Genomic DNA, 57671 nt, shown 5'->3' on the forward strand with positions numbered 1-57671 from the left:
CTAATGTTAAATAATAGTTACCTAATACCATATCTTGAGATGGTGTAACAACTGGCTTACCATCTTTAGGATTTAAGATGTTTTGAGCAGCAAGCATTAACATACGAGCTTCAGCTTGTGCTTCTTTAGATAAAGGTACGTGAACAGCCATTTGGTCACCATCAAAGTCTGCGTTATATGCAGTTGTAACAAGTGGATGAAGACGAATCGCACGACCTTCAACTAATGTAGGTTCAAACGCTTGGATACCTAATCTATGCAATGTTGGTGCACGGTTAAGTAATACTGGGTGTTCAGTAATAACATCTTCTAATACATCCCATACTTCATCTTCCATACGTTCAATTTTACTTTTAGCATTTTTAATGTTTGTAGCAATTTCACGTTGAACTAGTTTTTTCATTACAAATGGTTTGAATAATTCAAGAGCCATCTCTTTTGGAAGACCACATTGATACATTTTCAAGCTTGGTCCTACTGCGATAACTGAACGGCCTGAATAGTCAACACGTTTCCCTAATAAGTTTTGACGGAAACGACCTTGTTTACCCTTCAACATATGTGAAAGTGATTTTAAAGGACGGTTACCAGGTCCAGTAACTGGACGGCCACGGCGACCGTTATCAATTAGAGCATCTACTGCTTCTTGTAACATACGTTTTTCGTTTTGTACGATGATACCAGGTGCACCAAGATCTAATAAACGTTTTAAACGATTATTACGGTTAATCACACGACGATACAAGTCGTTTAAATCACTTGTTGCAAAACGCCCTCCGTCTAATTGAACCATTGGACGAATTTCTGGTGGAATAATTGGTAGAACATCTAGTATCATACAAGAAGGATTGTTACCAGAATTTCTAAATGATTCAACAACTTCTAAACGTTTAATTGCTCGAGTTAATCTTTGACCTGTAGCAGATTCTAACTCATCACGTAAGATTTTTAACTCTTCGTCTAAATCAATTTCTTCTAATAAATCTTTAATACCTTCAGCGCCCATTTTGGCAGTAAATTGATTTGGATATTTATCATAATACTCTCTGAATTCAGCTTCAGACAATAACGTTTTCTTTTCTAATCCTGTAGGACCTGGATCAACTACTATATAAGAAGCAAAATAAATCACTTCTTCTAATGCTCTTGGTGACATATCGAGCAATAGTCCCATACGACTTGGAATTCCTTTGAAATACCAGATATGAGATACAGGTGCTGCTAATTCAATGTGTCCCATTCTTTCTCGACGCACTTTTGATTTAGTTACTTCAACGCCACATCTATCACATACCATACCTTTGTAGCGTACACGTTTGTACTTCCCACAACTACATTCCCAGTCTTTAGTAGGTCCAAAAATTCTTTCACAGAAAAGACCATCTTTTTCTGGCTTTAAAGTACGATAGTTTATTGTTTCAGGTTTCTTAACTTCACCATATGACCAAGAACGAATCTTTTCAGGTGAAGCTAATCCTATTTTCATATAATGGAAATTATTTACATCAATCAAGGAGCCTACCTCCTTCAATTTAGATTAGCTGTGCTATTTGATTGATTACTTTCATTGAAATCGAATACCTAAAGAAGTTGAAATGATAATCATTTCATACCCTTTAAGTATTCATTTATCTTAAGTGCTTATTAATCAGTTGTTTCTTTTTGTGATTCCGGAGCATTTTTTTGTTGTAAATCTACTTTGCGTTCCGTTGCATCTTCATCATCAACATCTGCCATTTCAATTTCATTATCATGCTCATCCATTACTTTAACATCTAATCCTAAACTTTGTAATTCTTTCATCAGTACTCGGAATGACTCAGGAACACTTGGTCTAGAGATGTTTTCACCTTTAACGATAGATTCGTAAGTTTTAACACGTCCTACTGTATCGTCAGATTTATAAGTTAAGATTTCTTGTAAAGTATAAGCAGCACCATATGCTTCAAGTGCCCATACCTCCATCTCACCGAAACGTTGTCCACCAAATTGTGCTTTACCACCGAGTGGTTGTTGTGTAACGAGTGAGTATGGTCCTGTTGAACGTGCATGCAATTTGTCATCAACCATGTGAGCAAGTTTAAGCATGTACATTACACCTACAGAAATACGGTTATCAAACGGTTCACCCGTACGCCCATCATATAATACAGTCTTACCATCACGTGCCATGCCGGCCTCTTCGATTGTAGACCAAACATCATCATCATTAGCACCATCAAATACTGGTGATGCAATGTGGATGCCTAAGTTTTTAGCAGCCATACCTAAGTGTAATTCTAGCACTTGTCCAATGTTCATACGTGAAGGTACACCAAGTGGATTTAACATGATGTCGATTGGTCGACCATCAGGTAAGTATGGCATATCTTCTTCAGGAACAATTTTAGAAATAACACCTTTATTACCATGACGACCGCACATTTTATCCCCTACATGAATTTTACGTTTTTGAACGATATAAACACGTACTAATTGATTTACACCAGGAGATAAAGTGTCATCGCCCTCTTCACGGTTGAAGACTTTTACATCTAATACGATGCCCCCTGCACCATGTGGTACACGTAATGAAGTATCACGAACTTCACGAGCCTTTTCACCGAAAATAGCATGTAATAATCTTTCTTCTGCTGTTAGTTCCGTTACACCTTTAGGCGTTACTTTGCCTACTAAGATGTCACCATCTTTAACTTCGGCACCAACATAAACGATACCACGATCGTCTAAGTTTTTAAGCGCACTTTCAGACACATTAGGAATATCACGAGTAATTTCTTCAGGTCCTAATTTAGTGTCACGTGCTTCTGATTCGTATTCTTCGATATGAATAGATGTATAGACATCATCTTTAACTAAACGTTCGCTCATGATAACGGCATCCTCATAGTTATAACCGTCCCAAGTCATGAAACCTACAACTACGTTACGACCTAAAGCCATTTCACCTAGTTCCATTGAAGGACCGTCTGCTAAAATTTCGTTATATTCAACAACGTCTCCAACAGAAACAATTGGGCGTTGGTTATAACATGTACCAGAGTTTGAACGTTTGAATTTTGCTAATGGATAGCGATCTAATTCACCTTCATGTTCAATACCATTTTCTTCTACTAAACGACGAACTAAAACTTCATTAGACTCAACATGTTCAACACGTCCTCTATGCTTAGCAGTAATTGCTGCACCTGAGTCACGCGCTGCTACATGTTCCATACCTGTTCCAACAAATGGCGCTTCTGGGTTCATTAATGGTACTGCTTGACGTTGCATGTTTGCACCCATTAATGCTCGGTTTGAGTCATCGTTTTCTAAGAATGGGATACATGCAGTAGCTGCTGAAACTACTTGTTTAGGTGATACGTCCATATAGTCCATTTTTTCTTTAGCCATCACTGTGTTATTGCCACGAAAACGACAAACAACTTCATCATCTAAGAAGCACCCATTTTCATCAAGACGTGAGTTTGCTTGTGCAACAACATAACTATCTTCTTCATCAGCAGTTAAGTAGTCAATTTGGTCAGTGATTGAATTAGTATCTAAATCAACTTTACGATAAGGTGTTTCAATAAAACCAAATTCATTTACTCTTGCATAACTAGATAATGAGTTAATTAATCCAATGTTTGGGCCCTCAGGTGTTTCAATAGGGCACATACGACCGTAGTGAGAATAATGCACGTCACGTACTTCCATTTGAGCGCGTTCACGAGTTAAACCACCAGGTCCTAGAGCTGATAAACGACGTTTATGAGTCAACTCAGCTAATGGGTTTGCTTGGTCCATGAATTGAGATAATTGAGAACTACCAAAAAATTCTTTAATAGATGCAATGACTGGACGAATATTAATTAATTGTTGTGGAGTGATAGAATCAGTGTCTTGAATTGACATTCTCTCACGTACAACACGTTCCATTCTAGACAAACCGATACGGAATTGGTTTTGTAGTAATTCACCAACTGAACGTAAACGACGATTACCTAAGTGGTCAATATCATCTGTATAACCAATTCCATTCAATAAGTTAAAGAAGTAACTCATTGAGGCGATAATATCAGCCGGAGTAATACATTTAACTTCTGAGTCTGGTAATGCATTACCAATAACAGTAGTAGTTCGACCTTCTTCATCATTAGGAACATATACTTTAATTGATTGAATTTCTACTGGTTCATCAATGACACTACCTTCAAGTTCAAAGACTTCGCTATTAGCGTTTGTCTCCAATACGTCCATGATTTCATCTAGTTTACGACGATCAAGTACAGTACCTTCTTCCGCTACAATCTCACCTGTTTCACTATTAACAATTGGTTCTGCTAGTTTTTGATTAAATAAACGGTGTTTTAAATGTAACTTTTTGTTAGCTTTATAACGACCTACACTTGCTAAATCATAGCGTTTAGGATCGAAGAAACGTGAATATAATAAGCTTTTAGCATTTTCTACTGTTGGTGGTTCGCCAGGACGCAAACGTTCATAAATTTCTAATAAAGCTTGTTCTGTATTTTCAGTTCCATCTTTTTCTAATGTATTACGTAAATATTCACTGTCTCCTATTAAATCAACGATTTCTTGATCAGTTGAGAAACCTAGCGCACGTAACAATACAGTTAATGGTAATTTACGTGTTCTATCGATACGAACATAAACGACATCTTTAGCATCTGTTTCATATTCTAACCAAGCACCACGGTTAGGAATAATAGTCGCATCATAATTTTCACGACCGTTTTTATCAATTTTTTCGTTGAAATAAACAGATGGTGAACGTACTAATTGAGACACGATAACACGCTCAGCACCATTGATAACAAATGTACCTGTGTCTGTCATTAATGGGAAATCACCCATGAAGACTTCTTGTTCTTTTACTTCGCCTGTTTCTTTAATAATGAGACGTACTTTGACACGAAGAGGTGCAGCATAAGTAGCGTCACGATTTTTAGATTCTTCTAAATCATAATTTGGTTCACCTAATCTATAATCTACAAATTCTAAAGATAGGTTGCCTGTGAAATCTTCAATTGGTGAAATGTCTCTAAACATTTCTAATAACCCTTCTTTAAGGAACCAATCATAAGATTTAGTTTGAATTTCTATTAAGTTTGGTAATTCTAATACTTCTGAAATTCTCGCATAATTTCTACGTTTACGATGTCTTCCATATTGGACAACTTGACCTGCCAAACAGATTCACCCCTCAAAAATTGTGCGTTTCCCTTTACTTACTCATTGAATATAAAAGACAAAAAGAAAACGGCAACACGTACGATGACACCATTTTCGATTTATATTTATACTTAATTTATTTATCCATTTTACGTAAAAGTACACACTTATTGAACATAAATTTTTACATTTTATAACTATATCAGAATACGATATTGAAATCAACCTTTTGAGCTTTTCAAAATATAATAGCCTTTACTTTTAGTAACAACTTCTACGTTATTAAATAGCTCTTCCATTCTTTTTTTCGCTGATGGCATACCTTGCTTTTTTTGAATGACAACATATAATGAACCTGCCTCTTTAAGATGAGCAAATGCTTCCTCAAAGATACGATGAACAACATCTTTTCCAGCACGAATAGGTGGATTTGTTAGTATGTAATTGAATTGAACTTCTACTGCAGATAAACATTCACTTTCAATAATAGTTGCATTGTCTATTTGGTTTTTGGTTTGATTCATTTCTGCCAAAGCAAGCGCTCTACAATTGACATCTAACATTGTTATTCGATGATGCGGAGACACTTTTGCAATTGTTAAACCAATTGGTCCATACCCACACCCTACATCTGCAATAGACTTACTAGGTCCAGGCGGATGTTCTTTTAAAAAAGTCTGAATCAACAAATCTGAACCAAAATCTACTCTATCCTTAGAAAACACGCCTGCATCTGTTGTAAATTCTAATTGTGTTTGATTAAAGTAGTAACTAATTTTCTTTTGGTTACTTTTTACATTCGGCTGTTCATCATAATAATGACTCATATCTACACCTCTATTGACATCATTCAATTTAAAATTAATTAAAAGTTAAAATCCTCAATATAACTATAAATTAAGCAAAAACCCCGTTAATTTAATAACGGGGTTTTAATTTCTCAAAGAATTCAGGTTGTATTCGTCTCGACTATACTTATAACATAGGTCGAACAAATCTCTTCAACCTCATTATTTAATTAGATAGTAGAGACTATTTTAATTCTACGCTAGCTCCAACTTCTTCTAATTGTTCTTTAAGTTTTTCAGCTTCTTCTTTAGGCATAGCTTCTTTAATTACTTTAGGAGCTCCGTCAACTAATTCTTTAGCATCTTTTAATCCTAAGCCAGTTGCTTCTTTAACTGCTTTAACAACTTTGATTTTAGAAGATCCAGCTGAAGTTAATTCAACGTCAAATTCAGTTTTTTCAGCTGCTGCGTCTCCGCCACCAGCTGCACCTGCTGCTGCTACAGGAGGTGCTGCAGTCACACCAAATTCTTCTTCAATTGCTTTTACTAAATCGTTTAATTCTAATACTGACATTTCTTTAATTGCTTCAATGATTTGTTCTTGATTAGCCATTTTACAATTCCTCCATTTAATTTAAATTTTTATGCGCAATTATTCAGCGCTTTCTTCTTTTTGTTCTCCAACAGCTTTAACTGCATAAGCGAAGTTGCGTACTGGAGCTTGTAATACTGATAAAAGCATTGATACAAGACCATCGTGTGAAGGTAATGAACCAACAGTTTTAACTTCTTCAGCTGAAATAACGTTACCTTCCATAACACCTGTGTTTACTTCTAAAGCTTCGTGTTCTTTAGCAAATCCTGAGATAACTTTTGCTGGCGCAACAACATCTTCAGTTGAAGTTGCAATTGCTGTAGGACCTGTTAAAAACTCATCTAAGCCTTCAATACCTGCTTGTTCAGCTGCACGACGAACCATAGTGTTTTTATAAACTTTATATTTAACACCTACTTCACGTAATTGTGAACGTAATTCAGTAACTTCTGCTACAGTTAATCCACGGTAGTCAACGATTACTGTTGAAACTGAATTTTTAAGTTGTTCAGCAATAGTATCTACTTGTTGTTTTTTTGCTTCAATGATAGCAGACATTCAGACACCTCCATTTAAATTTTTTCGGTGCTTTTTTAATTTCAATAAAAAAAGCACTTTCTACCCACGGCAAAAAGTGCTTGAAAGATCATTAATCATCACGTTCAAGTCAATTTTAGCCTCGGTAGGATTGAATTTTTAAGTTAAACATAACTCCTACTGTCTTAGGTAAAATAATCACAATTATCAATATAACTGCTTTAATGTAATAAGTCAACAAAAAATTACAGACTGAAGTAATTAATCTATCAGTCTGTAATTGTGTTGAATTTATAAAATTTATAATTTAAAAGATGAAGTATCAACTTTAACTCCAGGACCCATTGTTGTTGTAACAGCAACAGATTTAAAGTAAGTACCTTTAGCTGATGATGGTTTAGCTTTAGCTAATACATCTTGTAAAGTATCAAAGTTTTCAACTAATTTTTCTTCGTCAAATGAAACTTTACCGATTGAAGCATGTACGATACCTGCTTTTTCAGCACGGTATTCAACTTTACCAGCTTTGATTTCTTCAACCGCTTTTTTAACGTCCATAGTTACAGTACCAGTTTTAGGGTTTGGCATTAATCCTTTAGGTCCTAAAACTCGACCTAATTTGCCAACTTCGCCCATCATGTCTGGAGTAGCTACAACTACATCAAAATCAAACCAACCTTGTTGGATTTTTTGAACGTAGTCTGCCTCACCTACATAATCTGCACCTGCTTCTTCAGCTTCAGTGATTTTATCACCTTTAGCGAAAACTAATACACGTTGTGATTTACCAGTTCCATGAGGTAAAACTACTGCGCCACGGATTTGTTGGTCATTTTTACGTGTATCAATTCCTAAACGGAATGCAACTTCAACAGAAGCGTCAAAGTTAGCAATGCTAGTTTCTTTAACTAATTTAATTGCTTCTTCAACACTATAGTATTGAGTACGATCAACTTTACTAGCTGCTTCTTGATACTTTTTACCTTTTTTAGCCATTTATTGTTCCTCCTTTAGTGGTTTTAGCGGAATTTCCTCCCACATTTACTTGCTTCTTGCAAGTTAAGAGCAGATAACAAATGAAAGTTAATATTATTACAATATAAACATCAACTCATCAATAGACAATATTAATTGGATGCCTTCTCTGTTACCTGCTTTGTATCGTCTAAATTAAATTCGTTTCAAATTAATTTACTAACTTAGCTTTTTTACTGCACAGTGATACCCATGCTACGTGCAGTACCTTCAATAATACGCATAGCTGCTTCTTCGTCTGCAGCATTTAAATCTTGCATCTTAGTTTGAGCAATTTCTCGTACTTGATCTTTAGTTACTGATGCAACTTTTATTTTGTTAGGTTCACCAGAACCTTTATCAACGCCAGCTGCTTTTTTAAGTAGTACTGGAGCCGGTGGAGTTTTTGTAATAAATGTAAATGAACGGTCTTCATATACACTGATTTCTACCGGAATGATTAAACCTGCTTGTTCTTGAGTACGTGCGTTGAACTCTTTACAGAATCCCATAATGTTCACACCTGCTTGACCTAATGCTGGACCAACTGGTGGTGCCGGGTTTGCTTTACCTGCAGGAATTTGCAATTTAACTACTTTTTCTACTTTTTTAGCCACGATGTGCACCTCCTTGATATCGTGATGTGGTCACAGGGCTCAGTTTTGCCCTCCCACTCTTAAAAACATTTCGTGACGAAATGAACGCTCTAAAAGCGCGACCACATTATTTTAACACTCAAACTATTAAAAAATCAATAGTAAAATTTCATCTTTATCATGAAAACGATTTGAGTGTAACTAGATTCTTAACTGATTATATTTAAAGTTTTTCTATTTGATCAAATTCAACTTCTACTGGTGTTTCGCGACCAAACATATCTACTAACACAGTAAGTTTAAACTTGTTTGTCTCGATTTCTTGTACTTCTCCAACCTGATTAGCAAATGGTCCTGATTTAATACGAACTTGTTCTCCCACATCTAGTTCAACATCAATCGTTTTTTCTTTAAGGCCCATTTGTTTAAGGATGAAGCGTACTTCTTCAGGAAGTAAGGGATTAGGTTTAGAGCCTGCTCCAGCTGAACCTACAAATCCCGTAACTCCAGGAGTGTTTCTTACCACATACCAAGATTGGTCAGTCATGACAAGTTCAACTAATACATAACCAGGAAAAGTCTTTTTCACAAGCTTTTTAGCTTTACCATCTTTAACTTGAGTTTCTTCCTCTTCTGGTATGACAACTCTGAAAATTTGTTCAGTCATGTTCATAGATTCTACTCTTTTTTCTAAATTCTTTTTAACTTTATTCTCATATCCAGAATAAGTATGTACAGCATACCAACGCTTAGCGCCTACTTCTTCAGACATGTCTCCACTCCTAACCTAAAAATAATTGTTTTAATGTATTAATTCCTATGTCTAAGGCATAGAAAAAGACTAAGAAAAATATAACAGTATATACAACGATTACCGTGTATTTAAATAATTCTTCTTTAGTTGGCCAACTCGTTTTTTCCATTTCTGACTTTACGCCTTTAAAGAAGTTCTCTTTTTTAGCCATTTATAAGACCTCCACATTTTGTGACTCTTTATCAAAGTCTGATTCATTTTAATTGATTGTTATTAGCTTATTTAGATTCTTTATGAACGGTATGCGCATTACACTTTGGACAAAACTTTTTTAACGTCAGTCGTGTTGCAGAACCTTCGTTTTTTACAACAATATAATTACGATTGCCACAAACTTCACAATTTAAAGGTACTTTCTTCACAATTATTCACCTTTACTCATTATAATACCAATATACTATACATAAATGTCATAATAAATGTCAAACTTACTCTTCACTAAATATCGACTCTATTTTTTAGTATTAAAAATCTTTTTTAATTCTTAAATTCGCGCTTGAATTTTATTTTACACCGGTGAATGGCATTATAAACAACTTTTTCTTTCACTTCTAAAATGGTTGCTATTTCTTTGGGTTTATAATCTTTGAGCAATAACTGAATAATTGATTTTTCCATCTGACTTAACGTTTGCGATTGAATATCAAACATTGCTGATAATTCTTTTCTCAAAATACTTCTTTCAATATCATTGATTGCTAAAGCGCAATGGTAATCTACAACATACTCGTTAATCAACCGAGGGTATCTATGATTATCTGCTTTTAACTTTCTAAAATAATCATATTTTACTGAGCATATTAATAAAAATATATAATGTTCAAATGAAATACCGCGACTGAAATCGAATGATTGCAATGCTCGGTACAACTTGATAATAATATCTTGAAATATATCCTCAAGTTCAAAATGATTATTTGTTATATATCTGATTTTTCTATAAATCAAGGGTCTGAGATAATATATTAAATCCTCAAACCATTGCTCAAAATGACTGTTGTCTAAATTACTTTGATTCTGTGATATTAGTTCTAGTTGACTGTAATTAAATTCCATACCTCTAACCTTTCAAATGAGTTGAGGTTAGTTTATATGAATAGCTTTTAAAATCGCAATAGTACTTAATCAGTCCTTTTTGTGGTTGCCACGTCTAATTTTTTCAAATTCTTCAAGAATCTCATTTGATAACTGAATTCGCGTTCTTGGCTTCTTTTCACTAAAATCATTTATAGATTTATTAACGGTTATTTCGTTTTCTTTTAAATCACGCCACATTTCTCTGGAAGAAATTCGGTATGCTCCTGAACCGAATATCGCGTGTTGTTCGCTCATATCACTTGTTACCACAGTAATATGGGTCGTATGTTTATCATAGAGTTGATATACGTAACGTTCAATAAAGCTATCTGCTGTTTCTTTTTCTTTAGTAAACACTGTTTTCACACCATGATAAACATACTCTCTTTCAATACCTGATTGTTCGTATGCATCAAAGACACAAACAATTTCATCTGCAACTAACGCATTATAATTAGCTATGACATCTAATAATTGTTCCCTTGCTTCTTCCAAGCTTTCTTTTGCAATTGCGCTAAGTGTCGAGGACTGCCCTATCATATTGTAACCATCTATTATAAGGTATCTTTCTTTCATGATGTTTCACCAGTTTGATGACGTTTTCGAAATACTTCATACATCATTAAGCTTGCTGCTACAGATGCATTAAGACTATTGACATGACCTACCATAGGAATTTTTATATAAAAGTCACATTTATCACTAACTAGACGACTCATACCTTGTCCCTCACTACCAATAACAATCACTAATGACATATCAGTTTGTAAATCTCTGTAATCTGTCGCATTACTCGCTTCTGTCCCGGCTACCCAAAAGCCATTATTTTTTAATTCATCTATCGTTTTAGATAAATTCGTGACACGTATGACTGGAACATGCTGTATTGCTCCAGTTGAAGCTTTAGCCACAGTTTGAGTCAGTGCTACAGATCGTCTTTTAGGTATTATTACCCCATCGACACCCGATGCATCAGCAGTTCTCAATATAGAGCCCAGATTATGAGGGTCTTCTAAACCATCTAGAATAAGCACTGTTGAATAGTCACCTTTATCTTTTTGGTTTTGTAAAAACTGATCAAAATCAGCATATTCATATGGAGCGACTAATGCTGCTACCCCTTGGTGAGGAGCATTTGCTAAAAAATCTAATTTTGATTTTGGTACTGTTTTCACTATCAATTTTTTGGATTTTGCATTTTTTAAAATATCATTAATTTGTTGCTTTTTTATACCATCTTGAATCAAAATTTTATTAATGGCGTGACCTGATATAATAGCTTCTTTAACAGCATGTCTTCCGACTATAACAATATCTTCCACATTCACACTACCTTTCATTAACTATTTCAACAATTGATTGTAATAAAGCTTCTAATCGTTCCAATCGATGGTCTAAGTATAAAAAACCGATTACAGCCTCTAAAGCTGAACTTTTGCGGTAAGTTTGAATATCGATATTCTTAGCTTTTGTATAACTTTTAGCATTTCGTCCTCTTCTCAAAATATCTAATTCTTCATCAGTAAACCAATTAACAGTCATTAAATATTCTAATGTTTGAGCTTGACTTTTAGCCGAAACATATTGTTTTGATACTTGATGTAACCGATTCGGTTTACTTTGTAACTTAAGAACGATATATTTCCGCACATATTGATCAAGAACAGCATCACCCATATATGCTAATGTTAGGGGGTTGAGTAACTTCACATTCATTGTTTAACCACGCTTAAATCTTACACCTTGAGGCGTATCTTCTAAAATAATATTACGTTCTTTTAATATATCTCTAATTTCATCTGCGCGGGTGAAATCTTTATTCTTACGTGCTACGTTACGTTCCTCAATTAATTGCTCAATATCTTCATCTAATAACTCATCTGTTTCTTTTCCTTTAAGAGGAATACCTAATACATCACTAAAAATTTTATACACTTCTTTAAATTTATTAATCACTTTAGTTGAAGTTGTATTTTCAAGAACATATTTATTCGCAAGTTTCGCTAAGTCATACCAAGCTGTAACCGCATTAGCAGTGTTAAAATCGTCGTCCATTACAGCTTCAAACTGTTTAAGAATAGTATCAATTTGCTTAATATAAGCTAACTGTTCAACTAAATCAGTAGCAATATTTTCTTTTTCTTCAATCAATTTATAACTATTACGTATGCGCTCTAAGCCACTACGTGCAGCTCCCACAAGTTCTAAATTATAGTTAATAGGACTACGATAATGCACACTAATTATAAAGAAACGCAAAACATCGGGATCAATTTCTTTGATAATATCATGTACTAAAATAAAGTTTCCTAATGATTTACTCATTTTCTCATTATCAATATTAATAAAACCATTATGCATCCAATAGTTAGCAAATGGTGCGTGATTGTGCGCTTCTGATTGAGCGATTTCATTTTCATGGTGCGGAAATTGTAAATCTGATCCGCCAGCATGAATATCAATTGTTGGACCTAGTTCATGATATGCCATCACTGAACATTCGATATGCCAACCAGGTCGACCTTCGCCAAATGGACTATTCCAACTAATTTCACCCGGTTTAGCTTCTTTCCATAAAGTAAAATCCAAGTCATCTTCTTTTTGTTCACCAGCTTCGATACGAGCTCCTACTTTTAAGTCATTTAAAGATTGGTGGCTTAATTTACCATATCCATCAAACTTACGAGTTCTAAAGTAAACATCGCCATAACTTGCATAAGCATATCCTTGATCTACTAACTTTTTGATAAAATCGATAATTTCATCCATATGATGCATCACTCGAGGATTAGATGTTGCTTTTTTAACGTTTAAAGCACCTACATCTTCATAAAATGCTTTAATATATTTTTCTGCAATTTCAGGGACACTCTCGTTCAATTCTTTAGAGCGGTTGATTAATTTATCGTCTACATCTGTAAAATTTGAAACATAAATAACTTCATATCCTTTATATTCAAAATATCTTCTGACTACATCATAATTGATGGCAGGTCGAGCATTTCCTATGTGAATATAATTATAAACAGTTGGACCACATACATACATTTTTACCTTACCCGGTTCAATGGGCTCAAACGTCTCTTTCTGACGCGTTAAAGTGTTATATAATGTAATCATCTTGAATTTCTCCATTCTTAGCTTTTTCAAGTTGGCGCTCTAAATGTTTTATTTGTTCAAAAAGTGGATCAGGTAAGTTACGGTGATCAAATGTTTTACCTATACGTTTGCCTTCTTGTTTTACAATGTGACCAGGAATACCGACAACAGTTGTATAACTAGGCACAGATTGTAAAACGACAGAATTGGCCCCTATATTAACGTTAGAATCAATTTGGATATTACCTAAAATTTTAGAGCCAGCTGCTATTAATACATTATCACCAATATCAGGATGCCTTTTACCTCTATCCTTACCAGTACCACCTAAAGTGACACCTTGATATATTGTTACATTATCGCCAATTGTACATGTTTCTCCAATTACTACACCCATACCATGATCGATAAATAATCGCTTACCAATTTTGGCGCCCGGATGAATTTCTATTCCTGTGAAAAAACGTGACAATTGCGAAATCATTCTTGCTGCAACAAAACGTTTTTTATTATAAAGTTTATGGGCTATTAAATGACTCCACACTGCATGTATGCCTGCATAAGTTGTTACTACTTCTAAAGTTGAGCGTGCTGCTGGATCCTGTTCAAACACCATTTTTATATCGTCTTTCATTCTTCTTAACAAGACCGTCTCCCCCTTAGTCAAATCAATTTGATTTCTTTATTTCGTTTCGTTAATGGTTCTCATAATACGTTAGTTACTAAAGTTAAATACACTAAAAGAACGCCTCTAACATCTGTTGCTAGAGGCGCTCACGCACGGTTCCACTCTTAATTTAATAACGATATTTATGATAAATAAACATCATCATTCTCATTTATATTATTCATTTTAAATTACAAAGGTGCATTCATTAATATTTATGATGTGCTCACAGCCAACGCACACTCTCTGAGTCATAAAGTATTTAACTACTAATCCTTTGATTCATTTTTATAATTCTAATAATAGGTTGTTATTTGTGAAATTTCAAGTCGGAAATGGTTTTCTATAAAGTTTATTTTTGATTGATATTATAATTTACACAAACTTTTTTAAGCGTGATAGCACTTTATCTTTACCTAGTACTTCAATTGTAGTAGGTAATTCAGGACCATGCATTTGTCCAGTAACAGCAACACGTATAGGCATAAAGAGTTGTTTACCCTTGATACCTATTTCTTTTTGAACTTCTTTAATTTTTTTCTTTATTTCAGTAGCTTCAAATGGATCAAGCGCTTCTAATTTACTATATAAGTGATTCATTAATTCTGGTACTTGCTCACCATTTAATACTTCTTGTTCTTCTTCACCGAGTTCAGGCATTTCATGAAAAAACATTTCTGATAATGGAACAATTTCTCCAGCATAACTCATTTCTTTTTGATAAAGTGCAATGAGTTTACGACCCCAATTTCTATCTTCTTCAGACGGATTTTCTGGAATTAGATTAGCTTTAATTAAGTGAGGTAGGGCTAATTCAAATACAGTTTCAGTATCTTTTGTTTTCATATATTGGTTATTGACCCAAGCTAACTTTTGTCTATCAAACATTGCAGGAGATTTAGAAAGACGTTTTTCATCAAATATTTTGATGAATTCCTCTTTAGAAAAGATTTCTTCTTCCCCTTCCGGAGACCAACCAAGTAAGGTAATGAAATTAAAAAATGCTTCTGGAAGATAACCTAAATCACGATATTGCTCGATAAATTGTAGAATTTGACCATCACGTTTACTTAATTTCTTACGTTCTTCATTCACAATAAGTGACATATGACCAAAACGAGGCGGTTCCCAGCCAAATTCTTCATAAATCATTAATTGCTTAGGAGTATTAGAAACATGATCATCTCCACGTATAACGTCTGAAATTTCCATATAGTGATCATCAACAGCTACTGCGAAGTTATAAGTTGGTACACCATCTTTTTTTACGATGACCCAGTCTCCAATATTATTAGAATCAAAAGAGATTTCACCCTTAACCATATCTTTGAAAGAGTATGTTTTATCTTTAGGGACACGGAAACGTATTGATGGTTGACGACCTTCCGCTTCAAATTGTTGACGTTGTTCTTCAGTTAGACGAGCATGTTGTCCACCATAACGAGGCATTTCTCCTCGAGCAATTTGAGCTTCGCGTTCTTCTTCTAATTCTTCCTCAGTCATGTAACATTTGTATGCTTTATCCTGATCAAGTAATTGTTGAATAAGCGGATTATAAATATCAGCACGTTCAGATTGACGATAAGGTCCGAATCCTTTGTCCTTATCAACTGATTCATCCCAATTTAATCCTAACCATTTCAAGTTATCAAATTGTGATGACTCGCCATCTTCTAAATTACGTTTACTATCTGTATCTTCAATTCGAACAACAAAATCCCCATTATAGTGTTTGGCAAATAAATAGTTAAATAATGCTGTTCGAGCATTTCCAATATGCAAATATCCAGTTGGACTTGGTGCATATCTTACTCTGATTCGTTCACTCATTATATTCACTCCTAAGATTATTAATTGTATGACTAATTCAATGGTTCACAATCTTAATTAAGCTCAATAAAAGTATTAATTAAAATTTTGATACCACTTCTCTTACCAAATAATGCATGTTAACTTTCAAGTTCAACGTGAGCTTATTCAACTTTAAAAAAGCTATTCAAAAGCTAATGATGTGTTGAACCATACCTTTACGAATAACTTTTCCAATGGATGATTCTTCAATCTCACTTAACATTTCAATAATATTGTAGCACTTAAATAATGCTTTGATAAGGAACTTGTTTAAGTACTTTCATCAAATATATCTCTTTTAGTTCAAAAGTTTAAAATATAAATTACATAATTCCAAACGTAATATCTCGTTTCACATGAAACCCATTCAAAATTATTTATCGCTAAAGGACATTTCATCTTCTATATATTTTGCAAAGACAATTCTTCCTGATGAAGTTTGTAATAAACTAATAACCTCTAATGTAACGTATTGACCAATCAATTTCTTTGCATTGTCAACAACTACCATTGTACCATCATCTAGGTAACCTACACCTTGTCCAGGTTCTTTTCCCATCTTAGTAAGTAAAATGTTTAAACGATCACCTTGATGAACATTAGGTTTTATCGCTTCAGATAAATCATTTACATTGAGTGCTGTGATGCCTTGTACGTGACAAACTTTATTTAAATTAAAATCTGTAGTAATAACATGAGCATGATAATGTTGTGCAAGTTTAATTAATAACGTGTCTATTTCGCTATGTGTTTTTGTTGGATGAATCACTCGAGTAGGATATTCTAAATCATAAAGTTGATTCAGAATATCTAACCCTCTCTGTCCTTTTTCTCGCTTTACACTATCCTTAGCATCAGCAACAATTTGTAATTCATTGATAACTCCTTGAGGAATAAGAATATCTCCGTCAATAAAACCACAGCGTATAATATCTAATACTCGACCATCAATAATCGCGCTTGTATCAATAATTTTAGGTATAGCTTTACGTGTATTATTAGACATTGAACGTGCCATATTTTCTGGTAAAAACATCAACATCTCATCACGCTTTTTCAAGCCAAACTGAAATCCTAAATAACACAGGATAATTGTGATTATGATGGGTATAAAATGATTAAAAATTGAATTTCCTATTATTTCTAAAATAAAAGAAACCATTACTGAAATAAACAAACCAATAATAAGTCCAATAGTTGCGAATAGAATTTCAATTGCACTTCGATTCATTATCAATTGTTCAAATTGTTTAAATGCACTTGTAACTTTATTGATAAATAATCCGAAAATAATAAAAAATAGAATAATACCTATTAAACCATCTATATAATAATTTGTGATTATAGGATACTGAGTAATACCTATATCAGAAACGACCTCTGGAACGATAATAATGCCTAATGCAGCTCCTAGAATCGCATATATTATTACCACAATTGATTTTACGATATTCAATTCATGTCCTCCTTTCTATGTTGTCCTTTCCTAATTAATTCAATATTTATCTTTATGTCGAGTGAAGTGCGAATTTCAAAGCTTCATGAACTGTAGATACACCAATTACCTGTATACCTTCAGGAAAAGTCCAACCTCCTATATTAGTTTTAGGAATGATAGCTCTTTTAAAACCAAGTTTTGCTGCTTCTTGAACACGTTGTTCTATACGCGATATTCGACGAACTTCCCCAGTCAAACCTACTTCACCTACAAAACAGTCTAAGCCGTCTACAGTTCTGTCTTTGAAGCTTGATGCAGTAGCTACAATAATGCTAAGGTCTACAGCCGGTTCTGTTAATTTCACACCACCTGCAACTTTAATATAAGCGTCTTGTTGTTGCAGTAAATAATTTTCTTTCTTTTCTAATACAGCCATCAGGAGACTTAATCTATTGTGATCTATACCAGTAGCCATACGTCTAGGATTATTAAATGTTGTAGGAGTAACTAATGCTTGAACTTCGATAAGAAGTGGTCGTGTTCCTTCCATAGTAGGAACAATTGTCGAACCAGGAACATTAGTTGAACGTTCCTCTAAGAACATTTCAGATGGATTAAGAACACCTTTTAATCCACTTTGTTTCATTTCAAAAATCCCCATCTCATTTGTAGATCCAAAACGGTTTTTAACGGCTCTCAAGATACGATAAGCATGATGCTCATCACCTTCGAAATATAGTACTGTATCTACCATATGCTCAAGTAATCTAGGCCCAGCTATTTGGCCTTCTTTCGTAACATGACCAACTATAAAGGTAGCAATATTCATCTGCTTCGCTATATTCATTAAACTTTGTGTGCTTTCCCTAACCTGAGATACTGAACCAGGCGCAGAACTGATTTCCGGATGATAAATCGTTTGTATAGAGTCTATGACAAGCAAATCAGGACGTTCATCTTTAACGGTTTGATGAATGACCTCTAAATCAGTTTCAGCTAATACATTTAGGTGACTAGAATCTTCTTCTAAGCGATCTGCGCGTAGTTTAGTTTGATTAATCGATTCCTCACCACTGATATATAGCACATTTTTATTTTGCGATAGTGTAGCACATATTTGAAGAAGTAGTGTAGACTTTCCTATACCTGGATCTCCACCTATAAGTACAAGCGACCCACTAACGATTCCACCACCAAGTACTCTATTAAATTCTTTTGAATCAGTAAGAATTCTCGGTATGACTTCATGTTTAATACTATTAAGCTTTTGAACTTTTCCTACTACTTCCTTTGACTTTACATCATGCTTAGGGTTGGTAGCCTTCTCTATCGTTTCTTCCATTTGATTCCATGCACCACAACTTGGGCATTTACCCATCCATTTCGGAGATTGATAGCCACATGCCATACATTCAAATATTACTTTTTTCTTGGCCATTTTTACACCTCCAAATTCTTATGAACAAATCTATTTTAAACTGACAATTTGATTATGACAAATTAAATGTGATTGATTTAATCTTAATCATTTTTTTGTTACTTTTCACCATTTATTTTCTTAAAAATTAAGTTAGTTTAAAGCTTGTGTCAATGTTTTTAAATAAAACAAAAAAGCATTCCTCTAAGAATAGAGGAACACTTTTCAAACATAGTCATTAAGAATTTTTCGATTTAGGATTCTGTCTTTTCCTTGTTAGAAGTTTTTTCATGAATATCATATTTAAACTCTTCACCATCATGATCAATAGTGACTTCTTTTCCTTCAATTTGATTACCATCTAAAATTAATTCACTTAAGTTATCTTCTACAGTTTTTTGAATTGCTCTAATTAGAGGTCGTGCGCCATATTCCGGATCATAACCCTCTTCAGCAATTTTACCTTTCGCCTTATCAGTTACTACAACATTTATATCTTGTTCAGATAGACGATTTGTAAGTTTATTAACCATCATAGTTACAATTTCTTTTAATTCGTCTTTAGTCAGTTTATGGAATACGATAATATCGTCGACACGGTTTAAGAATTCTGGACGGAATGAATTTTTTAATTCTTTCATCATCGTTTTACGAATTGTTTCGTAATCGTTGCCTTCAGATGCGCCACTGAAACCAGCAAAACGTTGATCTTGTATTTCTTGTGCACCAACATTTGAAGTCATAATAATCACTGTATTACGAAAATCAACTGTACGACCTTTTGTATCTGTTAAATGACCATCATCTAAAACTTGTAAAAGTATATTAAATACATCAGGATGTGCTTTTTCAATTTCATCGAATAAAATAACTGAATATGGTTTACGTCTAACTTTTTCAGTTAATTGACCACCATTATCATGACCTACATAACCTGGAGGCGCTCCCACTAGACGACTCACTGTATGTTTCTCCATAAATTCACTCATATCAACACGAATCATCGCATCATCTTCGCCGAACATAGATTCAGCTAATGCTCGAGCTAGTTCAGTTTTACCAACTCCAGTTGGTCCTAAGAATATGAAACTACCGATTGGACGTTTTGGATCTTTAAGACCCGCACGTGCACGGCGAACAGCTTTACTAATTGAATTAACAGCGTCGTTTTGTCCAATCACACGTTTATGAAGTGTATCTTCAAGATTTAGTAAGCGATTTGACTCAGTTTCGTTGATTTTAGTTAATGGTATGTCAGTCCAACCTGCAATAACCTCTGCAATATCTTCTTCAGATAAAGCTGTGTTAACACCACCTTGAGAGTTTTTCCATTCGTTTTTAGCATCTTCATATTGTTTCTCAAGTTTTGATTGTTTGTCTCTTAAGTTTGCTGCATTTTCAAATTCTTGAGCGTGTACTGCAGCATCTTTTTCATTTTTTACATTTTCAATTTCTTGTTCAATCTCTTTTAAATTATTAGGTGTCGTGTGACTTTTTAGTCTTACTTTAGAACTAGCTTCATCAATAAGATCAATTGCTTTATCTGGCAAGAAACGGTCTGAAATATAACGATTACTTAGCTTAGCAGCCGCTTCTAATGCTTCATCTGAAATGTTTATTCTATGATGCGCTTCATAGCGATCACGTAAACCTTTTAAAATTTCGATTGTATCTTCAACAGTCGGTTCATCAACTTGAATAGGTTGGAAACGACGTTCTAATGCAGCATCTTTTTCAATATTTTTGCGATATTCATCTAATGTTGTAGCACCGATGCATTGCAATTCTCCTCTAGCTAAAGCTGGTTTAAGAATATTTGAAGCATCAATTGCTCCCTCTGCACCGCCAGCACCTACAAGTGTGTGTAATTCATCTATGAATAGAATGACATTACCTGCTTGATGAATTTCTTCCATTACTTTTTTTAAACGTTCTTCAAATTCACCACGATATTTAGTTCCAGCCACAACTGTTCCCATGTCTAAAGACATTACACGTTTATCTTTCAGTGTTTCAGGTACTTCATTGTTAACAATTGCTTGTGCTAGCCCCTCTGCAATTGCTGTTTTACCTACACCAGGTTCACCAATAAGTACAGGATTATTTTTAGTACGACGACTTAATACTTCAATAACACGCGTAATTTCCTTATCTCGACCTACAACTGGATCTAATGTGCCATCCTTAGCAATCACTGTTAAATCTCTAGCTAAACTATCCAATGTTGGCGTATTGTTAGACTTGTTTGCTCGAGCATTTTTATTACTCATTTCAGGACTACCTAAAGCTTTAACAACTTGTGCACGTGCTTTGGTAATATTTAAATCTAAATTCGCAAATACGCGCGCTGCTACACCTTCATTTTCACGAATTAAACCAAGTAGAATGTGTTCTGTTCCAACAAAATTGTGGTGTAACTTTCTCGCTTCATCCATAGAAAGTTCAATCACTTTTTTAGCTCTAGGCGTATAGTGAAGCGTGCCCATTTGTTCTTGACCATGACCAATTAACTTTTCTACTTCTTCAATTACTTTGTCTTCAGTGATATTAAAACTTTCTAAAACTTTAGCAGCTATACCTTCTGGTTCTTTCATTAAACCTAGTAAAAGATGTTCTGTTCCAATATTAGAATGGTTTAAACGAATCGCTTCTTCTTGTGCATGCGCTAAGACACGCTGCGCACGTTCTGTTAATCTGCCAAATAACATATATAAATTACCTCCTTATTTTATATGCTCTCTTAACAAGTTAGCTCTTTTTTCATTTACTGTCCTATTATCGTCATCTTCTATTAAAAATGGCGACTGAATTGCTACCATTAATTCATTAAACTTAAAATTTTCGAGCGAAATGTATCCTAAGTCTATACCAAGTTTTACTTCACTTAATCGACATGATGCCTCTTCCATTGAAATGATTCTACTATTTTGTAATATCCCTAAAGAACGATAAACTCTATCTAATGTTTCAACGGGATTATGCTTAGCAAGTCTTTCACGAATTTGCTTTTCTTCATTAATGATTTGATTTACAACTTCTGTTAAATTATCAATGATTTCTTCTTCTGTTTTCCCTAAAGTGAGTTGATTTGAAACCTGATATATATGTCCATAAACTTGTGAGCCTTCTCCATAAATACCTCGAATCGTAAATCCAAAGCGATTAATTGTCTGTGCAATTCGGTTCATTCTTTTCATTATAGAAAGTCCTGGCAAATGTAACATGACACTTGCACGCATGCCAGTACCCACATTTGTGGGACACGTAGTCAGAAAACCTAAATGCTCATCAAAGCTAATATCTAACTCTTTATCTAAATCATCATCAATTTTAGAAGCCCGTTTGAATAAATCTTTAAGGGATAAATCTGTTCCTAATGCTTGTATTCTTATGTGATCTTCTTCATTAACCATCACGCTTAAAGACTCATCATCATTTAATAATACTGCTGAGGCAGATTGCTTTATAAGTTCTGGACTCACAAGATGTTTTGCAACTAATTTCATCTTGTTTTTTTGATTCATAGTATCTAAACGATGCAAAGTTAAGTCCGGAAGAGCACCTTGAACCTCATTGATAACACGAAATCCTTCTTTTTCAGAAGGAAACATTAAAGGATGAACGTGATTTTCAAGATTTCTAGCTAAACGTATTCTTGAAGAAATAACAACAGATGCCTCTTCCGTCATCTTCATCCACTGACTAATATTTGCATAAATATCACTCATCGTGAGACACCTCACTTTCATCTTTTAATGCCTTAATTTCATCACGAATTATAGCTGCTTCTTCAAATTCTTGTTCTTCTATTAGTTTATTAAGATATTTTGTTTTTGCTTCAATTTGCTTTTTAATAGCAAGTTTCTTATAAGATGACTGAGGTGTTTTGCCAACATGAGCAAATTGCCCACCTTGAACTCTTTGCACAATATCTATTATGTCTTCTTTAAAGGTCGCATAACAATTAGAACACCCGAACTTACCTACATGAGCAATGTCCTTTAAAGTCATTTGACATGACGGGCATTGCTTTTCTTCTTTAAACGCCATTTCTTGAAAATTAATACCATGTTTCGTAGCAAGATGTTGTAATATTTGCTTAACAACAAAAACTTCTTCGATATCATCTTGATGGGTGTGATAGGAATTATCATCATGTGAATGTTGCCAAGGAATTGATCCCTGTGCACAAGTGGAACACACCCACTTTTCATGCGTACCATCTTTACTCTTAACTGTAAGTTTAACTTCAGCTTCATTTAAATGGCAATTTTCACAAAGCACTTAGAGACACCTCACTTTACTTAGTAGTAATTAATAACTGGAAGTAATCGTTTTAAAATATTCGCTCTAATTATATCTCTAGCAACCACATCCATTTTTAATGTTTCTCTGTCAATAACCGCTTGTATCATTTTAGCTTCTCTATCATTGATCAATCCTTTATCTAATAAACCATCTATTACATAATAAGCTTGTTGTTGTGAAATAGAAGGTCCTATCAATTGAAGCAAGTGATTAATATATCCTGTGGCGTCTTTATTTTCAATTTTGGTGATTCGGATGTAACCTCCACCACCACGTTTGCTTTCTATTTCATAACCATGTTCATTTGTGAAACGGGTTTTAATAACATAGTTGAGTTGAGATGGAACACAATCAAAACGTTGAGCAATATTAGCCCGTTGAATTTCCACTACATCTTCATTTGTTTCTTCAAATAAATGTTTAATGTATTGTTCTATGATGTCAGATATATTATGCATGGATATCACCTCTTTTTGACCTTCTTTGACTATATTATATGACCCTCTTTGACCTTTTTCAACCAATTTGATTTTAAAATTTTAATTTTATGATGTTAGCACGTTCATTTTATTGTATGATTGAGAATAGAAAAAATTAAAGGAATGAAGAAACATGTGTATTGTGATTGGTATTATAGGAATTATTTTCTTTTTAGCACTCGCATACTTATTTAGTTCAGACAGAAAAAATATTCGCTGGCAATATGTTGGATTACTTTTAGTAATTCAATTCATCTTTGCATTTATCTTGTTAAAAACGCATATCGGTATTACCGTCATTGGCGGTATCTCAAATGGCTTTAGTTACTTACTAGCTAAAGCTGCAGTCGGTGTCAATTTTGTATTTGGTGGATTTGAATTTATTAACCCTAAAAACCCTCCATTCTTCTTTAATGTTTTATTACCAATTGTCTTTATTTCTGCATTAATCGGTATCTTACAATATACACGTATTTTGCCATTTATTATTAATGGATTGGGCTTCTTGATTTCCAAAATTAATGGCATGGGACGTTTAGAATCATACAACGCTGTAGCAGCTGCGATATTAGGACAATCCGAGGTATTTATATCATTAAAAAAACAATTATCTTACATACCTAAACAACGTTTATATACTTTAACTGCATCAGCAATGTCTACAGTATCAGCTTCAATTATCGGTGCTTATTTTACACTTATAGAACCTAAATACGTTGTAACTGCAGTAGTACTTAACTTATTTGGTGGTTTTATCATTGTTTCAATCATTAATCCATATAAAGTTAATGAGGAAGACGATAAATTACTAGTAGATGAAAGCGAAATTAAGAATCAGTCATTTTTTGAAATGTTAGGAGAATACATTTTAGATGGATTTAAAGTAGCGGTGATAGTAGGCGCAATGTTAATTGGATATATTGCTATTATTGCTTTACTTAATGGAATAGTAAGCGGAATCTTCAGTTTATGCTCAAGGGGAGCAATATCATGGAACTTCCAAACATTGATTGGATTTATCTTTGCACCATTTGCTTTCTTAGCTGGCATTCCTTGGCATGATGCTGTTCAATCTGGTTCAGTTATGGCAACAAAATTATTATCTAATGAATTCGTAGCTATGCAAGACTTAGGTAAAACAACTGGTTTATCAGAACATGCTAAAGGTATAACATCTGTTTTCTTAGTATCCTTCGCAAACTTTAGTTCTATCGGTATCATCTCAGGTGCAATTAAATCACTTAATGACAAAAAAGGAGATGTCGTTGCACGTTTCGGATTAAAATTATTATTCGGCGCAACACTTGTTTCATTTATTTCTGCAGCAATTGCTGGCTTCTTTATATAATTATGGATTACTCAAGAGTAACTATGAAGTTACTCTTGTTTTTTATGAAAATTATTTTGTGCAAGAATTACAGTAGCTAATTTTAGAAATTCAAATTTTAAAATTATAAAAAAACGGTCATCTATAAAATGACCGTTTTATCTAAAGCATCTACTTCTGAACCATGTGATTGATAAAATATTCAGTTATACGATAATCATCTGTTAATTCCGGATGAAATGAAACACCAAGATAGTTGCCTTGTTTGACAGCAACAATCTTATCACCGACTTGACTAAGAATTTCGACGCCTTTCTCAACTTGTACTATATGGGGCGCTCTTATAAATACACCTTCAATATCTTTGGCAATACCTTTAATATCAAGTTCAGATTCAAAACTATCAACTTGTCGACCAAATGAATTACGTTCGACAGTGATATTTAACTTCTTCAGATAACCTGTTTCACCTTCTACATCTTTGGCAAGTACTATTAAACCTGCACAAGTACCAAACATTGGTAAATCAGATTGCTGTAGTGCCTTTTTAAACCCGTATAAATCCATTAATCTTCTTAGCGTTGTTGATTCGCCACCTGGTAAAATTAATCCTTCTATATCTTCAAGTTGTTTAACTCTTTTTACTGCAATACCTTCATGACCACTTAATTCAATGTGACGAATATGTTCACGAACAGCACCTTGTAAAGCTAAAACACCTATTTTCATTTTCATAATTACCAACCACGCTCTTGCATACGTTCTTCTAATGAAATTTGGTTAATATCCAACCCTTTCATAGCAGTTCCAAGTTCACTTGCCAATTTACCAATTAGTTCATAATCTTGATAATGTGTCGTTGCTTGTACAATTGCTTTAGCAAATTTTTCAGGATTTTCTGATTTAAAAATACCTGAACCTACGAATACACCATCTGCACCTAATTCCATCATCAACGCTGCGTCTTGAGGTGTTGCTACACCACCTGCTGCAAAGTTAACTACTGGTAAACGACCACTATCTTTAATTTGTTTTAACACTTCAAATGGTGCACCTAAATCTTTAGCAAAAGTCATAATTTCATCATCATTCATTACTGTTAGTCGGCTAACTTCAGAATTTACTCGTCTCATGTGACGTACCGCCTCAACAATATTTCCTGTTCCAGGTTCACCTTTAGTACGTAACATAGCTGCACCTTCACCAATGCGACGAGCTGCTTCACCTAAATTTCGACAACCACATACAAATGGCACAGTGAATTGATCTTTTCGTAAATGACACTCTTCATCAGCTGGAGTAAGTACCTCTGATTCATCAATATAGTCTACTCCCATTGCTTCTAAAACTCTTGCTTCAGTGATGTGACCAATACGCGCCTTTGCCATAACAGGAATAGATACAGCATTCATTACTTCCTCTACAATTTTAGGGTTAGCCATACGCGCAACGCCGCCTGCTGCACGGATATCTGAAGGAACACGTTCTAATGCCATTACAGCAACTGCACCCGCTTCTTCAGCAATTCTAGCTTGCTCTGCATTGACAACGTCCATAATAACGCCACCCTTTTGCATTTCAGCCATTCCTCTTTTTACTCGATCTGAGCCTACAATTTTAGACATAAATTTTACCCCTTTTCTTATTGATTAAATTCATTTTAAGAGATAAACTGATGTTTAAAAAGGTTCAATTTATATATAATGATAGGGGTCAGTTTAATGAAATCCTCACAACCACTTTACTTATCACTTTATGAAAATTTTAAAAAACAAATTATCGAAGGACAATATCAAGCAAACGATAAATTTCCTTCCAAAAGACAGTTAAGCAAACATTTATCGATAAGTCATACCACAATAGAACATGCTTATCAGTTATTGAATGACGAGGGATTTATACACTCCAAACCAAGATCTGGCTTTTTTGTTTCGGATATTGAAGCATTGCCAGTTATACATCGTCATTCGAATAAGTTAAGCGAAAATGAAGATAGTAACAATTTAGACAATGAACAACATAGATACAAATATTCTTTTAGTTTAGCTGAGATAGATTCTGAAAGTTTTCCAATGCGCATTTTCAGGAAATATGCTAAAGATGTATATGAAGATAATCAAATTGCTCTTCTACGGCGTGGTAAACGCCAAGGTGAGTATGCATTAAGACAACAAATAGCACATTACTTATTTAATAGTAGAGGTGTAACCTCACATCCCAATCAAATCATAATCGGTTCTTCTACAAGCCAATTATTAGACATGATTACAAATTTACTTAAAGAAGATGAGTTTATAATTGAAGACCCAAGTTATCCACCCATAAAGCAAGTTTTAGACAAGAAACGCATGAAATATTTACAGGTTCCAGTTGAAAAGAATGGAATACAAATCGATCCAGTTTTAAATTCAAAAAAAAATGTATTATATATAACACCCTCCCACCAATTCCCAACTGGTTATGTTACAAATCTAAAAAAGAGAACACAACTAATCAATTGGTCCCATCAAGAAGCTAATAGATATATCATTGAGGATGATTATGATTCAGAATTCAGGTATTTTGGCAAACCCATTCCTGCCCTACAAAGCTTAGATACTAAAGAAAAAGTAATCTATATTAGTACTTTTTCAAAATCATTATATCCAAGTTGTAGAATAGCGTATATTGTATTACCTAAAAGTTTAATGCATAAATTTAATAAGAGAAAGTATAAAGAAGGTAATACTGTACCGGTACATATTCAACATATGGTTGCTCGTTTCATGGCTAGTGGCAGTTTTGAGAGACATTTAAATAAAATGAGAAAAATCTATCGAAATAAATTAAACTATATTTTAAGTCGATTAAATAAATACAATAAACAGATACAAATCGATGGTGCTCTAACTGGAATGCATTTTACACTAACAGTTATTAACGGGTTAACACTAAATCAATGCATGGAAAATGCTAAGAAAAATAATTTAAAATTAGAAATTTATAACTATGAAGATGATCTTCAAAAATACCCTAAATTCATTTTAGGATTCGGTGGAATTAAACAAAGTGAGCTTGAAAATCATGTTAATGCATTAATTGAAACTTTAATTAAATAATCTACATTAAAAATATCATATTGGAATATGCTATCCACCTTTAGCACTATTTTTGAATATAAAAAAAGAGACCTTACGGTCTCGATTCGGCTCATCGCATCCATACGATTTGTATATTGCCTGGCAACGTCCTACTCTAGCGGAACGTCAGTCCGACTACCATCGGCGCTAAGGAGCTTAACTTCTGTGTTCGGCATGGGAACAGGTGTGACCTCCTTGCCATTGTCACCAGACAAGTGAATGTTTATACATTCAAAACTAGATAGTAAGTAAGGTTTTGTGTCGCAAAACATTTTTATTTGATTAAGTCTTCGATCGATTAGTATTCGTCAGCTCCACGTGTCACCACGCTTCCACCTCGAACCTATTAACCTCGTCATCTTCGAGGGATCTTATAACCGAAGTTGGGAAATCTCATCTTGAGGAGGGCTTCATGCTTAGATGCTTTCAGCACTTATCCCGTCCATACATAGCTACCCAGCTATGCCGTTGGCACGACAACTGGTACACCAGAGGTATGTCCATCCCGGTCCTCTCGTACTAAGGACAGCTCCTCTCAAATTTCCTACGCCCACGACGGATAGGGACCGAACTGTCTCACGACGTTCTGAACCCAGCTCGCGTACCGCTTTAATGGGCGAACAGCCCAACCCTTGGGACCGACTACAGCCCCAGGATGCGATGAGCCGACATCGAGGTGCCAAACCTCCCCGTCGATGTGAACTCTTGGGGGAGATAAGCCTGTTATCCCCGGGGTAGCTTTTATCCGTTGAGCGATGGCCCTTCCATATGGAACCACCGGATCACTAAGTCCGTCTTTCGACCCTGCTCGACTTGTAAGTCTCGCAGTCAAGCTCCCTTATGCCTTTACACTCTGTGAATGATTTCCAACCATTCTGAGGGAACCTTTGAGCGCCTCCGTTACCTTTTAGGAGGCGACCGCCCCAGTCAAACTGCCCACCTGACACTGTCTCCCACCACGATAAGTGGTGCGGGTTAGAAAGCCAACACAGCTAGGGTAGTATCCCACCAACGCCTCCACATAAGCTAGCGCTCACGTTTCAATGGCTCCTACCTATCCTGTACAAGCTGTGCCGAATTTCAATATCAGGCTACAGTAAAGCTCCACGGGGTCTTTCCGTCCTGTCGCGGGTAACCTGCATCTTCACAGGTACTATGATTTCACCGAGTCTCTCGTTGAGACAGTGCCCAAATCGTTACGCCTTTCGTGCGGGTCGGAACTTACCCGACAAGGAATTTCGCTACCTTAGGACCGTTATAGTTACGGCCGCCGTTTACTGGGGCTTCGATTCGTGGCTTCGCAGAAGCTAACCACTCCTCTTAACCTTCCAGCACCGGGCAGGCGTCAGCCCCTATACATCACCTTACGGTTTAGCAGAGACCTGTGTTTTTGATAAACAGTCGCTTGGGCCTATTCACTGCGGCTCTTCTGGGCGTAAACCCTAAAGAGCACCCCTTCTCCCGAAGTTACGGGGTCATTTTGCCGAGTTCCTTAACGAGAGTTCGCTCGCTCACCTTAGAATTCTCATCTTGACTACCTGTGTCGGTTTGCGGTACGGGCACCTGTTATCTATCTAGAGGCTTTTCTCGGCAGTGTGAAATCAACGACTCGAGGAAACAATTTCCTCTCCCCATCACAGCTTAGCCTGATGAGTGCCGGATTTGCCTAACACTCAGCCTTACTGCTTAGACGTGCACTCCAACAGCACGCTTCGCCTATCCTACTGCGTCCCCCCATCGATTAAAACGATACTAAGTGGTACAGGAATATCAACCTGTTATCCATCGCCTACGCCTGTCGGCCTCAGCTTAGGACCCGACTAACCCAGAGCGGACGAGCCTTCCTCTGGAAACCTTAGTCAATCGGTGGACGGGATTCTCACCCGTCTTTCGCTACTCACACCGGCATTCTCACTTCTAAACGCTCCACATGTCCTTGCGATCATGCTTCAACGCCCTTAGAACGCTCTCCTACCATTGTCCGAAGGACAATCCACAGCTTCGGTAATATGTTTAGCCCCGGTACATTTTCGGCGCAGTGTCACTCGACTAGTGAGCTATTACGCACTCTTTAAATGATGGCTGCTTCTAAGCCAACATCCTAGTTGTCTGGGCAACGCCACATCCTTTTCCACTTAACATATATTTGGGGACCTTAGCTGGTGGTCTGGGCTGTTTCCCTTTCGAACACGGACCTTATCACCCATGTTCTGACTCCCAAGTTAAATTAATTGGCATTCGGAGTTTGTCTGAATTCGGTAACCCGAGAGAGGCCCCTCGTCCAAACAGTGCTCTACCTCCAATAATCATCACTTGAGGCTAGCCCTAAAGCTATTTCGGAGAGAACCAGCTATCTCCAAGTTCGATTGGAATTTCTCCGCTACCCTCAGTTCATCCGCTCACTTTTCAACGTAAGTCGGTTCGGTCCTCCATTCAGTGTTACCTGAACTTCAACCTGACCAAGGGTAGATCACCTGGTTTCGGGTCTACGACCAAATACTCAACGCCCTATTCAGACTCGCTTTCGCTACGGCTCCACATTCGCTGCTTAACCTTGCATCAGATCGTAACTCGCCGGTTCATTCTACAAAAGGCACGCCATCACCCATTAACGGGCTCTGACTACTTGTAAGCACACGGTTTCAAGTTCTCTTTCACTCCCCTTTCGGGGTACTTTTCACCTTTCCCTCACGGTACTGGTTCACTATCGGTCACTAGAGAGTATTTAGCCTTAGGAGATGGTCCTCCCAGATTCCGACGGAATTTCACGTGCTCCGTCGTACTCAGGATCCACTCAAGAGAGAATACGTTTTCGACTACAGGATTATTACCTTCTTTGATTCATCTTTCCAGATGATTCGTCTAACATGTTCTTTTGTAACTCCGTATAGAGTGTCCTACAACCCCAACAAGCAAGCTTGTTGGTTTGGGCTCTTCCCGTTTCGCTCGCCGCTACTCAGGGAATCGATTTTTCTTTCTTTTCCTCCGGGTACTAAGATGTTTCAGTTCTCCGGGTCTGCCTTCTGACATGCTATGAATTCACATGTCAATAACATGACATCACTCATGTTGGGTTCCCCCATTCGGAAATCTCTGGATCAACGCTTACTTACAGCTACCCAAAGCATATCGTCGTTAGTAACGTCCTTCATCGGCTTCTAGTGCCAAGGCATCCACCGTGCGCCCTTAATAACTTAATCTCTGTTTTCGCTCAACTTTAAGTCAATCGCTTTCATATGGCTTCGTTTCCATTCGTTACCTGAAAAACGATTTCTTTTAAAGTTTAAAACAAAAACACGTTATTAATCTTGTGAGTGTTCTTTCGAACACTAGCGATTATTTATGAATTCAAGCTTATTTAAAACTCTATTCACTCGGTTTTGCTTGGTAAAATCTTTACTTACTTATCTAGTTTTCAATGTACAATAAAAATGGTGGAGACTAGCGGGATCGAACCGCTGACCTCCTGCGTGCAAAGCAGGCGCTCTCCCAACTGAGCTAAGCCCCCAAAATATGTAATTAATAAATGGTGGGCCTAAGTGGACTCGAACCACCGACCTCACGCTTATCAGGCGTGCGCTCTAACCAGCTGAGCTATAGGCCCATTTTCACTTGAATGATAATAAACATTCAAAACTGAATACAATATGTCACGTTATTCCTCATCTTCTACGAAGATATTCCGAATATATCCTTAGAAAGGAGGTGATCCAGCCGCACCTTCCGATACGGCTACCTTGTTACGACTTCACCCCAATCATTTGTCCCACCTTCGACGGCTAGCTCCAAAAGGTTACTCCACCGGCTTCGGGTGTTACAAACTCTCGTGGTGTGACGGGCGGTGTGTACAAGACCCGGGAACGTATTCACCGTAGCATGCTGATCTACGATTACTAGCGATTCCAGCTTCATATAGTCGAGTTGCAGACTACAATCCGAACTGAGAACAACTTTATGGGGTTTGCTTGACCTCGCGGTTTCGCTGCCCTTTGTATTGTCCATTGTAGCACGTGTGTAGCCCAAATCATAAGGGGCATGATGATTTGACGTCATCCCCACCTTCCTCCGGTTTGTCACCGGCAGTCAACTTAGAGTGCCCAACTTAATGATGGCAACTAAGCTTAAGGGTTGCGCTCGTTGCGGGACTTAACCCAACATCTCACGACACGAGCTGACGACAACCATGCACCACCTGTCACTCTGTCCCCCGAAGGGGAAAACTCTATCTCTAGAGGGGTCAGAGGATGTCAAGATTTGGTAAGGTTCTTCGCGTTGCTTCGAATTAAACCACATGCTCCACCGCTTGTGCGGGTCCCCGTCAATTCCTTTGAGTTTCAACCTTGCGGTCGTACTCCCCAGGCGGAGTGCTTAATGCGTTAGCTGCAGCACTAAGGGGCGGAAACCCCCTAACACTTAGCACTCATCGTTTACGGCGTGGACTACCAGGGTATCTAATCCTGTTTGATCCCCACGCTTTCGCACATCAGCGTCAGTTACAGACCAGAAAGTCGCCTTCGCCACTGGTGTTCCTCCATATCTCTGCGCATTTCACCGCTACACATGGAATTCCACTTTCCTCTTCTGCACTCAAGTTTTCCAGTTTCCAATGACCCTCCACGGTTGAGCCGTGGGCTTTCACATCAGACTTAAAAAACCGCCTACGCGCGCTTTACGCCCAATAATTCCGGATAACGCTTGCCACCTACGTATTACCGCGGCTGCTGGCACGTAGTTAGCCGTGGCTTTCTGATTAGGTGCCGTCAAGACGTGCATAGTTACTTACACATTTGTTCTTCCCTAATAACAGAGTTTTACGATCCGAAGACCTTCATCACTCACGCGGCGTTGCTCCGTCAGGCTTTCGCCCATTGCGGAAGATTCCCTACTGCTGCCTCCCGTAGGAGTCTGGACCGTGTCTCAGTTCCAGTGTGGCCGATCACCCTCTCAGGTCGGCTACGCATCGTTGCCTTGGTAAGCCGTTACCTTACCAACTAGCTAATGCGGCGCGGATCCATCTATAAGTGACAGCAAGACCGTCTTTCACTGTTGAACCATGCGGTTCAACATGTTATCTGGTATTAGCTCCGGTTTCCCGAAGTTATCCCAGTCTTATAGGTAGGTTATCCACGTGTTACTCACCCGTCCGCCGCTAACGTCAGAGGAGCAAGCTCCTCGTCTGTTCGCTCGACTTGCATGTATTAGGCACGCCGCCAGCGTTCATCCTGAGCCAGGATCAAACTCTCCATAAAAAATTATGATGTTTGATTAGCTCATAAATACTAATAGTTTATAACGTTTCGTTACTATTTATTGGAATTAACGTTGACATATTGTCATTCAGTTTTCAATGTTCACTATATAAAGAAATAAATTTAAATGGTGGAGACTAGCGGGATCGAACCGCTGACCTCCTGCGTGCAAAGCAGGCGCTCTCCCAGCTGAGTTAAGCCCCCAAAGAAGTCGGGAAGACAGGATTCGAACCTGCGACCCCTTGGTCCCAAACCAAGTGCTCTACCAAGCTGAGCTACTTCCCGTATGTAGTTAATTAATCAAATTAGAAATGGCGCGCCCGATAGGAGTCGAACCCATAACCTCTTGATCCGTAGTCAAACGCTCTATCCAGTTGAGCTACGGGCGCTTAAATTTTAAAATGGTGCCGAGGACCGGAATCGAACCGGTACGGTGATCTCTCACCGCAGGATTTTAAGTCCTGTGCGTCTGCCAGTTCCGCCACCCCGGCAAAATAATGGAGCGGAAGACGGGATTCGAACCCGCGACCCCCACCTTGGCAAGGTGGTGTTCTACCACTGAACTACTTCCGCAAGTATATGAAAGTCATAATGAGCCATAGAGGATTCGAACCTCTGACCCTCTGATTAAAAGTCAGATGCTCTACCAACTGAGCTAATGGCTCAAAAGATGGTGCCGGCCAGAGGACTTGAACCCCCAACCTACTGATTACAAGTCAGTTGCTCTACCAATTGAGCTAGGCCGGCTGTCAATGGTGGAGAATGACGGGTTCGAACCGCCGACCCTCTGCTTGTAAGGCAGATGCTCTCCCAGCTGAGCTAATTCTCCGAATATAATTTGCCTGGCAATGTCCTACTCTAGCGGAACGTCAGTCCGACTACCATCGGCGCTAAGGAGCTTAACTTCTGTGTTCGGCATGGGAACAGATGTGACCTCCTTGCCATTGTCACCAGACAAAAATAACTTACTTTATTCATGATACATACTTCTTTTATTAATTGCAACAGTCAATTTTTCACTAAATTAAAATTTCATTTACAATTATGTAACAAACACTCTCGATTTTGACGACTTTTACATGTTACTTCATTTTGACTAACAAGTCAATACATTTTCAAAAGTTTTTATAGCTTAATTTATTTGCTAATTAAAGCCACCGTTCAATTTCACTCGATACACTTTAACACACTGTTCTAACTATTTCCATTAGTTTTTTAGATATTTAGATATAGAATTATAAAATTTTTGTTTCAAAATTTACTTTTCATCAGTCGACGCTTTTTGCCTAACTTCTCCTTGATACTTTGAATATATAGTTCTTCTATATGCTACGTCAAAATATGTGGCTAATTCTCTTTTGCTACCGGGTCAGTAAAATGAAAAAGCATTGACCATTAATTAATGATCAATGCTTAATATATTATGTTTTATTTTTGTCTCATATAAGGGAATAATAATACATCTCTGATAGAAGGTGAATCAGTTAACAACATTACTAAACGATCAATACCAATACCTAATCCACCTGTAGGTGGCATACCATATTCTAATGCTTCAATATAATCTTCATCCATTTCATGTGCTTCGTCATTACCTTGTTCTTTTTCAACAAGTTGTGCTTCAAAACGTTGGCGTTGATCGATAGGATCATTGAGCTCAGTAAATGCATTTGCATGTTCTCTACCAACTATAAATAACTCGAAACGATCTGTAAATCTTGAATCTTCTGGATTTTTCTTAGCTAATGGAGAAATTTCAATTGGATGACCATAAATAAACGTAGGTTGAATTAAAGTTTCTTCAACTTTTTGTTCAAAAAATTCATTTAAAATATGCCCATATTTCATACTTTCAGTTATTTCTATGCCATGTTGTTTAGCAAGTGAAACAGCTTCTTCATCAGACTTAACATCATAGAAGTTAACACCTGTTGCTTCTTTAACAGCATCAACAATATGAAGTCTTTTCCAAGATGATTCTAAATCAATTTCTTCACCGTTATATTGTACTTTGGCTGAACCAAACACTTCTTGGGCAATATGTCTTACCATATTCTCAGTCAGATTCATAATGTCATGATAATCAGCATAAGCTTCATATAATTCAATCATTGTAAATTCAGGATTATGACGTGTTGATACGCCTTCATTACGAAATACGCGTCCTATTTCATAAACTTTTTCCAATCCACCTACGATTAGACGTTTCAAGTGTAATTCAATAGCTATACGCATATATAACGTAGCATCTAGAGCATTATGGTGTGTCACGAATGGACGTGCAGCAGCACCACCTGCAATTTGATGCATCATTGGTGTTTCAACTTCTAAGAAACCTTGCTTGTTAAGATAATTACGCATTTCTTGAATAATTTTACTACGATTGATGAAAGTACGCGTGCTCTCTTCATTCGTAATTAAATCTAAATATCTTTGGCGATATCTTTGTTCGATATCTTGTAAACCGTGGAACTTATCAGGTAAAGGACGCAATGATTTAGATAATAGTGTAAATGACTTAGCTTTAACAGAAATTTCACCAGTATTAGTTTTAAACATCACACCTTCAATACCTACAATGTCACCTAAGTCAGCGATTTTCCAAATATCAAACTGTTCATCACCAACTTGATCTTTTCTTACATAGATTTGAATTTGTCCTTTTAAATCTTGGATATGCGCAAATCCTGCCTTACCTTTACCGCGTTTCGTCATTAAACGACCAGCAATTGTCACATGACTTTCGTCTTCTTTTTCATGTAATTCTTCTTTTGAAAATTGATCCCATTGTTCCTTTAATTCACTAGAAGTAGCTGTACGTTCAAATCTACGCCCAAAAGGATCAATTCCTAAATCGATTAATTCTTGTAATTTTTGACGACGGACCTGCATTTGGTCATTCATTTCTTCTGACATAAATTTCTCTCCTTTAAGCTTCTTGTTTATCTACAGATTGTCCCATACGTTCTTTTTGGAAATTTCGTAAAATATCAATTTTTCATGTTCAGTCTCAACTTTTTTCAAATTTTACGAGCTTTGTCATTTACTTTGATATCTTTAAAATATCATGAAGCATAGTCACTAATTTCCATAAAGCCAACCTTCTCACCTTTTTATTCTACAAGAGGAAGTAAATGTAATAAAGCAATTTCTACTTTTCTTTCATTAATAGATTCATAAATTAAGTTAATTGCTTCTATTTCATGAACAATACTTTATATTATATAAGGTTTATTTAATATTTTCCTACCAACCACACTTTTTTAAATTTCCTCACATTTATTAACTTTTATCTCTTATACTTCTTAACTGTGTCGTCTACCATTACTAAATTTTGTATAGTTTGATGCGAACGAGGTTCAACCCGATTTGGGGCAATATCATTCAAAGGAGTGAGAACAAAGGCACGTTCAGTCATTCTCGGATGTGGTATAGATAAATTCTCTTCTTCTATGATTAAATCATCATATAATAAAATATCTACATCAAGTGTTCTTGGTCCCCAACTAATAACTCTAACACGATGCAACTGCTGTTCTACGTCTAAACAACGTGCCAATAAATCTTGAGGGTTCAAATTAGTTTCTATTTCAACACACAAATTTAAAAAAAGGGGCTGTTCTGTATAACCAACAGGTTCAGTTTCATAAATATCGGAAATTTGTGTCACCTCAACACCTTTAAAGCTATCTAAAATCTTTATCGCTTCTTGAAGTTGTATCTCACGTTCTCCAATGTTACTGCCTAAACCTAAATATGCTTTAACCATTTAGTTATTCTCCCTCACTATTTCAATCCCAAAACCATCGTAATGACCTGGTATTGGAGGATTTTCTTTAGTGATTCTAACTTTCGTTTCCATTACACGGTTATAGTGTGAATTTATACGCTTTGCAATACGTTCAGCTAGATGTTCAATCAAGTGTGACGGTGTACCTTCAACTATAGTTTTTACGTCTTCAAACACCTCACCATAATGCACTGTATCTTTAACATCATCTGATTGACCAGCTACACTTAAATCAACTTTCAAAGTAATATCAACTACAAAAATTTGGCCAATTTCATTTTCAGCCGGTAACACACCATGATAACCATAAAAACGTATTCCTTTAAGAAAGATGACGTCGTTCATGCTCATTCTCCTTTAAATAATCCATACTTTGTGCCAACCGTGCATTCAATAATACATTATGCACGCGAACGGCCTGAACGCCTTTCATTATACCATAAGCAGTTGTCGCTGCAGTTGCTTCGTCTCTATCAGATGGTTGCGACTCTTTTCCAATCATTTCTCTTATAAATCTTTTGCGACTAGTTGCAAGTAAAATAGGATATTCTGTAGCAACTATTTCATCTAATCTTGCCATAACTTCACTTTCTTCTTCACGTGTTTTAGCAAAACCTATACCTGGATCTAACCAAATTTTATCGTGAGGTATACCAGCTGACTCAGCTTTATTCGCTTGTGCTAATAATGAAACGAGCATTTCTTCGACAACTGGCTCATCTCTATAACCATCACCATTATGCATTAGTACGATTTCAGCATCATACTGTGCTACAACTTTAAACATGTTTGAATCATATAAACCAGCCCACTGATCATTAATCATCGTTACCCCGAATTCGAGACAAGCTTTTGCAACTTCACTACGATATGTATCAACAGAAATTTGTATATCAAATTGTATTATTGCTCCAATAACTGGTAGTACTCGGTTCATCTCTTCTTTTAAAGACACTTCTTCATGACCCGGTCTTGTAGACACCCCACCAACATCTACAATATCTACACCTTGATCAATCATTTCTTTCACGCGTTCTACTGCATGGTTAACTGAATTATACTTTCCTCCATCTGAAAATGAATCTGGCGTAACATTCAATATACCCATAATTTTCGTTTTAGCCATATATTTCACCTTTTCTTTTATAGAATTCCTTTCATCGCTACATGTCTTTAAAACTTAAAAAAGTATTATCCATCATCACTCATTATTTATCATATCATTCATTACTATAAGTTTTGAGTACAATTTCAAAATGAATACTGTACTTGATACGACGTTACATTATAAAAATGTATTTTTGAAGATGATTCAAAATAAAAAAGACGAAGACACGAATGATAAATAATAACGAAATTAGTGCAATAAACGCGCTAATTTTGATACTCACTCATCAAAAATCTTCGTCAAAAATAAAACATAGTTATTCAATTAATCATCAAAAGAATATAAAGGTGTTGATAAGTAACGTTCACCATTACTTGGTAATATAGTAACTACAGTTTTTCCGTTACCTAACTCTTTTGCTTTTTGAATAGCCGCATAAATTGCAGCTCCAGAAGAAATACCTGCTAAAATCCCTTCTTCTTTAGCCACGCGACGTGCCATTTCCATTGCAGTTTCATTACCAACTTTAATGATACTGTCATATACTTCAGTATTTAAAGTGTCTGGTACGAAACCTGCTCCTAATCCTTGTAATTTATGTGGACCAGGTTCTCCACCACTTAGTACTGGTGAAGCTTCAGGTTCAATAGCAACAATTTCTACATCTGGATATTCTTTTTTTAACACTTTACCGACACCAGATAAAGTACCCCCAGTACCGACACCAGATAAGAACGCATCAATTTTTCTACCTTCGAATTGTTCAACTAATTCAGGACCAGTAGTTAGTTCATGGATTTCAGGGTTAGCTGGATTTTCGAATTGTTGAGGTTCGAAATAGCCATGTTCTTCTTTTAATTCTTTCGCTTTTTTAATAGCGCCTTTCATAGCTTCAGATCCTGGTGTTAATACAAGTTCTGCACCGTAAGCTTTTAATAAATTACAACGTTCTTGACTCATTGTTTCAGGCATTGTAAAAACTGCATTATATCCTTTTGCTGCACATACAAATGCTAAGCCAATACCTGTATTACCACTAGTAGGCTCAACGATTGTATCACCAGGCTTAATTTTACCTTCGCGCTCAGCTTTTTCAATCATTGCTAGGGCAATACGATCTTTAACTGAACCACCTGGATTTTGATATTCTAATTTAACATAAATATCAGCAGCATTTTTATCAACTACATTTCTTAATTTAACAACAGGTGTGTTACCAATAATTTGTGTAACATTATCTACGGGTTTTTGTGCCATTCAGAACACTCCTTCTTAATTATATAATCATTAATACTTAGTTTTTCTATCGGATATAAATTTATTCTATCAGAATTTTCTAAAAAGAGAAACCGAATTGTCTTGTTGTCAATAAAAAAACTATATTTAATACATACATTAGAATTTTTCCCAAAAGAAATCAAATTAAACGTAAGGAGATAGTCGAAACAGTTTAAAAGTCAACAACGTATCGTCGTCACATACTTTTACATTAATAAACAACTATCTCCGCAGTAAACCACTGATATAATTAAATTTAAAATCGTTCAAATCAACAATAATCAAACGTTCATCACCTAGTCATTTTTCTAATAAATTTATTTTGCTAATAGTTCTTCTAATTCACTTTCATTATATTGATACTTATTACCGCAGAAATGACATACAGCTTCAGCACCATGATCTTCTTTAATCATGCTTTGAATTTCTGTTTTCCCTAAGCCCTTAATCGCATTTAAGAATTTTTCATGACTACAATTACATCTAAATTGGGCAGACATTGTATCCAGAATTTGAACATTGTCGTCACCTAGTATTTCTTTTAAAATCCCTTCAGGTGTTAATCCTTGTTCAATTAATTTTGAAACTGGTTGCATTTGATTTATAGCATTTTCCAACTTTGTAATAGTTTCATCTTTAGCACCAGGCATCACTTGAATGATAAAACCACCAGCAGCTTTAATTGAGTTATCAGGATTAACTAGGACACCGAGACCCACTGAAGAAGGTGTTTGCTCACTTGTAGCATAATAATAAGTAAAATCATCTCCAAGTTCCCCTGATACAATTGGACTTGCACCGGAAAAATAATCTTTCATACCTACGTCTTTAACAACTTGAATAGAACCATCTGTTCCGACTGCTCGCCTAACATCTAATTTACCTTGCTCATTAAGTGGAAAGTGTGTTTGTGGATGATCTACATAAGCTCGCACATTACCTTTCGCATTTGCATCAGCAATGATTCTACCAATTGGACCTTGTCCATCAACAGTAACTGTTAATTTTTGATTACCTTTTAACATTGCGCCCATCATTAATGTAGCAGTCATAGTTCTGCCCATTGCCGCTGAAGCAGTAGGCCATGTATAATGTCGAGTTTGTGCTTCTTGTACTGACTCTGTAGTGATTGTAGCATATGCTCTTATTTCTCCACTATATGCCAATCCTTTCACGATATAATCATGTGTCATTGTTAAATCTCCTTTTTGAATTATCTATTGTTTTAATCTCTTATTTTTTAATTCTGGTTGATTATTATACATCGCCCATCGAGTAATATGAAATCAATTGCTCATTCAAAAAATATAATAAATAGAAACTAACATAAGTTTTTATTTTCCATAAATCCCTTGTTTTATTAATTAACACCTTAACTTAAAGACATTAATTCTATTTCGTTGTCTTTAAATTAAAAAGCCTCTTTCCACTCCCATTATATAAAAAAGAGTAGAAAGAGACTTACTAAAACTTACTTTATTGTCTATGATTAGGATTATATGGTTTATCGATGCTCGGAGACTTTTGATGTCCAGGTTCTGTTGAATGAGATTCTTCATCCGATTCATGCCCTGCATCACCATGATGATGTTGGTGATGTCTTTCTTCATCAATATTGTGATCTTCTTGGCGATCTTGTTGTTCTTTTTCTTCGCCTTCTTCTAGCTGTTCTTTGCGAATATCATTGTAAGATTTACCGTATTCACCATCGCCGTAATCACTATCTTTATCTTTGACAACTTTTGCTGCATCATAGTCTACTTCAGGTAATACGCAATCATAGAATAGTGAGCGGATTTGCTCTGCAACCAATGTTTCTTCAGTAAGCAATGTCTTAGCAATAAGTTTAAGTTGTTCTTCGTGTTCTAATAAGATTTGTTTACAACGTTCATATTGTGCTTTAACAATACGTTGAACTTCTTTGTCAATTTCATATGCGATTTGACCAGAATAGTTTGGTTCTCCTTGCATATCTTTACCAAGGAACACTTGTCCACCACTACTATTAGAAAATTGTAGTGGTCCAAGTTTTTTACTCATACCGTACTCTGTAACCATAGATCTTGCTATTTGAGTTGCACGTTCAAAATCATTTGATGCACCTGTAGATACTTCACCAAAGTTAATATCTTCAGAGACACGTCCACCTAGTAAACCACAAATCTTATCAAGCAATTCTGGTTCAGTCATTAAGAAACGATCTTGTTTAGGTAACATCATCGCATACCCACCAGCTTGACCACGAGGTACGATAGTCACCTTGTGCACAACTTCAGCTTCATCTAGAACCATACCAATGATTGTGTGACCTGCTTCATGGTGCGCTACAATATTACGTTCTTTTTCAGAGATAACACGCGATTTTTTAGCCGGTCCGGCAATGACACGGTCCGTTGCTTCTTCAATATCATGCATATCAATTTTATTTTTACCTTCACGTGCAGCGATTAACGATGCTTCATTAAGTAAGTTTTCTAAATCTGCACCAGAAAACCCAGGCGTTCTTTGAGAAATTGCTTTTAAATCAACTGTTTCATCAAGAGGTTTATTTTTAGCATGTACGTGAAGAATAGCTTCACGACCTTTTACATCTGGACGTCCAACTTGAATTTGTCTATCAAAACGACCAGGACGTAATAACGCAGGATCTAAAATATCTGGACGGTTAGTTGCAGCAATCATGATAATTCCTTCATTTTCACCGAAACCATCCATTTCAACTAATAACTGGTTAAGTGTTTGTTCACGTTCATCGTGACCACCACCTACGCCTGCACCACGTTGCCGTCCAACTGCATCAATTTCATCAATAAAAATGATACATGGTGCATTCTTCTTAGCATTTTCGAATAAATCACGAACACGGCTTGCACCCACCCCAACGAACATCTCAACGAAATCTGAACCACTGATTGAGAAGAAAGGTGCGCCAGCCTCACCTGCTACCGCACGTGCTAATAATGTTTTACCTGTACCTGGAGGGCCAACAAGTAAGACACCTTTTGGAATTCTAGATCCCATTTGCTTGAATTTCTTATTATCTTTTAAGAAATCTACAATTTCGATTAATTCTTGTTTCTCTTCATCAGCACCTGCTACATCTGAGAAACGTACGCGACGTTTATTACTGTCGTACATTTTGGCCTTAGATTTACCAAAGTTCATCATACGACCACCGCCGCCTCCACCTTGGGCTTGGCTAAGGAAGAAAATAAATAATAATGCAATGATTAATACTGGAATCAGTGTTGTCAGAATGCTAACGAAGACACTTTGTTTTTCTTCTTCTTTAACTGTTAATTTCAGACCATCTTGCTTCTTGGCTGTATCTGTAATTTTTTGTAGGTCTTTTTCATTGTTATATAAAATAGTTGATGAATAATCTTCATCATTTTTAGTTTTACCGCTTACCATATAAACATTTTGTTCAGGTTGAATTTCTAAGGATTTTAAGTCACCTTTTTCCAACTTATTTACAAATTGCGTGTATGTAAGTTGTTTCGGCATATTTCCATTTCCATTTAAAAATGAAAACAAACCAAATATAATAACGCCTATAATTGCGATAACTAGCACATTGCGAAAAGCTTTCTGCATGCGTCATTTCCTCCTACTTCCAATAATAAAACTAACAAAAATTGTAACACAATACATCTCATATAGGCTAGTATTTCAACTTTCGTATTGTTTCTTCAATTTGAGTCAATTTCTAATAATTTACTGCTTAAAATTTTGCTATCATAAATTAACTTAATCATGTACTCCCTTTAACTTATCAACAAGTTCATTAATACATAAATTGAGTCTACACTAAATCTAGTATTACGCATAGTTTTATTCTCTTTAAAAGTTGATTAATAGGCCTTCCAATTTAAATCTTATTTTGAGTGAATTTCAGGCTTTAATGTACCTATATATGGAAGGTTTCTATATAACTCTCCATAATCTAAACCGTATCCAACTACAAATTCATCTGGAATTTTTTTACCTACATACTTCGCTTCAATATCTGCTTTGCGACGATTAGGTTTATCTAACAAAGTCACTATTTCCAATGAGTTAACCTTACGTGATTGTAGCAACTCTGTAATAGATTTTAAAGTAGTACCTGTTTCTAAAATATCTTCAATAATAAGTACATCTTTTTTCTCTATTGATGCTCCTAAATCTTTTAAAATTTGAACTTCACCAGTAGATTCTGTACCACCGTGATAACTTGAAACATCCATAAAATCAATAGATAAATGAGTATCGATTTGTTTAATCAAATCAGCCATAAACATTACAGACCCTTTAAGAATCCCTACACATACGAGTGGGCGATCTTGATAATCGTCTGTTATTTTAGCACCTAACTCCTTACAAATAGTTTGAATGTCCTCTTCCGTTAATAAAACATCCTTTAAGTCCTTATGCATTATCATTCATCTCCATTATTTGAAATCATTATTAAATCTTTAAAATTCTCTTGGACATATAAACACCCAATAGCTATTATTTCATTTGAATTATTTATAATTAGAGGAATATGTTCACGCTCATCTGCAACAATTTTATTATCAATAAATAAACGACTTACTTTTTTATGGCCTTCTTGACCATTCAGTTTAAATACATCACCAGTTTGTCGCACACGAACCTTTAGAGGATACGTTGTCAATGGTAAATTTTGACTAACATGAATTTTATAACCATTAAACAAATAATTACCTGGCCGTTCAATATGCATATTATAAATTTTATTTTTATCTACTTCTGATTTGACCATTATTATTAATGTATCATATGCAATTTGAATTATCCATTTATCTGTTAAATCCAAATTAAATTGAGATTTATTACTTTGAATTTGTTCAAACCATTCCTCATAAGAGGTTTGTGGAATAGACAATTGTTGACCTAGTTTATTGAACAAACGATCCATAACTATCATTTTGACATTAGTATCTAGTGCATTAAAAGTATCTCTTGAAAATGTATATTTCCTTTGCTTCTCACTTTCTGATACAAATTGAATGATAAAGTCCTGAGCTTGGTGGTTTAAAGACTGTAATTCACGATCATGCCACTCTTTAAATTTAAGTAATTGATGTGTGTTGAGATTAGGATTTTTATCTATCGCAGGTAGAAGTCGATGCCTAATATCATTTCGAACATACTTTGTATCATGGTTAGATAAATCTTCATAATATGGAACACGATTGACCTTTTGATAAGTTATAATATCGGACTTCATAACATTTAATAAAGGTCGACATATACGATAGTTATCATAATATGTAACTGATGAAATTCCCAAAGAGTTTCGAGTTGAACGTCCCGTAAACAAGCGATAAAAAATTGTTTCGAGTTGATCATCAAGATGATGAGCAGTTAACAATACGTCTGCGTTAATATCTTTTATGATGGTCTCAAACCAATCATAACGACGTTGTCGGGCCTCATGTTGAATACTGTTACCTTTTTGAACGAGATGTGTTAAATCTAGGTGCTTAACGTATAATTCTATATGATTTTGTTCACAATACTCCTGTAGAAACCTTTCTTCTTCTTCGGATTCGTTTCGTAAACCATGATTGACATGAACACAAGTAATCTTACTATACGTATCTTGATAATCATTAAGTAAAATATGTAATAAGCTCATACTATCAATACCTGTAGATACAGCTACAACGATATGTTCGCTCTTTGACCATCCATCTACATTGATATTCATTAACCCACCTCACTTTGCTACACTAAATTTAATTTAATTTATTTACGTTTGTAGAACTTTTATTTTAATAAATATTAATACATGAGTCTTAATTAAATAAAAATAGGAGTAGGAGAGAATTCAAAAGTAATATATTTGAATTCTTCGTCCCACCCCATGCGGATGATAAGCATGTTCAAACGTCGACTGAACATTTTTAAAAAGTCATCACACACTCAGTTTACATTAATTAATCCTATTGTAATGACGTTTATAACCTTTAAATCTATATTATATTAACGTCTTGAACCTTTACCACCACGACGTGATTCAGTTTGACGTTTAATTGACGTTAATTTATCTTCACTGTCTTTTAAGAAGTTACTTAATTTTTTCTCAAAGTCTTCAGTTTTTTGAGCTGGCTTTCCATGATTAGGTTTATTATGACGAGGCTTGCGAGGACGATCTTTAGCTTTTTTTATCGATAGACTAATTTTACCGTCATCAGCAATTGATAGTACTTTAACTTCTACTTCGTCACCAACTGATAAGTGGTCTTCAACGTTTTCTACGTAATTATCGGCAACTTCACTGATATGAACTAAACCACTTTTTCCTTCAGGTAATTCTACAAATGCACCAAATTTTTTGATACCTGTAACTTTACCTTTAAGCTTGTTTCCTACTTCGATTGACATTTTCTAAATAAATCCTCCCGGTTAGATTCGATTTCATTCTTATTATATTCCTGTTCACGTAATTTCACAATGCTATAATCAGATTATTTTATTCTAATTTTTTTCACCATCGAATGATTTCGCTTTAGAGGATTTATTTTTCACCTGGTAATCTAAATATCACTTCACCTTTATTACTTAAATAATAATCATCCCGTGCAACTTTCTCAATATAATCTTTATCATTTAAATTATTCAATTTTTCTTTTAAGGCGATTTCTTCATCTTGTTGTTTTTGAAATTCAGTTTCTTTATGTTTTCTTTCAACAGCATCTTGATCGTTACTATGCTTTTGAATGACAAGCAATACGAGTAAAATAAGAATAATCGCTAAAAGAATCCCACCAAATACAGCTATACGTCGACGCACCACTCGCATTTTCATTCTTTGTCGTTGTTTTTTCTTATTTTCTTGAGAAGTATATTGATTTCCTATATTTTCTACCTTTTTATTCATTGCTTGTCACCTCCTTATGCATTTCACGCTTCATTTATACGTTCTTCTTTAATTAATTCATACATACCTTTTGCAATTTCTTTCGTGGCATGTTCATTTAATCCTGTAATTTTTACTGTTACTAACTTTTGACCAAAACGAATAACAAGTTCATCATTTTCTTTAATATCTGTACCTGCTTTCGCTACGTTTCCGTTAACAGTTACACGACCTTGATCACTGATTTCTTTTGCTAATGTTCGTCGTTTGACTAGTCGTGAAACTTTTAAATACTTATCTAATCTCATGTTTGATTCTCCCCTTGTTGTAAAAAATGTCTGAGAGTGTCTTCGTCGACTTGTTTATTTTTGGTTTCATCATACAACTTCAAGAAGTGGTCTGCAAATACTTTCTCGAATTTAACGCGAAGCTTCTTCCCTTCTTTTTCTTTAGCCTGTGACCAAATGTCTTTTAAGTCATCTTCTGATTGTGCTTGCACGTTACTAAAGATATGCGGATGTCTGCGAATCATCTTAGCGTTTAAGCTTTCAATAACTTCCTTAATATCCATATACCCTTCTTTTTTACCAATACTTGTGTGCAATAAAACTTGCAACAATATATCACCTAACTCTTCTATCATATGCCAATCGTCTTCATTATCGATAGCTTCAAATAGTTCGAACGTTTCTTCTAAAAGGTAACGTTTTAATGATTTATGTGTTTGAACTTTGTCCCAAGGACACCCTTTTTCATCATCTACAAGCAAATCAATTATTTGTACTGCAAAGTCAAAATCCTCATAGAAAGCATCATTATCAGTCACTTTAGGAATAAATAAACTCGTAAGGTTGTTAAATTCATTTTCATAATGATCAATCTCATACAGTGGGCATTCTGTGACATACGCACCACCACTATGAGCACTAGTTACTATTTTAACGTTAAAATCATCTAGATAACGTTCCATCAAGGTGAGCTTTAGGCAGCCACCACCGCGCTGTACACTTGTGTAATAATCGTATGAGTACGTATATTGAGCATCGACTGATCTATTGCAATACCATCTAATAAGGTGAATCCATCATTAGGATCAACATCAACTGCTTTAAATATATCATCTATAAAACTTTTACCACCAAGTATACGAACTGAAATATTGTCGTTTGTACAATCATGTTCCAAAAGTTTTGCAGTCGTTATTTCAGCAACTCTAGGATGATCAGGCACCGCATAGACGATATCATCTGATTGAGCAAGTTGAATCACCTCACGCACAATCTCTTCATACACATTTTCAAAATGATCATGAGATTCATAAATGGAGTCAAAGCTTGCGAAATGGATATCTTGTTGTAATGTTTCTATCACAGGATGATCTAGAGTTCTTGCGTAAACTTTAGTTTGATTTTTTAAAAAACGATAAATACCTAATGGTAAATCATCAATATCATAGTTACCTAAACCAACTATAGTAATTGCATGAGTCATAACCGTCTTCCTCTCTTAAATTGATATAATTTATCTCCAAAAGGTAAATGCTTTAACTCTTTGTAGCTTAATACATTAAATATATCAACATATATAATTAAAACCACTACGCCTGCACACGTACTGACTAGAAGTTCAATTAAACCCATCATACGACTATCAGTAGTGATGATAAACATAACGCTTTGAACAACTAAACTCATTATAGCCATACCACCAATAAGTTTACCTAAGAATGCTAGCATATGATTGAAAAAATAATATTTTAATACCCCTAATTGCAAGATTGTTACAAAAACAATTAGTGATAAGACTGTGCTAACGCTAGCTCCTACAATACCCCACATGTGAATCAAAAGAACATTTAATATTGCTTTAAATAATAGTCCTAATGATGTACCAACTAAAATAGGACGAATTTGATTTAACACTTGTAATAATGCAATGTTCATCATAATAAGTGAAACACAAATGACAGTAATCATATAAATACCCAATGTAATTGTAAGCTTATCGTTTTTGAAAAATACAAAATTCATTAAAGGTATCAAATTAATTAATCCAATACTTGCAGCCGTACTAATTAGGACTGTTATTTTAACGGAAGCATTAGTATAATGATTCAATTGCAGTTGGTTGTGTTTTTGAATTGCTTGTGTCAATAAAGGTATCAACACAAAGCTAAAGGTAGTAGTAACAATTAAACCCATTTGAATAAATGATGCGCCCCGATCATAAATACCTTTTTGCATAATAGCTTTTTCAAATGATAATCCACTTGTTTGTAACACTCGTATCACTGTAAAGCTATCCATAGTTTGCCATAAAATAACGATAAGCTGACTTAATGCAAAAAGTAAGAATAGAAATAAATAATTGACGCCATTGCACTTGTGACGTGTTACGCTTTAATTTTATAGAAAATGCCCGTTTTAATAACAAATAAAACATTGATCCTAAAAACCCAATTGAAGAAGCTAAGATGGCTAACATCCCCGCTTCATAGATACTCCAATCACGAAAGATAAAAAGAAGAATAGCAACAATAATTATTCCTACCCGAATCAATTGCTCTATAACCTGGGAAATAGCAAGGGTATTCATTTCTTGTTTAGATTGATAAAAGCCTCTTAACACACCTAAAATACCAATCAAGATAAAACTAAAACTTGCCATTCTTAACATTGGCATTAGGTTGACATCTCCCATCCATTGAGCAATCCAATAAGCAAAGATAAATAGCAATATAAACACTATAAAACCAAGATATTGTAGTTTTAGTATCACCTTAGAGTAAACTTCGCTAGTTTGATTTGCACTCAAAACTTGTGTTACCGCACTAGGAATTGCATTCATTGATAAGATAACTCCTAATGCTACTATTGGATAGATTTGTTGATATGCATATAATCCTTCATCACCTAACACATTTTGATAGGGTATTCGATAAAGCGCGATAAGTATTTTAACAATAATAAGAGCCAATGTCAGGATGACGACACCATTAAACGCCGTCTCACGCCTAGACTTCATCTTTAATCGCCATACTTTCCTCAATACTTTTCACTAAAAATTTCAAGCTGTCTAACCATTGTTTAGACTTCGTTAAAGTAACATGCATTGCATTTTCTTGAACACCAACCTTCATCGCTCTTCCAAGAGGTTGTGTCTGTTTAAACAATTCTTCGCCATTTATATTTTCTGTTGCTTTAGGTGATAAGTAAACCCCAATTGATTTACCTTTATCTTTAATTGAAGTAATTCCCGCATGTAAAGCATAAATTTTAATTTCAACAATATCTAGTAAACGTTCTACTTCGACAGGATAATCATTGAAACGATCAATCAATTCATTTTTAACATCAAATAATTGTTCTTTAGATTCAACTTTACGTAATTTTTTATAAATCTCAATTTTGGCTTGTTCATTTTGAATATATTCGGCAGGTAAAAATGCATCCAAATGTAGTTCTACTTCAGGTGCATCAGGTGTTTCTTCAGTAATTCCACGCTTTTCATTTACAGCTTCTTCTAACATTTGTGAGTATAAATCAAAGCCAACAGAATCAATAAAGCCGTGCTGTTGTTTACCTAGCAAGTTACCCGCCCCACGAATATTTAAATCGCGCATGGCAATTTTAAAACCTGAGCCAAGTTCAGTGAATTCTTTAATCGCTTGTAAACGTTCTTCAGCACTCTCATTCAACACTTTATTAGCTGGATGCAAGAAGTAAGCATAACCTATACGACTCGAACGTCCAACACGTCCTCTTAGTTGATAAAGTTGACTTAATCCAAAACGGTCTGCTTCTTCAATTATAAGTGTATTTGCATTTGGAACATCTACACCTGTTTCAATAATAGTGGTAGTTACAAGAACATCATATTTATGGTTAATAAAACTGAGCATTGTTTCTTCTAAATCACGTTCCGTCATTTGACCATGTACAACAGCAATGTTTGCATCTGGCATTAGCATTTGTAACTGTTCTCTTTTTTCATAAATAGACTGAACCTTATTATAAAGATAGAAGACTTGTCCATCACGTGATAATTCACGTTCTATAGCTTCTTTAATAAAATTGGTATTTTGTTCTAACACATATGTTTGAACTGGAAAGCGGTTTTCAGGTGGCGTTTCTATGATAGACAAATCACGTACTCCAAGCATGCTCATGTGTAAGGTTCTAGGTATAGGTGTAGCAGTTAAAGTGAGAACATCTACATTCTTTTTCAATGTTTTAATTCGTTCTTTATGACGTACACCAAATCGTTGTTCTTCGTCCACAATAAGTAAACCCAAATCTTTATACTGTATCTCTTTACCAAGTAATTTATGTGTACCCACCACTATATCTACGTACCCAGATTTTAGTCCTTCTCTTGTCTGTCTTATTTCTTTCGTAGTACGAAAACGACTCATTAATTGGATTTCAACTGGAAAGTCTTGCATCCGTTCGATGAGTGTCTCATAGTGTTGTTGAGCTAAAATAGTTGTAGGAACTAGAAAAGCAACTTGTTTACCTTCCATGACAGCTTTAAATGCAGCACGAACAGCAACTTCTGTCTTTCCATAACCTACATCACCGCATAGCAAACGGTCCATAGGACGTTCACGTTGCATATCATCTTTAATTTCTTCAATAGATTTGCTTTGATCAGGTGTTAATTCATATGGAAAATCCTGCTCAAATGCTGACTGCTCTACCGTATCTTCACCATATTGGTAACCCACAGACATTTCGCGCTCTTTGTATAAATCGATAAGTTCATCAGCAATATCTTCAACACTTTGTTGAACTTTAGCCTTTGTTTTCTTCCATTCAGTACCACCTAATTTATTCAATCTCGGCGATTTATCTTCAGAAGCTACGTATTTCTGGACCTGATCCATTTGATCAACAGGAACAAATAGTTGATCTGTTCCTTTATATTGTAATTTAATGTAATCTCGATGTGTGTCTCCAACTTCTAATGTTTCAACACCTAAATAACGACCTATACCATGATGTACATGAACAATATAGTCACCCACATTTAAATCTTGATATGACTTAATCTTCTCTGCGTTAGAAATTGTTTTTGTACGCTTACGTTGTTTTTTTTGCTTCGTTTTAAATAGTTCTTTCTCAGTAATGATGACCAATTGCATATAAGGTAATTCAAAACCTTCAGACAGACTCCCTACCATTACCACTACTTGACCACTGTCAATATTTTCATGAATATCAGTAACTGTTGGAATATGCATTTCATTCAACATAGATTGTATACGTTCAACTTTCGTTTCAGTCTCAACTAGTACCATAATTGTGTAGTCATTATGAACATATCTTTGAAATTCTGAACGCATGATGTCATACTGCCCATAAAACTGCTGTACAGGTTTACAAGAAAATTTAATAATATGTTGTAACGGTACTTGCATTGTCGATGTAAACAAGGAGAAATAAGCGACTGGCCGACGCTCTAATAACGTTTCAAAGCTTTTATAGTTCATGAATCCCTGCCCAATAAAACCATTACCACTTTCAATCAAATTACTAATAAAATCATCAACTTCTGTTGTTAATGTTTCTTCTGTATCTTTGATACGATTTAACTCATCTACTACGATAATCGCATCTTGTTGAAAATAATTGATAATAGTAGAAGACGTCTCATACATAAATGCAACTAAACGTCTTAATAATTGATGGTCAAAAAAAGTTGACTCAAATAGCTTAAAACTTTCATAAGTTTCTTTTAAATCATTACACACCGATTTATCTATTTTAGGTCGCGTCTTTTCATATGCTTCCTTCAGTTTTTTCTGCAAGTGCTGAATGACGTCATCTGTAATAATATAATCACTAGCTGTTGTAATTTCTACTTGTTCGAGATTGTCATTAGACCGTTGTGTTTCAACATCAAAATCTCTAATAGAATCAATTTCTGTATCAAATAATTCAATGCGAACAGGTGACCCAACAAGAGGATATATATCGATAATTCCACCTCTTAGAGAGAATTCACCTATATGAGACACGACACTTTCACGTCGATATCCCATATTGACAAGCCTATTTAAAAATTTGTCGACATCAATATCTTCTCCAACTTTTAAGTTCATTTGATGACTTTTCCACATATCTTCTGGTGTCAACCACTTTTTCAGCCCATTTAAGGGCACAATAAATAACCCTTTGTCGCCTTGGGCAAGCGCAGTCAACGTTCTCACACGTTCACTCATTAATTGTGGACTTTGAGTTGAAAATTCTTCAGTCATAATATCTTGTACAGGGTACTTATAAACTTCTGAATCATCAATGTAATGTAATAGATCCGTTTCTATTTTATCTGCTTGATATAAATTGTTTGTTACGAGCAACAATTGTCTATGATCTTTGAGATACTTTTCAGCAATAATTGTAACTTTAGCTGATGGGGATAAGCCCGTAACTAAAATAGTATCTTGACCAAAAACTTCATCTAGTTCCTGAAAACGTTTATCTTCACTAATATAATCTGTAATTATTGATTTCAATTAACTTCACCATTATATTCATTCATTATATAATCAAAACGTGACGTTTCAACGAAAGACTCTACTGCTCTTGCAGAATGTTCAATGACTTTGTTCATAGTAACCATCTCTTCTTTAGAAAAACGTTTCAATACATAATCAGGAATAGACATTCCATTGGTAGGTCGTCCAACACCAATGCGAATACGTTTAAATTGTTCAGTACCAAGTATCTTAATAATAGACTTCATTCCATTATGACCACCTGCACTCCCCTTTTGACGCAAGCGAATATGACCTTGTTCAAGATCCAAGTCATCATACAATACGATTAAATCCTCAATATCTATATTATAATAATTCATTAAAGGTACAACTGCCTCTCCAGATAAATTCATCATAGTCATAGGCTCGATGAACAAGACTTTATCTCCATTTAGACGCTCAATTGTATATGCTCCTTTAAATTTTTGTTTATCCAACGTAAATTGATGACGTTCTAATATATAATCGATGACTTCAAAGCCAATATTATGTCTTGTAAGTTCAAAACGTTTACCTATATTACCAAGACCGACAATACATTTCATTATGCGCTACCTCCATTGCTATTAACATCTATATACATTCATAGTTATTTCATTCATTAAACTTTTGTTCTAAAATAACGGACAACCGATAACATAAAATTGAATCTAAAATGTGTAGGTGCGTCTTTAGAACTTTTTCAATTAATCATATTTCCTATAATAACACAAAAAGCACCATGCTTATTAATATAAGCACAGTGCTTTCCTCTACATGTAAATCTGAAAATATCACGAAATATAGTAAAAAGACGCGAAAATTAGTCTTCTTTGCTTTCTTCTTCTGCTTCTTCTTTATCTTCGCCAACAACTTCAGGTTCTTCAGTAGCTGATCCGCCTTCCATAGCTTCAACTTCTTCTTCAGAAGGTTCGTCTGTTGGAGGAACTACTGTAACGATAGAATCTTCTGGATTGTTTTCGATAGTGAAATCACCAGAAACTTTGATATCTGAAACTGCGAAGCTATCATTGATTTGTAATTCAGTGATATCTACTTCGATAGACTCAGGAATATTTTCTGGAGTAGCCGTAACTTCTAAGTTAAATAATGGTTGTTCAACTACGCCACCTTCTTTAGCACCTGCAGCTTCACCAACTAAGTGAACTGGCACTTCTACAGTACGTTCTTCACTCATGTTGATTGCTAAGAAGTCAATATGAGTAATTTGGTTTTTTAATGGATCGAATTGATAATCTGATACCATTACTTTTATCGTTTTAGAACCTACGCCTAAATCGATAACCCCGTTACGTCCTACTTCACGAATCACTTTAATGAATTCAACTTCATCAACTTTAACTGAAGTATTTTTTGTACCGTAACCATATACAACTGCAGGAACTTTACCTGAGTTTCTTAATTGTTTAAGGTCAGAACTCGTTTGTTTACCTTGACGGATGATTGACTTTAATGAAGCCATCCAAATTTCCACCTTTCAAATTTCGAGGTTGTTACATGAATCATGTCTAACCTACTCCTCACTTGCCCATCAACATTATTGTTGCTTGCAAATGTTTATTTGTCCATAAAATCACGGACGTAAGTATTATACACGGTGAAGATTTATTCGTCAAACCTAATTGTCATTATTAGTCAAATAATACACTCACTGATTCTCTTTCATAAACACGTATAATCGCTTTTGCAATTAATCCTGCAACTGAAAGTCCTTTTGTATTGGCAGGTTTTCTACTTTCTTCGAGTTGAATTGAATTTGTAACAATTAATTCTTTAATTGCAGAGTTTTCAATACGTTCTTTCGCAGGTCCTGATAACACTGGATGCGTACAACAAGCATAAACCTCTTTTGCACCTTTATCTTTAAGCGCTTGTGCTGCTAAAGTAATAGTTCCTGCTGTGTCGATAATATCATCGATAATAATTGCAGTACGTCCTTGAATATCACCTACAATGTTCATAACCTCTGCAACATTTGGTTTAGGACGACGTTTATCAATAATTGCAATTGGAGTTTTTAAAATGTCAGCTAATTTACGTGCGCGTGTCACTCCACCATGGTCAGGAGAAACAACAACACATTCTTCAGGATTAATGTCAGGATCATTTTCAAAATGTTGTGCAAGGATAGGTACGCCCATTAAGTGATCGATTGGAATATCAAAGAATCCTTGAATCTGAGGTGCATGTAAATCAAGAGCAATCATACGATTAGCACCTGCTGTTTCGATTAAGTTCGCTACTAATTTAGCAGTAATAGGTTCACGGCTACGCGCTTTTCTATCTTGACGTGCATAACCATAGTACGGTACTACGATGTTAATATTCGCAGCTGATGCACGTTTACACGCATCAATCATGATAAGTAACTCCATTAAATGAAGATTAACTGGGTATGACGTTGGTTGAATAATAAATACATCACAACCGCGAATACTTTCTTCAATATTGATTTGAATTTCTCCATCACTAAAACGTTTTACAGAACATTTACCTAATTCAATCCCTACATGATCTGCTACTTCCTGGGCTAAAGGCTCATTTCCTTTAAGTGAAAAGATCTTCATTGATGAATTCTTATATTCATTATTTAACATTTATAGTCCTCCAATTATTTACTTAGACAGTTATATTATATAGAAAATAGAACTTGATTACTATGCTAGATGATGAAACAAAATTGGTACGGTTGTTTAAACTCATTTTCGCGTCTTAAAATTGATTGAGCTCCTGACTATTTTTTAAACTACTTTCTCAAATAGCCCTCTTTATTTACTTGTCTTGCGCGAGCTAATGCTAAACTTTCTTTTGGTATATCATCAGTAATTGTTGAACCAGCTGCGATAAGCGATTGATCACCCACTGTAACTGGTGCAATAAGATTTGTGTTACATCCTATGAATGCGTCTTTCCCAACAATTGTTTTGAATTTATTTACACCGTCATAATTAACTGTAATTGAGCCACAGCCAATATTAGTACGTTCGCCAATTTCTGCATCGCCAATATAGCTTAAATGAGAAACTTTAACACCATCTTTGAGGTCAGCCTTTTTGACTTCAACAAAGTTGCCAACTTTAACACCAGCGCCTAAATTTGAACCTGGGCGCAACTGCGCGAATGGACCGACTTTAGTATTTTCTCCGACAACCGAATCATTGACGACAGATTGTTTGATATTAGCATTCGAGCAAATGGTACTATTGTTGATTTCAGAAAACTGACCAACAAGTACCTCTTCACCAATCGTTGTATAACCTCCAATACGAACACCTGGTTCAATTGTTGTATCTATACCTATCTCTACATCAGGACCAATAAACGTTGTATCTGGATCGATAATCGTTACACCATTTTTCATATGAAAATGATTGATACGTTTTTGTAACGCTTTTTCTGCTTGACTTAACATCACACGATCATTAACACCCATAATTTCCTCAAAATTTTGAGTGTTATAAATGTCTGCTTTTTCTCCATCATTCAATATTAGTGATACAACATCAGGTAAATAATATTCACCTTGAGCACTATCATTATTCACTTGCTCTAACTTCTCAAATAGAACTTGGTTATCAAAAGCAAATATACCTGAACTTATTTCGTTAATCAGGCGTTCCGCTTCACTCGCATCTTTCTCCTCGACGATACGTTCTAACGTTTGATCTGAATTTCTAACAATTCGGCCATATCCATGCGGATTAAAAGTTGAAGCTGTGAGAACAGTTACTTGCGCTTGTTTACTTTCATGATGACGTATTAATGCTTGAAGCGTTTCTGATGTAATCAGTGGTGTATCGCCACAAACTACTATCGTCGTTCCTTCTTTATTTGCTAAATGTTCCTCTGCCATCTTTACAGCATGTGCTGTTCCGAGGTGTTCTTCTTGAAAACTGTATAATGATTGATTACCTAAAGTTTCTTTAACACTTTCAGCTCCGTGTCCAACGATAGTTACAATTTGATTGACGCCAGATTGTTTAACATTGTTGAGAACATGTTCAATCATCGATTTGCCAGCTACTTCATGGAGCACTTTATATTTTTTTGATTTCATCCTTGTGCCTTTACCTGCTGCCAAAATAATCGCATTTCTTTGCATGAATGCCAACCCTCCATTAAAATTTACACTTCATAATTATTATAATTTAACAACTAATAGAGTTTCAACTTTTAAAAATTTTTGTTAACTAATCGTTAATTTTCTATAAATATTGAACTTTTTATACAGCTGAAACGTATAGTTTCAATGTTCGAGAGCATAGACTTACTTAAAAATAAATCACAAGTTTCCCCACCTTGCTTTATCCGTTGAATTTATTATTTCAAATTCTCAATTCTCAAACTCTCCAATAGCAAAAATGGTCAACGTTTCGAAAAGCAAACGTTGACCACTTTTTATACTTAAATATTTATTATTTAATTAAGCTTCATCTGATTCTTTATTATCAGAAGTTGCATTTTTATCGGGAATGACTTCGTCTGTTTTATCATATACTTTCATCACGGCATCTTGAATTTCTTGTCTCA

45 protein-coding genes, 10 tRNA genes, 4 rRNA genes, 2 pseudogenes and 1 other annotated feature (2 of these 62 only partly in view) are annotated in these 57671 nt (G+C 35.3%); of the genes and pseudogenes, 2 read left to right on the top strand and 59 right to left on the bottom strand.

All coding sequences use genetic code 11. The features are described 5' to 3' along the window. The 23 genes from rpoC to DYE57_RS10570 all read right to left on the bottom strand — a co-directional run. Window positions 1–1486, bottom strand: partial view of a DNA-directed RNA polymerase subunit beta' gene (rpoC, locus tag DYE57_RS10455; protein WP_165417908.1) — the 5' portion only. 2111 nt of this gene lie to the left of the window's left edge; the window shows 1486 of its 3597 coding nt (coding positions 1–1486); its start codon is at window positions 1484–1486; the stop codon falls past the left edge of the window. A 158-nt stretch (window positions 1487–1644) separates the two neighbouring features. Further along, window positions 1645–5196 (bottom strand): DNA-directed RNA polymerase subunit beta, encoded by a 3552-nt coding sequence (gene rpoB / locus DYE57_RS10460; protein ID WP_115313952.1) that lies wholly within the window; start codon window positions 5194–5196, stop codon window positions 1645–1647. A 203-nt stretch (window positions 5197–5399) separates the two neighbouring features. Beyond that, window positions 5400–6005 (bottom strand): class I SAM-dependent methyltransferase, encoded by a 606-nt coding sequence (locus tag DYE57_RS10465; RefSeq protein ID WP_115313953.1) that lies wholly within the window; start codon window positions 6003–6005, stop codon window positions 5400–5402. Window positions 6006–6210: 205 nt separating this feature from the next. Beyond that, window positions 6211–6579: a 50S ribosomal protein L7/L12 gene (gene rplL, locus DYE57_RS10470; protein WP_115313954.1), complete on the bottom strand. Its 369-nt coding sequence runs from the start codon at window positions 6577–6579 to the stop codon at window positions 6211–6213. Window positions 6580–6618: 39 nt separating this feature from the next. Continuing rightward, a complete protein-coding gene (rplJ, locus tag DYE57_RS10475; RefSeq protein WP_115313955.1) occupies window positions 6619–7119 on the bottom strand; it encodes a 50S ribosomal protein L10 in 501 nt (166 codons plus the stop codon). 38 nt (window positions 7120–7157) lie between these two features. Then, window positions 7158–7306, bottom strand: a sequence feature (ribosomal protein L10 leader region). A 92-nt stretch (window positions 7307–7398) separates the two neighbouring features. Then, window positions 7399–8094, bottom strand: coding sequence for a 50S ribosomal protein L1 (gene rplA, locus DYE57_RS10485; protein WP_115313956.1), 696 nt, complete (start codon window positions 8092–8094; stop codon window positions 7399–7401). A gap of 212 nt (window positions 8095–8306) precedes the next feature. Then, window positions 8307–8729: a 50S ribosomal protein L11 gene (gene rplK / locus DYE57_RS10490; RefSeq protein WP_115313957.1), complete on the bottom strand. Its 423-nt coding sequence runs from the start codon at window positions 8727–8729 to the stop codon at window positions 8307–8309. Window positions 8730–8931: 202 nt separating this feature from the next. Further along, on the bottom strand, window positions 8932–9480 hold the full coding sequence (gene nusG / locus DYE57_RS10495) for a transcription termination/antitermination protein NusG (protein WP_115313958.1): 549 nt from the start codon (window positions 9478–9480) through the stop codon (window positions 8932–8934). Between the two features lie 10 nt (window positions 9481–9490). Then, window positions 9491–9673 (bottom strand): preprotein translocase subunit SecE, encoded by a 183-nt coding sequence (gene secE, locus DYE57_RS10500; protein ID WP_115313959.1) that lies wholly within the window; start codon window positions 9671–9673, stop codon window positions 9491–9493. Between the two features lie 67 nt (window positions 9674–9740). Next, complete coding sequence (rpmG, locus tag DYE57_RS10505) at window positions 9741–9884, bottom strand: 50S ribosomal protein L33 (RefSeq protein WP_115313960.1); 144 nt, start codon at window positions 9882–9884, stop codon at window positions 9741–9743. A 115-nt stretch (window positions 9885–9999) separates the two neighbouring features. Beyond that, window positions 10000–10578 (bottom strand): RNA polymerase sigma factor, encoded by a 579-nt coding sequence (locus DYE57_RS10510; RefSeq protein WP_115313961.1) that lies wholly within the window; start codon window positions 10576–10578, stop codon window positions 10000–10002. A gap of 69 nt (window positions 10579–10647) precedes the next feature. Beyond that, on the bottom strand, window positions 10648–11175 hold the full coding sequence (locus DYE57_RS10515) for an NYN domain-containing protein (protein ID WP_115313962.1): 528 nt from the start codon (window positions 11173–11175) through the stop codon (window positions 10648–10650). Beyond that, window positions 11172–11921, bottom strand: coding sequence for a 23S rRNA (guanosine(2251)-2'-O)-methyltransferase RlmB (gene rlmB, locus DYE57_RS10520; protein WP_165417894.1), 750 nt, complete (start codon window positions 11919–11921; stop codon window positions 11172–11174). The genes DYE57_RS10515 and rlmB overlap by 4 nt, the downstream gene beginning before the upstream one ends. A 7-nt stretch (window positions 11922–11928) precedes the next feature. Next, window positions 11929–12315, bottom strand: coding sequence for a Mini-ribonuclease 3 (locus tag DYE57_RS10525; RefSeq protein WP_115313964.1), 387 nt, complete (start codon window positions 12313–12315; stop codon window positions 11929–11931). Window positions 12316–12318: 3 nt separating this feature from the next. Then, window positions 12319–13719, bottom strand: coding sequence for a cysteine--tRNA ligase (gene cysS / locus DYE57_RS10530; protein WP_115313965.1), 1401 nt, complete (start codon window positions 13717–13719; stop codon window positions 12319–12321). Further along, window positions 13703–14332, bottom strand: coding sequence for a serine O-acetyltransferase (cysE, locus tag DYE57_RS10535; RefSeq protein WP_185802520.1), 630 nt, complete (start codon window positions 14330–14332; stop codon window positions 13703–13705). Before cysE ends, cysS begins: the two co-directional genes overlap by 17 nt. A gap of 408 nt (window positions 14333–14740) precedes the next feature. After that, the gene (gltX, locus tag DYE57_RS10540; RefSeq protein WP_115313967.1) at window positions 14741–16195 is read right to left on the bottom strand and encodes a glutamate--tRNA ligase; all 1455 of its coding nucleotides are present in this window, start codon (window positions 16193–16195) and stop codon (window positions 14741–14743) included. 394 nt (window positions 16196–16589) lie between these two features. Continuing rightward, window positions 16590–17672, bottom strand: coding sequence for a PIN/TRAM domain-containing protein (locus DYE57_RS10545; protein WP_115313968.1), 1083 nt, complete (start codon window positions 17670–17672; stop codon window positions 16590–16592). Window positions 17673–17724: 52 nt separating this feature from the next. Next, window positions 17725–19092 carry a DNA repair protein RadA gene (gene radA, locus DYE57_RS10550; RefSeq protein ID WP_115313969.1) on the bottom strand — a complete coding sequence of 456 codons (1368 nt, stop codon included), beginning with the start codon at window positions 19090–19092 and terminating at the stop codon, window positions 17725–17727. Between the two features lie 233 nt (window positions 19093–19325). Further along, a complete protein-coding gene (locus DYE57_RS10555) occupies window positions 19326–21779 on the bottom strand; it encodes an ATP-dependent Clp protease ATP-binding subunit (protein WP_115313970.1) in 2454 nt (817 codons plus the stop codon). 15 nt (window positions 21780–21794) lie between these two features. Beyond that, entirely contained in the window at window positions 21795–22799 is a 1005-nt protein-coding gene (locus tag DYE57_RS10560) for a protein arginine kinase (protein WP_115313971.1), read from the bottom strand. Further along, on the bottom strand, window positions 22792–23355 hold the full coding sequence (locus DYE57_RS10565) for a UvrB/UvrC motif-containing protein (RefSeq protein ID WP_115313972.1): 564 nt from the start codon (window positions 23353–23355) through the stop codon (window positions 22792–22794). Before DYE57_RS10565 ends, DYE57_RS10560 begins: the two co-directional genes overlap by 8 nt. A 20-nt stretch (window positions 23356–23375) precedes the next feature. Then, entirely contained in the window at window positions 23376–23837 is a 462-nt protein-coding gene (locus DYE57_RS10570; RefSeq protein ID WP_115313973.1) for a CtsR family transcriptional regulator, read from the bottom strand. A gap of 154 nt (window positions 23838–23991) precedes the next feature. Between DYE57_RS10570 and DYE57_RS10575 the strand changes: the two genes are divergently transcribed. Then, the gene (locus DYE57_RS10575) at window positions 23992–25206 is read left to right on the top strand and encodes a NupC/NupG family nucleoside CNT transporter (protein ID WP_115313974.1); all 1215 of its coding nucleotides are present in this window, start codon (window positions 23992–23994) and stop codon (window positions 25204–25206) included. A 150-nt stretch (window positions 25207–25356) separates the two neighbouring features. Here DYE57_RS10575 and pdxT read toward each other — a convergent pair whose 3' ends face one another. Continuing rightward, complete coding sequence (pdxT, locus tag DYE57_RS10580) at window positions 25357–25914, bottom strand: pyridoxal 5'-phosphate synthase glutaminase subunit PdxT (RefSeq protein WP_115314146.1); 558 nt, start codon at window positions 25912–25914, stop codon at window positions 25357–25359. 8 nt (window positions 25915–25922) lie between these two features. Beyond that, window positions 25923–26810, bottom strand: coding sequence for a pyridoxal 5'-phosphate synthase lyase subunit PdxS (gene pdxS / locus DYE57_RS10585; protein ID WP_115313975.1), 888 nt, complete (start codon window positions 26808–26810; stop codon window positions 25923–25925). A gap of 96 nt (window positions 26811–26906) precedes the next feature. Here pdxS and pdxR point away from each other — a divergent pair, with 96 nt between their 5' ends. Continuing rightward, the gene (pdxR, locus tag DYE57_RS10590) at window positions 26907–28283 is read left to right on the top strand and encodes a MocR-like pyridoxine biosynthesis transcription factor PdxR (protein ID WP_115313976.1); all 1377 of its coding nucleotides are present in this window, start codon (window positions 26907–26909) and stop codon (window positions 28281–28283) included. A gap of 118 nt (window positions 28284–28401) precedes the next feature. Here the strand turns inward: pdxR and rrf (DYE57_RS10595) are convergent. The 34 genes and pseudogenes from rrf (DYE57_RS10595) to spoVG form a co-directional block, all read right to left on the bottom strand. Continuing rightward, a 5S ribosomal RNA gene (gene rrf / locus DYE57_RS10595) occupies window positions 28402–28516 on the bottom strand. 66 nt (window positions 28517–28582) lie between these two features. Next, window positions 28583–31504, bottom strand: a 23S ribosomal RNA gene (locus DYE57_RS10600). Window positions 31505–31736: 232 nt separating this feature from the next. Continuing rightward, window positions 31737–31812 (bottom strand) — tRNA-Ala (locus DYE57_RS10605). A gap of 19 nt (window positions 31813–31831) precedes the next feature. After that, window positions 31832–31908 (bottom strand) — tRNA-Ile (locus DYE57_RS10610). A gap of 94 nt (window positions 31909–32002) precedes the next feature. Continuing rightward, a 16S ribosomal RNA gene (locus DYE57_RS10615) occupies window positions 32003–33553 on the bottom strand. 128 nt (window positions 33554–33681) lie between these two features. Further along, window positions 33682–33757, bottom strand: a tRNA-Ala gene (locus DYE57_RS10620). A gap of 7 nt (window positions 33758–33764) precedes the next feature. Continuing rightward, window positions 33765–33838, bottom strand: a tRNA-Pro gene (locus DYE57_RS10625). Window positions 33839–33865: 27 nt separating this feature from the next. Further along, a tRNA-Arg gene (locus tag DYE57_RS10630) sits at window positions 33866–33942 on the bottom strand. Window positions 33943–33955: 13 nt separating this feature from the next. Next, window positions 33956–34044 (bottom strand) — tRNA-Leu (locus tag DYE57_RS10635). A 7-nt stretch (window positions 34045–34051) separates the two neighbouring features. Then, window positions 34052–34126, bottom strand: a tRNA-Gly gene (locus DYE57_RS10640). A gap of 19 nt (window positions 34127–34145) precedes the next feature. Then, window positions 34146–34218 (bottom strand) — tRNA-Lys (locus DYE57_RS10645). A 6-nt stretch (window positions 34219–34224) separates the two neighbouring features. Continuing rightward, window positions 34225–34300, bottom strand: a tRNA-Thr gene (locus tag DYE57_RS10650). 6 nt (window positions 34301–34306) lie between these two features. After that, window positions 34307–34382, bottom strand: a tRNA-Val gene (locus DYE57_RS10655). Between the two features lie 11 nt (window positions 34383–34393). After that, a 5S ribosomal RNA gene (rrf, locus tag DYE57_RS10660) occupies window positions 34394–34508 on the bottom strand. Together the 16S, 23S and 5S rRNA genes with 10 tRNA genes alongside form the textbook arrangement of a ribosomal RNA operon. A gap of 473 nt (window positions 34509–34981) precedes the next feature. Then, complete coding sequence (lysS, locus tag DYE57_RS10665; protein WP_115313977.1) at window positions 34982–36469, bottom strand: lysine--tRNA ligase; 1488 nt, start codon at window positions 36467–36469, stop codon at window positions 34982–34984. A 373-nt stretch (window positions 36470–36842) separates the two neighbouring features. Beyond that, on the bottom strand, window positions 36843–37322 hold the full coding sequence (gene folK, locus DYE57_RS10670; RefSeq protein ID WP_115313978.1) for a 2-amino-4-hydroxy-6-hydroxymethyldihydropteridine diphosphokinase: 480 nt from the start codon (window positions 37320–37322) through the stop codon (window positions 36843–36845). After that, window positions 37323–37688, bottom strand: coding sequence for a dihydroneopterin aldolase (gene folB / locus DYE57_RS10675; RefSeq protein ID WP_115313979.1), 366 nt, complete (start codon window positions 37686–37688; stop codon window positions 37323–37325). Then, on the bottom strand, window positions 37666–38469 hold the full coding sequence (gene folP / locus DYE57_RS10680) for a dihydropteroate synthase (RefSeq protein WP_115313980.1): 804 nt from the start codon (window positions 38467–38469) through the stop codon (window positions 37666–37668). Before folP ends, folB begins: the two co-directional genes overlap by 23 nt. A 306-nt stretch (window positions 38470–38775) precedes the next feature. Beyond that, complete coding sequence (gene cysK, locus DYE57_RS10685) at window positions 38776–39708, bottom strand: cysteine synthase A (RefSeq protein WP_115313981.1); 933 nt, start codon at window positions 39706–39708, stop codon at window positions 38776–38778. Window positions 39709–40046: 338 nt separating this feature from the next. Further along, complete coding sequence (gene hslO, locus DYE57_RS10690; RefSeq protein WP_115313982.1) at window positions 40047–40922, bottom strand: Hsp33 family molecular chaperone HslO; 876 nt, start codon at window positions 40920–40922, stop codon at window positions 40047–40049. Between the two features lie 283 nt (window positions 40923–41205). Then, on the bottom strand, window positions 41206–43326 hold the full coding sequence (gene ftsH / locus DYE57_RS10695; protein WP_115313983.1) for an ATP-dependent zinc metalloprotease FtsH: 2121 nt from the start codon (window positions 43324–43326) through the stop codon (window positions 41206–41208). A gap of 281 nt (window positions 43327–43607) precedes the next feature. Then, window positions 43608–44147, bottom strand: a complete 540-nt coding sequence (hpt, locus tag DYE57_RS10700; protein ID WP_115313984.1) for a hypoxanthine phosphoribosyltransferase — start codon at window positions 44145–44147, stop codon at window positions 43608–43610. Between the two features lie 2 nt (window positions 44148–44149). After that, complete coding sequence (gene tilS, locus DYE57_RS10705; RefSeq protein ID WP_115313985.1) at window positions 44150–45448, bottom strand: tRNA lysidine(34) synthetase TilS; 1299 nt, start codon at window positions 45446–45448, stop codon at window positions 44150–44152. Between the two features lie 275 nt (window positions 45449–45723). Beyond that, on the bottom strand, window positions 45724–46125 hold the full coding sequence (locus DYE57_RS10710; protein ID WP_115313986.1) for a S1 domain-containing RNA-binding protein: 402 nt from the start codon (window positions 46123–46125) through the stop codon (window positions 45724–45726). 133 nt (window positions 46126–46258) lie between these two features. Further along, the gene (gene divIC / locus DYE57_RS10715; RefSeq protein WP_115313987.1) at window positions 46259–46621 is read right to left on the bottom strand and encodes a cell division protein DivIC; all 363 of its coding nucleotides are present in this window, start codon (window positions 46619–46621) and stop codon (window positions 46259–46261) included. Window positions 46622–46644: 23 nt separating this feature from the next. Beyond that, entirely contained in the window at window positions 46645–46908 is a 264-nt protein-coding gene (locus DYE57_RS10720; RefSeq protein WP_115313988.1) for an RNA-binding S4 domain-containing protein, read from the bottom strand. Then, a pseudogene (locus tag DYE57_RS10725) lies at window positions 46905–48091 on the bottom strand (MazG nucleotide pyrophosphohydrolase domain-containing protein). Before DYE57_RS10725 ends, DYE57_RS10720 begins: the two are co-directional and overlap by 4 nt. Continuing rightward, window positions 48088–49624: pseudogene (locus DYE57_RS10730) on the bottom strand (polysaccharide biosynthesis protein). Before DYE57_RS10730 ends, DYE57_RS10725 begins: the two co-directional pseudogenes overlap by 4 nt. Further along, entirely contained in the window at window positions 49614–53117 is a 3504-nt protein-coding gene (mfd, locus tag DYE57_RS10735; RefSeq protein WP_115313989.1) for a transcription-repair coupling factor, read from the bottom strand. The pseudogene DYE57_RS10730 and the gene mfd overlap by 11 nt, the downstream one beginning before the upstream one ends. After that, entirely contained in the window at window positions 53114–53686 is a 573-nt protein-coding gene (gene pth / locus DYE57_RS10740) for an aminoacyl-tRNA hydrolase (protein WP_115313990.1), read from the bottom strand. The genes mfd and pth overlap by 4 nt, the downstream gene beginning before the upstream one ends. A gap of 257 nt (window positions 53687–53943) precedes the next feature. Next, complete coding sequence (locus DYE57_RS10745; protein WP_115313991.1) at window positions 53944–54603, bottom strand: 50S ribosomal protein L25/general stress protein Ctc; 660 nt, start codon at window positions 54601–54603, stop codon at window positions 53944–53946. A 169-nt stretch (window positions 54604–54772) separates the two neighbouring features. After that, on the bottom strand, window positions 54773–55738 hold the full coding sequence (locus tag DYE57_RS10750; RefSeq protein ID WP_115313992.1) for a ribose-phosphate diphosphokinase: 966 nt from the start codon (window positions 55736–55738) through the stop codon (window positions 54773–54775). 149 nt (window positions 55739–55887) lie between these two features. Next, window positions 55888–57243 carry a bifunctional UDP-N-acetylglucosamine diphosphorylase/glucosamine-1-phosphate N-acetyltransferase GlmU gene (gene glmU, locus DYE57_RS10755; RefSeq protein WP_115313993.1) on the bottom strand — a complete coding sequence of 452 codons (1356 nt, stop codon included), beginning with the start codon at window positions 57241–57243 and terminating at the stop codon, window positions 55888–55890. A gap of 321 nt (window positions 57244–57564) precedes the next feature. After that, window positions 57565–57671, bottom strand: partial view of a septation regulator SpoVG gene (gene spoVG / locus DYE57_RS10760; RefSeq protein ID WP_115313994.1) — the final stretch only. It continues 202 nt past the right edge of the window; only the last 107 of its 309 coding nucleotides appear in the window; the start codon falls outside the window, past its right edge; it ends in the stop codon at window positions 57565–57567.

Source organism: Staphylococcus saccharolyticus (assembly GCF_900458815.1).
Lineage (GTDB): Bacteria > Bacillota > Bacilli > Staphylococcales > Staphylococcaceae > Staphylococcus > Staphylococcus saccharolyticus.

Bases quoted from the DNA above. Each gene is read 5' to 3' on its own strand.
- DYE57_RS10465 (WP_115313953.1), bottom strand. From the start codon at position 6,005: ATGAGTCATTATTATGATGAACAGCCGAATGTAAAAAGTAACCAAAAG.
- rplL (WP_115313954.1), bottom strand. From the start codon at position 6,579: ATGGCTAATCAAGAACAAATCATTGAAGCAATTAAAGAAATGTCAGTA.
- rplJ (WP_115313955.1), bottom strand. From the start codon at position 7,119: ATGTCTGCTATCATTGAAGCAAAAAAACAACAAGTAGATACTATTGCT.
- rplA (WP_115313956.1), bottom strand. From the start codon at position 8,094: ATGGCTAAAAAAGGTAAAAAGTATCAAGAAGCAGCTAGTAAAGTTGAT.
- nusG (WP_115313958.1), bottom strand. From the start codon at position 9,480: ATGTCTGAAGAAGTAGGCGCTAAGCGTTGGTATGCTGTACATACTTAT.
- secE (WP_115313959.1), bottom strand. From the start codon at position 9,673: ATGGCTAAAAAAGAGAACTTCTTTAAAGGCGTAAAGTCAGAAATGGAA.
- DYE57_RS10510 (WP_115313961.1), bottom strand. From the start codon at position 10,578: ATGGAATTTAATTACAGTCAACTAGAACTAATATCACAGAATCAAAGT.
- DYE57_RS10515 (WP_115313962.1), bottom strand. From the start codon at position 11,175: ATGAAAGAAAGATACCTTATAATAGATGGTTACAATATGATAGGGCAG.
- DYE57_RS10525 (WP_115313964.1), bottom strand. From the start codon at position 12,315: ATGAATGTGAAGTTACTCAACCCCCTAACATTAGCATATATGGGTGAT.
- cysS (WP_115313965.1), bottom strand. From the start codon at position 13,719: ATGATTACATTATATAACACTTTAACGCGTCAGAAAGAGACGTTTGAG.
- cysE (WP_185802520.1), bottom strand. From the start codon at position 14,332: ATGAAAGACGATATAAAAATGGTGTTTGAACAGGATCCAGCAGCACGC.
- gltX (WP_115313967.1), bottom strand. From the start codon at position 16,195: ATGAGTGAACGAATCAGAGTAAGATATGCACCAAGTCCAACTGGATAT.
- radA (WP_115313969.1), bottom strand. From the start codon at position 19,092: ATGGCCAAGAAAAAAGTAATATTTGAATGTATGGCATGTGGCTATCAA.
- DYE57_RS10555 (WP_115313970.1), bottom strand. From the start codon at position 21,779: ATGTTATTTGGCAGATTAACAGAACGTGCGCAGCGTGTCTTAGCGCAT.
- DYE57_RS10560 (WP_115313971.1), bottom strand. From the start codon at position 22,799: ATGAGTGATATTTATGCAAATATTAGTCAGTGGATGAAGATGACGGAA.
- DYE57_RS10570 (WP_115313973.1), bottom strand. From the start codon at position 23,837: ATGCATAATATATCTGACATCATAGAACAATACATTAAACATTTATTT.
- DYE57_RS10575 (WP_115313974.1), top strand. From the start codon at position 23,992: ATGTGTATTGTGATTGGTATTATAGGAATTATTTTCTTTTTAGCACTC.
- pdxT (WP_115314146.1), bottom strand. From the start codon at position 25,914: ATGAAAATAGGTGTTTTAGCTTTACAAGGTGCTGTTCGTGAACATATT.
- pdxS (WP_115313975.1), bottom strand. From the start codon at position 26,810: ATGTCTAAAATTGTAGGCTCAGATCGAGTAAAAAGAGGAATGGCTGAA.
- pdxR (WP_115313976.1), top strand. From the start codon at position 26,907: ATGAAATCCTCACAACCACTTTACTTATCACTTTATGAAAATTTTAAA.
- lysS (WP_115313977.1), bottom strand. From the start codon at position 36,469: ATGTCAGAAGAAATGAATGACCAAATGCAGGTCCGTCGTCAAAAATTA.
- folK (WP_115313978.1), bottom strand. From the start codon at position 37,322: ATGGTTAAAGCATATTTAGGTTTAGGCAGTAACATTGGAGAACGTGAG.
- folB (WP_115313979.1), bottom strand. From the start codon at position 37,688: ATGAACGACGTCATCTTTCTTAAAGGAATACGTTTTTATGGTTATCAT.
- folP (WP_115313980.1), bottom strand. From the start codon at position 38,469: ATGGCTAAAACGAAAATTATGGGTATATTGAATGTTACGCCAGATTCA.
- cysK (WP_115313981.1), bottom strand. From the start codon at position 39,708: ATGGCACAAAAACCCGTAGATAATGTTACACAAATTATTGGTAACACA.
- hslO (WP_115313982.1), bottom strand. From the start codon at position 40,922: ATGACACATGATTATATCGTGAAAGGATTGGCATATAGTGGAGAAATA.
- ftsH (WP_115313983.1), bottom strand. From the start codon at position 43,326: ATGCAGAAAGCTTTTCGCAATGTGCTAGTTATCGCAATTATAGGCGTT.
- hpt (WP_115313984.1), bottom strand. From the start codon at position 44,147: ATGCATAAGGACTTAAAGGATGTTTTATTAACGGAAGAGGACATTCAA.
- tilS (WP_115313985.1), bottom strand. From the start codon at position 45,448: ATGAATATCAATGTAGATGGATGGTCAAAGAGCGAACATATCGTTGTA.
- DYE57_RS10710 (WP_115313986.1), bottom strand. From the start codon at position 46,125: ATGTCAATCGAAGTAGGAAACAAGCTTAAAGGTAAAGTTACAGGTATC.
- divIC (WP_115313987.1), bottom strand. From the start codon at position 46,621: ATGAATAAAAAGGTAGAAAATATAGGAAATCAATATACTTCTCAAGAA.
- DYE57_RS10720 (WP_115313988.1), bottom strand. From the start codon at position 46,908: ATGAGATTAGATAAGTATTTAAAAGTTTCACGACTAGTCAAACGACGA.
- pth (WP_115313990.1), bottom strand. From the start codon at position 53,686: ATGAAATGTATTGTCGGTCTTGGTAATATAGGTAAACGTTTTGAACTT.
- DYE57_RS10745 (WP_115313991.1), bottom strand. From the start codon at position 54,603: ATGGCTTCATTAAAGTCAATCATCCGTCAAGGTAAACAAACGAGTTCT.
- DYE57_RS10750 (WP_115313992.1), bottom strand. From the start codon at position 55,738: ATGTTAAATAATGAATATAAGAATTCATCAATGAAGATCTTTTCACTT.
- glmU (WP_115313993.1), bottom strand. From the start codon at position 57,243: ATGCAAAGAAATGCGATTATTTTGGCAGCAGGTAAAGGCACAAGGATG.